Annotated in this window: 47 protein-coding genes, 1 tRNA gene and 1 pseudogene (2 of these 49 running past the window's edge); 26 read left to right on the plus strand and 23 right to left on the minus strand. The window is 50.2% G+C overall.

Annotated features, from left to right (window positions below):
- Positions 1-159 carry the 5' portion of an RNA polymerase sigma factor gene (locus tag BUB27_RS08235; RefSeq protein ID WP_234991716.1) on the minus strand. The gene continues 486 nt to the left of window position 1, outside the view, so only the first 159 of its 645 coding nucleotides appear in the window; its start codon is at positions 157-159; its stop codon lies off the left edge, out of view.
- A gap of 65 nt (positions 160-224) precedes the next feature.
- Entirely contained in the window at positions 225-2,045 is a 1,821-nt protein-coding gene (gene dnaG / locus BUB27_RS08240; protein WP_143183335.1) for a DNA primase, read from the minus strand.
- Between the two features lie 157 nt (positions 2,046-2,202).
- Between dnaG and trxB the strand changes: the two genes are divergently transcribed.
- Entirely contained in the window at positions 2,203-3,162 is a 960-nt protein-coding gene (gene trxB / locus BUB27_RS08245) for a thioredoxin-disulfide reductase (protein ID WP_143183336.1), read from the plus strand.
- Between the two features lie 139 nt (positions 3,163-3,301).
- On the opposite strand, the gene BUB27_RS08250 is transcribed toward trxB, so the two are convergent.
- Positions 3,302-3,883 (minus strand): recombinase family protein, encoded by a 582-nt coding sequence (locus tag BUB27_RS08250; RefSeq protein ID WP_143183337.1) that lies wholly within the window; start codon positions 3,881-3,883, stop codon positions 3,302-3,304.
- Between the two features lie 104 nt (positions 3,884-3,987).
- On the opposite strand from BUB27_RS08250, the gene BUB27_RS08255 reads away from it, so the two are divergent.
- The 3 genes and pseudogenes from BUB27_RS08255 to BUB27_RS19265 form a co-directional block, all read left to right on the plus strand.
- Complete coding sequence (locus BUB27_RS08255; RefSeq protein WP_143183338.1) at positions 3,988-7,041, plus strand: Tn3 family transposase; 3,054 nt, start codon at positions 3,988-3,990, stop codon at positions 7,039-7,041.
- Positions 7,042-7,219: 178 nt separating this feature from the next.
- Positions 7,220-7,387 (plus strand): type II toxin-antitoxin system ParD family antitoxin, encoded by a 168-nt coding sequence (locus tag BUB27_RS08260; protein ID WP_143183339.1) that lies wholly within the window; start codon positions 7,220-7,222, stop codon positions 7,385-7,387.
- A 12-nt stretch (positions 7,388-7,399) separates the two neighbouring features.
- Positions 7,400-7,492: pseudogene (locus BUB27_RS19265) on the plus strand (type IIL restriction-modification enzyme MmeI); the annotation flags it as partial.
- A 245-nt stretch (positions 7,493-7,737) separates the two neighbouring features.
- Here the strand turns inward: BUB27_RS19265 and BUB27_RS08270 are convergent.
- The 4 genes from BUB27_RS08270 to BUB27_RS08285 form a co-directional block, all read right to left on the minus strand.
- Positions 7,738-8,340, minus strand: coding sequence for a cation efflux transmembrane domain-containing protein (locus BUB27_RS08270; RefSeq protein ID WP_143183341.1), 603 nt, complete (start codon positions 8,338-8,340; stop codon positions 7,738-7,740).
- A 4-nt stretch (positions 8,341-8,344) separates the two neighbouring features.
- A complete protein-coding gene (locus BUB27_RS08275) occupies positions 8,345-11,464 on the minus strand; it encodes an efflux RND transporter permease subunit (RefSeq protein ID WP_143183342.1) in 3,120 nt (1,039 codons plus the stop codon).
- 122 nt (positions 11,465-11,586) lie between these two features.
- Positions 11,587-13,152, minus strand: a complete 1,566-nt coding sequence (locus BUB27_RS08280) for an efflux RND transporter periplasmic adaptor subunit (RefSeq protein WP_143183343.1) — start codon at positions 13,150-13,152, stop codon at positions 11,587-11,589.
- Between the two features lie 4 nt (positions 13,153-13,156).
- Entirely contained in the window at positions 13,157-14,458 is a 1,302-nt protein-coding gene (locus BUB27_RS08285) for a TolC family protein (RefSeq protein WP_143183344.1), read from the minus strand.
- A 738-nt stretch (positions 14,459-15,196) separates the two neighbouring features.
- Between BUB27_RS08285 and BUB27_RS08290 the strand changes: the two genes are divergently transcribed.
- The 8 genes from BUB27_RS08290 (at position 15,197) to BUB27_RS08325 (ending at position 26,464) form a co-directional block, all read left to right on the plus strand.
- Positions 15,197-15,547, plus strand: coding sequence for an ArsR/SmtB family transcription factor (locus BUB27_RS08290; protein ID WP_143183345.1), 351 nt, complete (start codon positions 15,197-15,199; stop codon positions 15,545-15,547).
- 411 nt (positions 15,548-15,958) lie between these two features.
- The gene (locus BUB27_RS08295; protein WP_143183346.1) at positions 15,959-17,497 is read left to right on the plus strand and encodes a YifB family Mg chelatase-like AAA ATPase; all 1,539 of its coding nucleotides are present in this window, start codon (positions 15,959-15,961) and stop codon (positions 17,495-17,497) included.
- 102 nt (positions 17,498-17,599) lie between these two features.
- Positions 17,600-18,382, plus strand: coding sequence for a helix-turn-helix transcriptional regulator (locus BUB27_RS08300; protein WP_143183347.1), 783 nt, complete (start codon positions 17,600-17,602; stop codon positions 18,380-18,382).
- Between the two features lie 329 nt (positions 18,383-18,711).
- On the plus strand, positions 18,712-19,143 hold the full coding sequence (locus tag BUB27_RS08305; RefSeq protein WP_143183348.1) for a DUF6941 family protein: 432 nt from the start codon (positions 18,712-18,714) through the stop codon (positions 19,141-19,143).
- A 30-nt stretch (positions 19,144-19,173) separates the two neighbouring features.
- Complete coding sequence (locus BUB27_RS08310) at positions 19,174-19,995, plus strand: SDR family NAD(P)-dependent oxidoreductase (protein ID WP_143183349.1); 822 nt, start codon at positions 19,174-19,176, stop codon at positions 19,993-19,995.
- 275 nt (positions 19,996-20,270) lie between these two features.
- Positions 20,271-22,016: a sulfite reductase subunit alpha gene (locus BUB27_RS08315; protein WP_143183350.1), complete on the plus strand. Its 1,746-nt coding sequence runs from the start codon at positions 20,271-20,273 to the stop codon at positions 22,014-22,016.
- A gap of 141 nt (positions 22,017-22,157) precedes the next feature.
- A complete protein-coding gene (locus BUB27_RS08320; RefSeq protein WP_234991732.1) occupies positions 22,158-25,295 on the plus strand; it encodes a UvrD-helicase domain-containing protein in 3,138 nt (1,045 codons plus the stop codon).
- A 56-nt stretch (positions 25,296-25,351) separates the two neighbouring features.
- Complete coding sequence (locus tag BUB27_RS08325) at positions 25,352-26,464, plus strand: LOG family protein (protein WP_143183352.1); 1,113 nt, start codon at positions 25,352-25,354, stop codon at positions 26,462-26,464.
- A 33-nt stretch (positions 26,465-26,497) separates the two neighbouring features.
- On the opposite strand, the gene BUB27_RS08330 is transcribed toward BUB27_RS08325, so the two are convergent.
- The 7 genes from BUB27_RS08330 to BUB27_RS08360 form a co-directional block, all read right to left on the minus strand.
- A tRNA-Leu gene (locus BUB27_RS08330) sits at positions 26,498-26,578 on the minus strand.
- A gap of 87 nt (positions 26,579-26,665) precedes the next feature.
- Complete coding sequence (locus BUB27_RS08335; RefSeq protein ID WP_143183353.1) at positions 26,666-27,184, minus strand: hypothetical protein; 519 nt, start codon at positions 27,182-27,184, stop codon at positions 26,666-26,668.
- Between the two features lie 18 nt (positions 27,185-27,202).
- The gene (gene floA / locus BUB27_RS08340) at positions 27,203-28,240 is read right to left on the minus strand and encodes a flotillin-like protein FloA (protein ID WP_143183354.1); all 1,038 of its coding nucleotides are present in this window, start codon (positions 28,238-28,240) and stop codon (positions 27,203-27,205) included.
- A gap of 33 nt (positions 28,241-28,273) precedes the next feature.
- Positions 28,274-29,998: a DNA polymerase/3'-5' exonuclease PolX gene (polX, locus tag BUB27_RS08345; protein ID WP_143183355.1), complete on the minus strand. Its 1,725-nt coding sequence runs from the start codon at positions 29,996-29,998 to the stop codon at positions 28,274-28,276.
- A gap of 51 nt (positions 29,999-30,049) precedes the next feature.
- Positions 30,050-30,358 (minus strand): YbaB/EbfC family nucleoid-associated protein, encoded by a 309-nt coding sequence (locus tag BUB27_RS08350; protein WP_143183356.1) that lies wholly within the window; start codon positions 30,356-30,358, stop codon positions 30,050-30,052.
- A 27-nt stretch (positions 30,359-30,385) separates the two neighbouring features.
- The gene (gene dnaX / locus BUB27_RS08355) at positions 30,386-32,014 is read right to left on the minus strand and encodes a DNA polymerase III subunit gamma/tau (protein ID WP_143183357.1); all 1,629 of its coding nucleotides are present in this window, start codon (positions 32,012-32,014) and stop codon (positions 30,386-30,388) included.
- 70 nt (positions 32,015-32,084) lie between these two features.
- Entirely contained in the window at positions 32,085-32,486 is a 402-nt protein-coding gene (locus BUB27_RS08360) for a Minf_1886 family protein (protein WP_143183358.1), read from the minus strand.
- A 583-nt stretch (positions 32,487-33,069) separates the two neighbouring features.
- Between BUB27_RS08360 and BUB27_RS08365 the strand changes: the two genes are divergently transcribed.
- Positions 33,070-34,140 (plus strand): 6-phosphofructokinase, encoded by a 1,071-nt coding sequence (locus BUB27_RS08365; RefSeq protein WP_143183359.1) that lies wholly within the window; start codon positions 33,070-33,072, stop codon positions 34,138-34,140.
- 7 nt (positions 34,141-34,147) lie between these two features.
- On the opposite strand, the gene BUB27_RS08370 is transcribed toward BUB27_RS08365, so the two are convergent.
- Together BUB27_RS08370 and BUB27_RS08375 are read right to left on the minus strand one after the other, a co-directional pair.
- Positions 34,148-35,371, minus strand: a complete 1,224-nt coding sequence (locus BUB27_RS08370) for an MgtC/SapB family protein (protein ID WP_143183360.1) — start codon at positions 35,369-35,371, stop codon at positions 34,148-34,150.
- Positions 35,372-35,494: 123 nt separating this feature from the next.
- Entirely contained in the window at positions 35,495-38,488 is a 2,994-nt protein-coding gene (locus BUB27_RS08375) for an NPCBM/NEW2 domain-containing protein (RefSeq protein ID WP_143183361.1), read from the minus strand.
- 235 nt (positions 38,489-38,723) lie between these two features.
- On the opposite strand from BUB27_RS08375, the gene BUB27_RS08380 reads away from it, so the two are divergent.
- The 6 genes from BUB27_RS08380 (at position 38,724) to BUB27_RS08405 (ending at position 46,595) form a co-directional block, all read left to right on the plus strand.
- Complete coding sequence (locus tag BUB27_RS08380) at positions 38,724-39,209, plus strand: Lrp/AsnC family transcriptional regulator (protein WP_200797089.1); 486 nt, start codon at positions 38,724-38,726, stop codon at positions 39,207-39,209.
- Between the two features lie 19 nt (positions 39,210-39,228).
- Positions 39,229-40,398: an aminotransferase class I/II-fold pyridoxal phosphate-dependent enzyme gene (locus BUB27_RS08385; protein ID WP_143183362.1), complete on the plus strand. Its 1,170-nt coding sequence runs from the start codon at positions 39,229-39,231 to the stop codon at positions 40,396-40,398.
- Between the two features lie 3 nt (positions 40,399-40,401).
- Positions 40,402-41,172: a CAAX prenyl protease-related protein gene (locus tag BUB27_RS08390; RefSeq protein WP_143183363.1), complete on the plus strand. Its 771-nt coding sequence runs from the start codon at positions 40,402-40,404 to the stop codon at positions 41,170-41,172.
- A 3-nt stretch (positions 41,173-41,175) separates the two neighbouring features.
- The gene (locus tag BUB27_RS08395; protein WP_143183364.1) at positions 41,176-42,579 is read left to right on the plus strand and encodes an NAD(+) synthetase; all 1,404 of its coding nucleotides are present in this window, start codon (positions 41,176-41,178) and stop codon (positions 42,577-42,579) included.
- Positions 42,580-42,661: 82 nt separating this feature from the next.
- On the plus strand, positions 42,662-44,521 hold the full coding sequence (locus BUB27_RS08400; protein WP_159434876.1) for a right-handed parallel beta-helix repeat-containing protein: 1,860 nt from the start codon (positions 42,662-42,664) through the stop codon (positions 44,519-44,521).
- 76 nt (positions 44,522-44,597) lie between these two features.
- Positions 44,598-46,595 carry an ATP-dependent helicase gene (locus BUB27_RS08405; protein WP_143183366.1) on the plus strand — a complete coding sequence of 666 codons (1,998 nt, stop codon included), beginning with the start codon at positions 44,598-44,600 and terminating at the stop codon, positions 46,593-46,595.
- Between the two features lie 16 nt (positions 46,596-46,611).
- Here the strand turns inward: BUB27_RS08405 and BUB27_RS08410 are convergent, their stop codons facing one another.
- From BUB27_RS08410 to BUB27_RS08420, 3 genes are read right to left on the minus strand one after another with little or no spacing between them, the layout of a single operon-like run.
- Positions 46,612-46,824, minus strand: a complete 213-nt coding sequence (locus tag BUB27_RS08410) for a hypothetical protein (protein WP_143183367.1) — start codon at positions 46,822-46,824, stop codon at positions 46,612-46,614.
- A 59-nt stretch (positions 46,825-46,883) separates the two neighbouring features.
- On the minus strand, positions 46,884-47,735 hold the full coding sequence (gene ftsY, locus BUB27_RS08415) for a signal recognition particle-docking protein FtsY (RefSeq protein WP_143183368.1): 852 nt from the start codon (positions 47,733-47,735) through the stop codon (positions 46,884-46,886).
- 30 nt (positions 47,736-47,765) lie between these two features.
- The gene (locus BUB27_RS08420; protein WP_143183369.1) at positions 47,766-48,131 is read right to left on the minus strand and encodes a hypothetical protein; all 366 of its coding nucleotides are present in this window, start codon (positions 48,129-48,131) and stop codon (positions 47,766-47,768) included.
- A 242-nt stretch (positions 48,132-48,373) separates the two neighbouring features.
- Here BUB27_RS08420 and BUB27_RS08425 point away from each other — a divergent pair, with 242 nt between their 5' ends.
- Positions 48,374-49,642: an MFS transporter gene (locus BUB27_RS08425; RefSeq protein ID WP_159434877.1), complete on the plus strand. Its 1,269-nt coding sequence runs from the start codon at positions 48,374-48,376 to the stop codon at positions 49,640-49,642.
- On the opposite strand, the gene BUB27_RS08430 is transcribed toward BUB27_RS08425, so the two are convergent.
- From BUB27_RS08430 to BUB27_RS08440, 3 genes are read right to left on the minus strand one after another with little or no spacing between them, the layout of a single operon-like run.
- On the minus strand, positions 49,639-50,916 hold the full coding sequence (locus BUB27_RS08430) for a M16 family metallopeptidase (RefSeq protein ID WP_143183371.1): 1,278 nt from the start codon (positions 50,914-50,916) through the stop codon (positions 49,639-49,641). The two genes, BUB27_RS08425 and BUB27_RS08430, sit on opposite strands and share 4 nt — an antisense overlap.
- Before the next feature lie 5 nt (positions 50,917-50,921).
- A complete protein-coding gene (ispD, locus tag BUB27_RS08435) occupies positions 50,922-51,581 on the minus strand; it encodes a 2-C-methyl-D-erythritol 4-phosphate cytidylyltransferase (RefSeq protein WP_143183372.1) in 660 nt (219 codons plus the stop codon).
- 9 nt (positions 51,582-51,590) lie between these two features.
- Positions 51,591-52,043, minus strand: coding sequence for a GatB/YqeY domain-containing protein (locus BUB27_RS08440; RefSeq protein WP_143183373.1), 453 nt, complete (start codon positions 52,041-52,043; stop codon positions 51,591-51,593).
- 106 nt (positions 52,044-52,149) lie between these two features.
- Between BUB27_RS08440 and BUB27_RS08445 the strand changes: the two genes are divergently transcribed.
- Genes BUB27_RS08445 through BUB27_RS08455 form a run of 3 tightly spaced genes read left to right on the plus strand, consistent with a single transcriptional unit; the run spans position 52,150 to position 54,533 of the window.
- Complete coding sequence (locus BUB27_RS08445; RefSeq protein WP_143183374.1) at positions 52,150-52,596, plus strand: ExbD/TolR family protein; 447 nt, start codon at positions 52,150-52,152, stop codon at positions 52,594-52,596.
- A 42-nt stretch (positions 52,597-52,638) separates the two neighbouring features.
- Positions 52,639-53,346, plus strand: a complete 708-nt coding sequence (locus tag BUB27_RS08450) for a 3-keto-disaccharide hydrolase (RefSeq protein ID WP_143183375.1) — start codon at positions 52,639-52,641, stop codon at positions 53,344-53,346.
- A gap of 23 nt (positions 53,347-53,369) precedes the next feature.
- Positions 53,370-54,533 (plus strand): transglutaminase-like domain-containing protein, encoded by a 1,164-nt coding sequence (locus BUB27_RS08455; RefSeq protein ID WP_143183376.1) that lies wholly within the window; start codon positions 53,370-53,372, stop codon positions 54,531-54,533.
- 1 nt (position 54,534) lies between these two features.
- Here BUB27_RS08455 and BUB27_RS08460 read toward each other — a convergent pair whose 3' ends face one another.
- The gene (locus BUB27_RS08460; RefSeq protein ID WP_143183377.1) at positions 54,535-55,698 is read right to left on the minus strand and encodes a class I SAM-dependent rRNA methyltransferase; all 1,164 of its coding nucleotides are present in this window, start codon (positions 55,696-55,698) and stop codon (positions 54,535-54,537) included.
- 180 nt (positions 55,699-55,878) lie between these two features.
- On the opposite strand from BUB27_RS08460, the gene BUB27_RS19030 reads away from it, so the two are divergent.
- The 3 genes from BUB27_RS19030 to BUB27_RS08475 all read left to right on the plus strand — a co-directional run.
- Positions 55,879-56,154 (plus strand): hypothetical protein, encoded by a 276-nt coding sequence (locus BUB27_RS19030; protein ID WP_200797090.1) that lies wholly within the window; start codon positions 55,879-55,881, stop codon positions 56,152-56,154.
- 22 nt (positions 56,155-56,176) lie between these two features.
- Positions 56,177-56,623 (plus strand): NYN domain-containing protein, encoded by a 447-nt coding sequence (locus BUB27_RS08470; RefSeq protein WP_143183378.1) that lies wholly within the window; start codon positions 56,177-56,179, stop codon positions 56,621-56,623.
- Between the two features lie 125 nt (positions 56,624-56,748).
- On the plus strand, positions 56,749-57,671 hold the 5' end (the start) of the coding sequence (locus BUB27_RS08475) for a YfgM family protein (RefSeq protein WP_143183379.1). The gene runs 1,807 nt beyond the window's last position; the window shows 923 of its 2,730 coding nt (coding positions 1-923); the start codon lies at positions 56,749-56,751; its stop codon lies off the right edge, out of view.

Raw genomic sequence — 57,671 nt, forward strand, 5'->3', positions numbered from 1 at the left:
TTGATGCCGTTCCACGATCGTTTCAAATGCCGCATGGTCGCCAAGCTTCACGCGCTCCATCAATGCAACATCAACCTTGTCCTCGTGGCAGTCGTCTGAGGAAGAGGTATCGATCTTGGTCATATTGACGGGTAGAAACTGTGTAGCGGTGTCTGACATTGAGCTATGTCAGATAGAACTTTCTACCATCAGAATAGTTGCGCGGGAATTTAAAAATTCTTTGTCTAACGAATGTAGCGTTCGTTGAGGTTGCTGAGAAGTTGGCGCACGTCTTCGGCCTGACGAAGTAGGTCGGTCATTTCCTCCATGCCCAAACCAGGTTTTTTGAGGGCAGCCCGGATGATGGCATCTTTGTGTTGCAGGTGGTTACTTATAAGCATCGAGGTGGCACCCTCGGCTACACTGACAGGATTCTCAGGCAGGTTCTCACTGAAGGCGCTTTGCAGAGCGAGCCTGTCGGATTCCTCAATACCGAGCAAATAGGTCTGGATCGAAGCTGGGTTGCTGGGGTTGGGCTTTCTGGCGAGAATTTTAGCGAGAACGTGACCGCCCGGAGTCTGCGACATGGGCTCATGCAGGGCTTCCAGTTGTTCGCACAGCCACTCCATGACTTCGGATGAATTGAGGGCCAGGAAACAGAGATAGGATATGGTGTTGTCCATCGGTGTGGCCTGGGCCTTCTCCGGGGTGCTTTCGTCAATGTTGTCGTAGTTGCGAACACGATACTGTTGTTTGTCCGCCTGAAAAACCATACTGCGGAAATCCTGATCACCAACGCCGAGTCGAGCAGCGACCTTGCTGATAACGCTGTCCAAAGTCACTTTGTCTGTGACTAAGCGAGCGAGGTTGGCCAGATCTTTAGCTAAATTGGACTTCTCACGGATATCTGCCAAGTCGACAGCTTTGGACGCGTGGGTGAGTTTGTAGTCGAAAAAGTCCTGAGCTTCATCAAGAAGGGTCTTGAATGCATCCGCACCATGTTTCTGGATGTAAGAGTCTGGATCTTCACCTTCGGGCATGGAGGCGCAGCGTACGTGGATGCCGGCAGGCACTAGTATGGAAAAGGCTCGTTGTGCCGCCTTGTGGCCAGCGGAGTCTGCGTCAAAGCAGAGAATGGCTGTGTCTGTGTAGCGTTTGAGCAAGCGTGCATGGTGCTCGGTGAACGCAGTGCCTAGCGGAGCAATGGCATTCTGAATACCTTGTTCGTGGCAGGAGATAGCATCGATCTGTCCCTCGCAGATGAGGGCAAATTTTTCCTTGGTCATGTGGCGTCTCGCCTTATCCAGTCCAAAGAATACGCGGGATTTATCGAAGATTTGCGTCTGGGGTGAGTTGATGTACTTGCCGCTATTAGGGTCATTCACCAACTGTCTGCCGCTGAAGGCGATAATATCCCCGTAGTCGTTGTGTATAGGGAACATCAGGCGATTCCTAAAGCGCACGTAGATGCCGGCTTTGGGATTACCTTCCGCTTTGAGGGCCGCCAGACCCGCATCCACCAGATCGCGGCCTCGGAAATTATTTTCTCTGGCCCAGTTCAGGAACTCCTTGGGATTTTCAGGCATCCAGCCGATGAGCCAGCGCTCGGCTGATTCTTTACTGAAGCCACGTTTTTTCAGGTAGTCCCGGGCGTGCTGGGCTTGGGGAGACTTCCTTACCAGACTGTGGAAATATTGAGCTGCCGCATTGTGTAGTTCGATCAGCCTGGACTTGGATCTCCGGCGCTGTTCAGCCTGTGGATCGTAAACCTCCTCGATGATGGGCACGCCAGCCTTGTCTGCGAGTTTCTTGACTGCGTCTACAAAGGGTAGGTTCTCATACTTCATCACGAAACCGATGGCGGAACCGCTCTCGCCGCAGCCAAAGCAGTGGAAGCTTTGACGTGATGGAGTGATGTTGAAGGACGGAGTCTTCTCGTTATGGAAAGGGCAAAGTGCCTTGAATGAGCCGCCTGCACGCTTGAGCGGGATGTAGCCAGAGATGACATCGACGATGTCAGTCGCGGCGAGCACTTGCTCGATTGTCTCCTCTGGGATGCGGGCCATGCACGAGACATAGCAGCGGGGGAAGATCACTTGGAAGTTTTTTGTGTCCCGTGATCAAAAAAATAGCAAATGAGGTCATCCAAAGACAAAAAATGTCATAAAAGTTGGCAAAGTGAAATTCGTGGGCATAATTCCGCAACTTTTTACTCAAAGATTTATGGAGAACGTCATTATCATTGGAACCGGGCCAGCCGGATACACTGCAGCCATCTATTCCGCACGTGCGGATCTCTCACCACTGATCCTTACTGGTAGCCAGCCTGGCGGCCAGCTCACCACCACTACTGATGTGGAGAACTTCCCAGGATTCCCTGAGGGCATCATGGGGCCTGAGCTGATGGTCAAGATGCAGCAGCAGGCTGAGCGCTTCGGTGCCAGAGTTGAAAATGGCGTGGAGGTGACTGATGTCATCAAGAACGATGATGGTTCTTTCACCGTCAAGGCGAAGCAGGTCTTTGGTGCTGAAACCATGGAGTGGCAGAGCAAAACAGTCATCATCGCCTCTGGCGCATCTGCGCGTTACCTCGGATTGCCGGGTGAAATGGATCTGGTGAAGAGTGGTGCAGGTCTTACAGCTTGCGCTACTTGCGATGGGGCGTTCTACCGTGACGTCCCTGTCTGCGTGATCGGCGGTGGCGACAGTGCTGCGGAGGAAGCAACTTTCCTCACTAAATTTGCAAGCAAGGTTTATCTCATTCACCGTCGTGAAGAGCTTCGTGCGTCAAAGATCATGGCTCAAAGGGCTTTGGATAATCCAAAAATTGAGCCAGTCTGGAACTCTCAAGTGGTCGAATACCTTCTTGATGACAACGGAAGAATCCGCGGCGTAAAGCTTGAAAGTACAGTCGACGGTTCTCATTCAGAATTGGAACTCGAAGGTGTATTCATGGCTATCGGTCACACACCAAACAGTGGATTCCTCAGTGACGAGCTGGTTGACAAGGATGAGAGCGGTTATGTGCTCCAGGTGCCAGGCAGAACAGCGACCAAGACACCGGGTCTATACTCCGCTGGCGATATCTCGGACACGGTCTACCGTCAGGGCATCACGGCTGCTGGCCAGGGTTGTGCTGCCGCTCTGGAGGCTGAGCATTATCTTGCAGGGCTCGAGGGATAATTTATCCTGTATTTTCTTTCCAGGCCACTGTTGCTAATCTTGGCGACAGTGGCTTTTTTATTAACTAATATTAGTTAGGGGTTTTTTGCACATCCCCCAAAAATGCACAATCTGGCGTAAAAACCGACCGATGCAATGCTCAAAGATCATCCCCACTGTTACCGAGATAACGGTAGACACTCGCCTTTGAAAGCCCGTAGTCCCTCATCAGGACCTTGATCAGTTCGCCGTCCCTTCTCCTGCGTTGCAACTCCTGTCTTTGTTTGTCGGTCAGTTTTTTCCTGCGGCCGAACCCCACACCCCGTTCCTTCGCCTTGCGTATCCCGTCCATCTGGCGTTCCGCCCGGATCTCGGTCTCGAACTGGGCTATCGCCCCGAGCATGTTGAAGAGCAGGCGGCCGGTCGCGTCGTTCGTGTCGATGTTCTGGTCAAGAACCTGGAGGGCGACCTTCTTGTCCTCGAGCTCGTCGGCGATCCTGCACAAGTGGAGCGTCGAGCGGGCAAGGCGGTCTAGCCTGGTAACGACCAGCGTGTCTCCCTCGCGGACATATTCCAGGCATGCCGCCAGCCCGGCCCTCTTGTCCGAGGAACCGCTCTTCTTGTCCTGGAACACCTTGTCGCAGTGGGCGAGCTTGTCGAGCTGCACCCGGAGGCTCTGTCCTACGGAGCTGACCCTTGCATAGCCTACGAGTGTCTTTCCGGTCTCGTGTGTTTTTTTCATGTGAATTGTCTCAAAACCCTTTAAAGGATTTGCGAACGCATTATTGAGACATTGAACGAGACATGTCAACGTGCGGGTACCGAAAAGTATACTTTCTGAAACCCATGGAAAATCTGAACATCCCGAAACCACAGCGCCTGAAGATACTCGGCGACGATGAGATTGACGCCCTCTTCGGGCTTCCCAGGTTCACGGAGAGGCAGCGGGTCAAGTTTTTCTCGGTCTCCATCCGGGAACGGACTGTTCTGGAAGAGCTGGGAACGATCCAATCCAAAATCTGTTTCCTGTTGCAACTGGGTTATTTCAAAGATCGCCAGATGTTTTTTACTTTCGAGCCCGAAGATGTTCATGAGGACATCGAGTACATCCTGGCAACGTATTTCCCAAAATATCATCCGTCTAGTTTCAACGTGTCGAGGAATACCCGTGCGAGACAACAACGCCTGATCCTTGAACTCTGCTCCTACAATCCGTGCGACTTGGGCATGTTGGAAGACAAAGCTCGCAAGGCAGCAAGGATTTGCGGGAAACCTATCTTCGTTTTCCGCGAGATTATTCAGGCAATGACCGACCAGCGGACCGTTTTTCCGGCATACAGTTCGCTGCAAAATATTGTAGGGAAGGCATTGAACCATGAACAAGACCGGATGAAGGACTTGATCCGGAAACATCTCGTTCCGTCGGATGTGCAGGCTCTCGACCAACTGATACACCCGGATTCAGGTTCATATGAAATAACCCAGCTAAAACGGGAACCTAAAGACTTCAGCGCCTCGGAGATCAAGCGCGAAGTCGAGCGGGGGAAGCAGATTTTACAACTGTACCGACGATCCAAGATAATTCTTCCGGTTCTGGGGCTTTCGAACGAAAGCATCAAGTATTTCTCCTCGCTAGTGACCTATTACTCCGTCTTCCGGCTCAGAAGGTTTGACCCCGGAGTAGTCCATGTCTACCTGCTGTGCTTTATTCATCACCGCTACCAGCGCCACCATGACAACCTGCTGGCAAGCCTGATCCATTCAGTCCGCAAATTCAGCGACCGGGCCAAAGAATCCGCCAGACAACGGGTCTATGAACACCGGGTTGAGAAAAACGGCCATCTCCGGAAGGCCGGGCAAATCCTGAGACTTTTCATAGATGACGAAATATCAGGAACAGACTCTTTTGATCAGGTCAGAGCCAAGGCGTTTTCGATTCTGGACAGGGATGACATCGAAGCGGTCGCCAGCCACATCACGACCCAGGCCAGCTTTGATGAAACGGCTTTCCAATGGGATTGCTTGGAATCCATGGCTGCCCAGTTCAAGCGTCACTTGCGTCCCATAGTCCGCGCGCTGGACTTCAACGGTGCGCCTGCGCAGTCACAACTTATCAGGTCTCTCCAGTTTCTTCAGGAGGCCGTTTCAAAAGGACGGTCTCTGGCGAGTTTTCCTGAATCCAAAATCCCCGCCGGAGTCATAGGCAGTTCCCTCAAGCGTTATCTCTACGATCCCAGTCCAGATCCTGAAAGCAGAAACCAGTTGAATCCGAACCGTTACGAATTCCTGGTTTACCGCCTTCTCCGGGACAGACTTGAAGCAGGAGACCTGTTCTGCCGCGACAGTGTTCGTTTCCGTAGCTTTGAAGACGACCTGGTTGACGCTGAACAATGGAAGACCAACAGGGACAGGTTGATCGAAAGCGCGGGACTTCCACTCCTCAAGCAACCGATTCATGAGCATCTCGCTTCCTTGGAAGAAGAACTGGAAAGCCTTCTCGAAAGGGTAAACAAGAGGGTTGAGTCGGGCGACAACAAACATTTCAAGATAAAGAAACGCGGATCTCAAACCCGCTGGAGCCTGCCTTATCCCGGAGGCTCCGAGGAGTCCCGGGCTTCTTTGTTTGATACTGTGAGCCAGGTGGATATCAGCAGGGTGCTGGACTTCGCCAACCGGCAATGCCAATGGATGGAACCTCTGGAACATGTTCTTCACCGCTACGTCAAAAGGGAGGCTGATACACGGGTCATCACTGCGTGCATCCTGGCATGGGGAACCAACATGGGACTGGGGACGATGGGCCAGATCTCGGATATAGGATACCATGCCTTGATGGCGGGCTCGGACAATTTCATACGTCTTGAAACCCTGCGGGAAGCCAATGACCGTATCACCAACGCCACCTCCAAGATGCCCTTGTTCAGGAGTTATGACATTAACGACTCCATCCACTCCAGTTCCGACGGCCAAAAGTTTGAAACCGGGATCAACACCATCAATGCCCGCCATTCGCCCAAATACTTCGGCCTGAAAAAAGGTGTTGTCTCCTATACCCTCGTCGCCAATCACATCCCTCTGAATGCCAGGATCATCGGAGCCAATGAACATGAAAGCCACTATGTTTTCGATATCCTGTTCAACAACTCGTCCCAGGTCCAGCCAGACTTGCACTCGACCGACACCCACGGAACCAACGAGGTGAACTTTGCTCTCCTCCACCTCTTCGGTTACCAGTTTGCGCCCCGGTACCGGGATGTCTTTGAAAAAGTCTCCACCTCTCTTTACGGGTTCAAACACCCCAACCGATATCAAGGGTTGATAAAACCCGTGCGCAAGATCAACAAAAAGACGATCATCGAGAGTTGGGACAGCGCCCAGCGTATCCTCGTGTCCCTGGCGCTCAAGACAACGACCCAGAACATCATCGTCGGGAAGCTGAACGCTTACCCCAGAAGAAACAAAACCCGCCAGGCCCTCTGGGAATATGACAACATCATCAAGAGCTTGTATCTGTTACGTTACATTGACTCGTCTCCGCTCCGGCGTAATGTCCAGAAGGCTCTCAACCGTGGCGAGAGCTACCACCAGCTCCGCCGGGCCGTTTCCTATGCCAATTTCGGAAAACTGCGTTTTAAAACCGAGTACGAGCAACAGGTCTGGGGAGAATGCAGCCGATTGATTACCAACTGCATAATATACTACAACACCACTATCCTTTCGCGCCTTCTGGACCATGCCCAAGACGACGGGAACAAAGAATGGGCCGGCCGGATCGTACGGGCTTCCCCGGTCGCCTGGCAGCACATTAATTTCTTCGGACGCTATGAATTCGGGAAACCAGACCAACCAATCGACATGGTAGAAACTGTCCAGCAACTTGCACGAACACTCAAAAAATGACCCTCAGATTGTGCATTTTTGGGGGATGTGCAAAAAACCCCAACCTGGATTGTTCAATTCGTTCACACGGATGAAACGGCGACCCGCCGCATCTTTTGTTTCCAAACACCGCGGAACAGCCAAATCACCCAATAACGAACTTTGACATTTTAGAGCGAGTCCCTAGTTTGCATTGAGAATGAATGTCTCACTGACCGATAAGCTGGTGCAATTCGTCAACCAACTGGTTGAGCAAGGACGCTATCGCTCCGCCAGTGAGGTTGTGCGCGAAGGGCTTCGGCTTCTGGAAATCCGGGAAGCGCAGCTTCAGCCGAAGCCGGAGACGAAGAAGAAACCCAAGAGCTAGTCACTTTCCACTATGATCGCCGTAGAAATCGAAGAAGCAGTGTCACTGCTGGCAGAGCAGCCTTTTGAGGCTGACGCGTTTCCCTATGCTTTTTTGGAGGCTTTTGTGGCTTGTTTTCTTCTTCCCATAAGCGTTTTTATATTTGGTGGGTTGATCTCAATTTTTTGCAGTCATGCGGTTACAGGAATGAAAACGAAAGATCTTCACGTTGCATCCGAGTAAATCTGACTTTTTTTATTTTTTCTTCAAGGCGTTCCTCTGCAAATCAACAGGTGGTCAGCCAATTTTATTCGAGGAATAACTCACAAAAAGATAACTTCACTCAAGCTTTTCAATTTTAATGATGAGTTTCAGTCTCTCTCGCTCTGTTGCCTAGCATCCACAAGTATGCGAATTCCACCCCATAGCACAACCCCAGTAATGATTGCCCCAATGATCAGATCTGGCCACCTGGAGCCAGTGAGGTAGATGATGACGCTTGCCAGAATGACACAGGAGTTAGCGATGACGTCGTTCTTGGAAAAGATGTAGCTGGCTCGCATGTGAACCTCCCCTTCCTTTTCCTTGGAAATGAGTTTCAGGCAGTAAGCGTTCACAGCGAGCGCGATGATGGAAACGATGAACATCAGGAGCGACGAAGGCTCGCTACCAGTGATCGCCCGCCTGACGATGTCCGTGCCAATTCCCAAGGCGATGAGCAATTGGAACCCGCCGCTGAGGAAGGCTGCCTTGATCTTGACGCTTGAACAGCGCCCGACAGCGTAAAGAGCCACGCTATAAACGAGCGCATCAGCCAGCATGTCGAGAGAGTCGGCCAAGACACCAGTCGATTCGCCGATGATGCCAACGACTAGTTCGACGACGAACATGGTAGCATTTAGAGCGAGCAGTTTGCGGAGAACTCCTTTCTGTGAGGCATCGTTGACTTCGATGTGGCAGTCGCAAGATGACATCGATTTATTGGGCTGGAGTGGTTTCTATAGTTGATGAATTCTGCCGCTTACGGTTCACCATCAGGTAAAGAATTGGTAGCACAACGAGAGTGAGGGCGGTCGAAGTGATGACTCCGCCGATGACAACGGTGGCCAGAGGTTTCTGGACTTCCGAGCCTACGCCAGTCGAGATGGCCATTGGAAGGAAACCGATGGCATCGGTGATGGCGGTGGCCAAGACGGGACGGAGACGTTGAGTCGCCGCTTGTTTTACGGCGGTGACGGCATCGGTCGCGTCCTGTAGATTGGAACGGATCGCCTCAATCAGGATCTGGCCGTTGAGCACAGCGATTCCGAATAGCGCGATGAACCCGATGGCGGCACTGACACTGAATGGGATGTCGCGCAGCCACAAGGAGAGAACACCACCGACAAGCGCGAAGGGAATCCCGAGATAAATCAGGGCGACATCCTTGAGGTTCCGCAGACTGAGATAGAGCAGCACAAAGACGAGGATCATGGTCAGTGGAACGACTAGGGAAAGCCGGGTGTGGGCGCGTTCCAGGTTTTCGAATTGGCCACCCCACTCGATGACATATCCTTCCGGAAGATCAATCTCTTCAGCGATCTTGCGTTTGGCTTCTTCGACAAAAGAAACCACGTCTCTGCCATCGACATTGCTCTGGACTCGGATCAGGCGGCGACCCCATTCGCGGTTAATTGTAGCTGCACCGGGTGCTTCGACGATGTCAGCGACCTCGGAGAGAGGAACCCGAATTCCATTGGCAGTCGGAATGACAAGGTTCCGAACGGCTTCGATGTTGGTGCGATATTTTTCAGGCAGGACAATGCCGAGTGGAAACTGGCGCTGCCCTTCATAGATTTCGCCGACACGGAGCACACCGATTGCCTCGATGTATGGTAAAATTTCGGATGCTGAAATTCCAAGGCGAGCCATTTTTTCAGGGCGCAGCTCGATCCGCAGGCCGGGCTGGCCGCTGATCTGGTCGGTGGAAACGTCGGCTTGTCCGTCGATGTCAACGAGCACTTTCTGGATTTCATCGCTGAGGCGGGTAAGCGTTTCGAAGCTATCGCCGTAAATTAGAATACCGACATCTGAGCGCACGCCGGATTCCATTTCATTTAGTCGCATCTCGATGGGTTGTGTAAAAAGGATGTTCACGCCGGGCAGGGTTGAGACGGTTTCCTGCATCTTGGCAACGAGTTCGTCCTGGGTTTTGGCGCGAGTCCATTGATCGCGGGGCTTCAGAGAAAGGAAGATGTCGGTGAGTTCGGTGCCCATCGGATCAGTGGCAATCTCGGCGGTGCCGATACGGCTCCAAACGTGGCGAACTTCATCAGGGAATTTCTCCTTGAGTAGCTTTTCGATCTGAGTGTTGTAGTCAGTGGATGTATCGATGGAGGTTCCGGCCAAGCGGATGGTGTTCGCTACGACCGCACCTTCACTGAGGCGCGGGATAAACTCACCGCCAAGTCGGGTGGAGACGAAGCCAGTGACGACGAGCAGCGCGAGGACAACGGAGAGGACGATCCAGCGAACTTTCAGAACTATACCAAGGATAGCCGAGTAGCCACTAGTGAGCTTGCGTGAGAACCAGCCTTCCTTGTTCTTGAATTTACGGGGTAAAAACAGGTGTCCAAGGACGGGGGAAATGACGATGGCAATAATCAGTGCGCCAAGTAGGGCGAGGATGAAGGTCGTGGCCATGGGGCGGAACATTTTTCCTTCGGTGCCTTCCAGGGTGAGAATGGGCAGGAAAACCACGGCAATAATTCCCATACCAAAGAGAATTGGGCGGGCGACTGAGCGGCTTGACTCGAAGATGCAATTGAAGCGTTCCAAGACTGTGAGTTTTCGCCCGGCTTGGCGGGTGCGATCAGCGAGGCCGCGCAAGTTGGCTTCCGTCATGACCACAGATCCATCGACGATCAGGCCAAAGTCGATAGCTCCTAGGCTGAGAAGGCTAGCGGTGATGGCGAAATAGTTCATTCCAAGCACAGCGAAGAGCATGGCGAGCGGGATACAGATGGCGACCAGGAGACCGGCGCGGACATTCCCAAGCAGGATTAAAAGTGTTAGAGTGACCAGTAACGCACCACCGACGAGGTTGTGGGTCACGGTATCGAGTACCGAATCAGTCAGCTCGGTGCGGTCGTAAACAATTTGGACTTCCACACCATCGGGGAGAGACGGGCGGATTTCTTCCAAGCGAACTTTGAGTGCTTGGGTCACTTCTTGGGCGTTCTCACCCATCAGCATGAAGGCAAGGCCGAGGACGACTTCGCCCTGACCGTCAGCAGTAACCGCGCCACGACGTAGCTCACTGCCGATCTGCACTTCCGCTATATCTGAAACACGAACCGGAGTCCCTTCGCTAGAAGCGACCTCGATTCTTTCGATTTGTTTAATGGAGCTGACTCGCCCTACACCATGAACCAGTAAATCTTGGCCGCTGACAGTAACCCGGCCTCCGCCCACGTTGCGGTTGTTTTTTTCCAAAGCCTCTACGATATCGGAGAGAGATAAATCAAATTTTACCAGTAGCTCTGGATCGACTACAACGTGATATTGTTTTTCGAGGCCTCCCCATGAGTTTACTTCAGCAACGCCAGGGACTTTGCGAAGTTCGGGCTTGATGATCCAATCATGGATGGTTCGGAGTTGTTCAAGACTGCGACTGCCGTCGCTACTACGGATCACGTAATGGAAGATTTCACCGAGTCCGGTCGAGATCGGTCCCATCTGCGGTGTGCCGACTCCATCGGGCAGCTCGACTGTGAGGAGTCTTTCGGAAATATACTGGCGAGCGGTGGTGATTTCCGTATCGTCATCAAAGGTGGCGACAACCTGAGAGAGACCGAATTTGGAGACTGAGCGCACACTGACGAGTCCGGGAAGGCCGGATATTTCCAGTTCAACGGGCAGAGTGATCTGTTGCTCAATCTCTTCGCCATTGAGTGACGGAGCAACGGTATTGATCTGAACTTGGATTGGAGTGGTATCCGGAAAGGCATCAACAGGAACACGCGATCCCGCCCAGATCCCGGCAACTGCGATCAAGGCGGTAAAAAGGAAGACTAACAGGCGGTTGGCCAGACAGAAGCGAATGAGATGTGTGAACATGGGTGCGGAATAGATTGAAAAATAGAAAGAGCGGGGTGCGGTTGGTGTGGCGGCTATAAATCATCGACGCAGCCAGCACCAAGAGTGGGTTGCGCTGACTCAAACGTTGCGTGTGGCGGCTATCAATCATCGACGCAGCCAGCACCGAGAAGTGACTTGAGAAACTCCGAGCGCAGGATGTAGCTACCTTGGCTGACGATTTTATCGCCGGGCGTAAGTCCGCTGCGGATCGCGGTTAGTTCTCCGGAAGCCGCGCCATGTGTGATTTCAACGCGGGTTGCTGCGTAGAGTGCGGGTTCCTTGCGGACGAAGACGAAAGGAACTCCATCAATGGTCTGGATCGCGCCTGTGGGAACTGCGAGTGTAGGGCTGGCCTTGCCAAGGTGGATGCGAGCGTCCCCATATAGGCCTTTCCGTAAAGCGGCTGGAGGTGCGATCACCAAAGCGCGTGCCTGTATGCGGCGGGATTTCTCATCTACCGCACTCGCGATCCATACAAGTTCGCCGGTGATGACTGTATCCGGTATGTCGGTGAAAGTCGCGCTTACTTCCATTCCAGGTGTTAGGCCTGCAGCATCGCGGGCGGGAATAGAGAGTTCAAGCCACATGGTCGAGAGATCGGCCAGAACGAAGATCGCTTCGCCGGGTTCGATCCGCTCTCCTACGGAGACATCGCGGTCAACGATGGTTCCCGCAAAGGGAGCTTTTAGAGTGAGTAAAGAAGTCGGACGACCGTCGGAGGCGAGCAGATTGATTTCGTTCTCGCTCAATCCGAGATTGAGCAATCGCTGGCGTGCTGTGGACAAATCCACATCGGCGACTTCTGCAGCTGCTTCGGCGGCTTCGAGATCGGCGGCGGCGGAGATCTGTTTATCCGCTAACTTGCGCTCGCGAATTACCTGAAGACCAGCGAGCTTCTTTGCGGCATTCGCAGAGAGAAAACGGCTTTTCATTTCCGCGAAGTCCGGTGAATTCACCGTGCCGAGAATTTCACCAGCGGCAACTTTTTGACCGGGAACCACTGCGATTTTCTGGACGATGCCCTCGACCAGAGGAGTGATTTTCGCGACCTTGTTTTGATTGTAATCGACCGTTGCGTAAGCTTCGACAGCAGGCTGGCCGGTGGTAGTTTCCGGATTGGAAACTTTGACTCCTACCTTTTCCATCGACTCGGCAGATGCGACGCGGATCTTGAGGCTTTCACCCGCCTTGAGGCTGGCTGCGAGCTGAGGTTGGCAGATGGCGCATTCCTTTTCCAGGACACCATGCTCGTTGCACATCAGGGCATTGGCGGGTGCTGACGGTGCGGCAACTCCGGCTTTGTCGCCCTTCAGTTCAGGATGGCAAAGATAGCATTCATCTTCATAGACACCGTGCTCGGTGCAATACAACCGCTTTGGGTCTTTGATTTCCGGGTGACAAAGGAAACAACGATCTTCGTATCGGTCATGTTCCTTGCACCAGAGGCGCTTGGCATCGCGTTTTGAAGCATCGCAAATGAAGCAGCCTTCGCCCGTGGGGCAGGCCGCTACGGCGTGGACTTCGATTTCTCCATCGGAGGATTTCTCACTGGCTTCAGTCGATTCGGATTTCGTGTTGGTTTCATTTTTCTCGGCATTACATGCGGCGAAAAAAAAGGTGAGGATGCCAAGGCCGATGGCCTGGCTTAGTTTTGGTATTAGTTTCATAGTTTCAGTTGTTAGTCATTGTTTTTAGGGAATTGTGGGCGCGGAGAAGATCAGCCTGGGCGCGGGTCTGACCGCGCTCGACCTTGAAAAGGGTTTTGCGGGCATCAAGCACTTCGAGCAAAGAAGCTTTGCCTGAGTTGTAGGCTTCGCGGGTGTCAGTCAGTCCTTGGCGGGCTGCATTGATGGTTCGCGTGTCGAATTCGCTGGCACGGCTGCGGGCGGCACGGAGATCTGAGGAGAGTTTGGTAATGCGGGAGCGAAGTTCGCTTTCGGTGGCGCGGCCATTGGCTTGGGCGCTGTCGAGGCGTTCTTTGGCGGCCTGAATATTCCCCTGATTACGGTCGAAAATAGGGAGTGGAATACGGATGCCGACCACCGCAGCCGTCTCATTGGCATCACGCATCTCGCGGACTCCGCCGCCTACCTCAATATCGGAATAACGCTTCGCTTTTTCGAGGTCGTAGGTGGCTTGCGCACGGGCGAAACGAAGCGCAGCGGCACGCATCGCTGGATGGCGCGAGATCGCGGATTCGGGATTTGATGGGACAGCACCTCGCGGAGCATCAAGCGATCCGGCGGCGGTGACATTGGGTGATCCACCTCCCCATATCTGGCTCAGTTCTGCTGAGGCATTGCTCTCCGCAGAGCGAGCCTCGGCAAGATTTTCCTTGGCTTCGGAGATGGCTAGCCTCGCCTTACCGACATCGATCCGATTGCTTTTTCCTACCTCAAGCAAAGTATTCAGCGTGCTCAAGTTTTCCTCTGCACGGCCAAGATTTTGTTCGCTTAGTTCGCGAAGCTTCCGCGCTTCCAGAAGGGTGGTGAAAGCCCTGTCAGCGGCGATTCGGATATTACGTTCTTCGCTGGCAATCTCGGCTTTAAGTGCTGCAGCTTTGAGTGCTGCGACCATCGTTCGCTTCGACCGTTTGCCCCCGAGTTCCAGTTTTTGAGATAGCGCTGCGGTGATTTCAGCTCCATTGAAACCGCTGCTCTCACCACTTCCGGCGAAGTTCTCCACGTCCAGTCCTATTTCGGGGTTTGGTGGAAGCCCGGCCTGGATTGTCTCCGCTTCAAGAGCCCTGAGTTCCGCGCGTAGAGACTGTAATCTGGGGCTATAGATCAACGCATGTTGAATAGCACGATTGCGGGAGACGACTCCCTTCAAAAGAGGCGCTGATTTTAATCCGGTGTTGTGGCTGGAAGTAAATCGATTGGCTGATTCCCTGCTTGATCGAGACTGAGGGTCAGAGGCGCAGGAAATGAATAGGAATGGGAAAATTAAAAAAATTGAGAGCCTTAAATGCATAAGAATGTGGGTTAGAAGTCACTTGGTTTGAGTGGGTGCCTGATCCAACAGAGGAATCGGCCACAGCTGGGAAACCGCGAGAAACAATTGCGGCTTTAGGGCATAAAAAAGCGTGCGCTAAAAATGAGCGCTCGCTGTCAAACCAGTGAATCAAACGAGAAACACTGAATACCTCACACGAAGAGATACAGAGGGAATGAGTCCCACAAACGGGGGGCTTCCACGTATTCCGTGGATGGATCTTGTAAGGGAAAACGCGGTGGCGATTTCTCCTAACGACCTTGGAGATGCCATGGGGTCAGCCCCGTTTCGGCTATGGCTTTGGATGGAATCTACAGCAACAAAATTGTCTAGCTCCATGTAGAGATCTAGCGAACAATCTTGGCCTCGATTAGGAGAAACATCAATCTCAGAGGTGTCTTGCGAAGAACAGTCACAAGATTCTTCACTGCTAAAACGTGAGCAGGCTCCCTCTGGAATGACATCAAGGCACTCGCATTTTCCCACGAAAAAGTTCTGTATACAAAGACAATAGCCAAGGCCAGGCTGAGAAGTGGAAATTCCCACTAACATCAACCAAAGCATAACTAGTGCTGTAAGTTTACGAGGCATTGTATAATTTGAGGTCAAATAGTTGAGCGGGCAAACGGCTTCTGTTTGTGACGCGGACGCTATGTGATTTCGCATAACGTAACTCAACACTTGAATTACGCAAGGAACATTTTACAATTTTGCATAATGAAAGCCGATATTGCAATGATCGACACCCCTAAGTGCCTGAACACGAGTAAAGTAGCTCGTCTTAAAAAGGGGCTGGAGGCGGATGCCTTTGTTGACATAGCAAAAATCTACAAGGCATTATCGCACCCATCCCGCTTGCAGGTGCTTTATTTGCTGGGTCTGGAACCGTGCTGTGTCTGCGATTTATCTCACGTCATGGGTATTCCAGTCCCTACAGCGTCACAATACCTCAGAATACTGAGGAAAGCAGGACTCGTAGAATTCGAAAAGGATGGAAAATTTATCATCTATTCCCTGACCTTGACGGCTCGAAGCCTGGGGGATCTAGGTAAAGTAAATGGCATTTAATGGCCATTTACCTTTGAGATTGTTCGATGGCTGCAGAATACATCCCAGGAGAAGGGAGAGCGGCACAAGCAGTAGCTGCGAGAAGGCTTTCCCTTCGGGCTTACTACTTGCAGTTCAACGCCTTCGACTGAAAGGCTTCGCCTCCTCAAACTCTAGAAAGTGGCGGCATTAGCCACAGAGAATTAGGGAACCGCTGATTTGAGCTTCCCCACGGATTTCGTACAGGGAGTGTCCTAAATTTTGTTAGTTCATTTATGCAGCCTTTGCAAGCTGGGGTTTTTTGCACATCCCCCAAAAATGACCCTCAGATTGTGCATTTTTGGGGGATGTGCAAAAAACCCCAGTTAGTGTGTTTTTGTGAACACTATTTGTGTTGATGCTGATTTCGTTTCATGCTAAGGCATAGTCATCATGCTAGTGAAGGTATTCTCTGCTGCACTACAAGGTGTGGATGCTGTCGAAGTCGAGGTCGAGGTGAACTCTGTCAAAAAGGACAAGTTTACCATGCAAATTGTTGGGTTGCCGGATGCCTCCGTGCGAGAGAGTTCACAGCGGGTGTTGAGCGCTATTTCGAATAGTGCGCTGGCCTTCAATACCGGCTTAAATACGGTCAATCTAGCACCAGCTGACTTGAGGAAGGAGGGACCCAGCTTTGACCTACCAATCGCTGTTGCCATGGCGGCTGCCGGTATGGAAAAGGATATTCCAAGGTTCGAGCAATATATGATGGTGGGTGAGCTGGCTTTGGACGGGAGCCTTCGGCCTGTAAAAGGGGTGATATCTATTGCTCTTGAGGCCAGAAAGCGGGGCAAGACGCGGTTGATTGTTCCAGAGGTAAATGCTGCTGAGGCAGCGGTAGTGGAAGGTGTAGAAGTCTACGGGATGGAAAACCTGCATGCTACCTGGAGATTTCTGACAGGAGAAGAGATGCGTGCGCCCTATGATCTGGACCGGCAGAGTTTCTTTAGTTCTCGTAGAGTCTATCAAGAGGATCTATGCGATGTGAAAGGTCAGCATATGGTGAAGCGCGCTCTCGAGGTGGCTGCAGCCGGTGGTCACAATTTACTCATGGTAGGGCCTCCTGGGACTGGTAAATCAATGATTGCCAAGAGGATGGGTACCATTCTTCCAGATATGACGGAAGATGAGGCCATTCAGGCCACGAAGATTCATTCCATCAGCGGAAGATTGAACGGTAAGGATTCGTTTATGGTCACGCGGCCGTTCCGTTCGCCACATCACACGATTAGTGATGCTGGATTGTTAGGTGGCGGTACAAACCCTGGACCCGGTGAGGTTAGTTTAGCACATAACGGAGTTTTGTTTCTAGATGAGTTGCCTGAATTCAGGAGGCAGACGCTTGAGGTGCTGCGAGCTCCTCTGGAGGACAGGGAGACAACGATCTCCAGAGCCATGGGGAGTGTGACTTTTCCAAGTGATTGCCTGTTGATTGCCGCAATGAATCCATGTCCATGCGGTTATTATGGGGATTTGAAGCGCGAGTGCCGCTGTTCTCCGGTTCAGATCGAGAGATACCGACGTAAGATTTCAGGCCCTTTGTTAGATAGAATTGATCTCCATGTGGAAGTGCCTCTCGTTCCCTACAAGGAACTCAAGGAGGGAAGTGGCGGAGAGAGTTCCGAAGTGATTCGTGGACGGGTAACGGAGGCCAGGGATCGCCAGCTTCACCGATTCAGAGCTCATCAGGGCGTATTTAGTAATGCCTCAATGCCGAGCAGCATGGTAGCCAAGCATTGCAAGTTAGATGAAGCTTCTTCCAAACAGCTTGAGCAAGCGATGGAGATGCTCAACTTCTCGGCGCGCGCCCATGACCGTATTCTTAAGGTTGCTAGAACCCTGGCTGATCTAGAAGCGCAGGAAAGTATACAGCTTGGTCATATTCTTGAGGCTATTCAGTACCGCTCACTGGATAGAAAGCTTATGATGTGATAGGATTCAGGTTTTGATGTAGGGTTGCTAAGGTCTTTCGGGATTGGTAATCTGCTGTAGCTAAGGTCGTTTGAGTGGAGTAGTAAAACAGCTGCTATTTCTATGCTTGAGGAAAGTGATGTCAGAAAAATGGTTAGGCTGCTCGCGGAGACTGTAGCGGTGGATGGAGGGCAAGCAGCCAAGAAGAGATATCTAATGAACGGCTTGTGCCGTTTGGTGGATGCCGATTCTTGTGTCTGGGCGCTTGGCTGCCACATTAATCCTGGAGAACCCCAGGTCTATGTGAGTTTTCTTCATGAGGGTTTTGAGGAAGAACGTTTCACCAAATTGATCTCGGCAGCTGAACATCCAGTGATGGGAAAGGTGGTGGAGCCATTCTTTCAAGAGTTGGCAGATACGGGGCAACACCTGACATGGACAAGGGAGCAGATCGACCCTAAGGGGCTAGCTATGCAGGATGGTATTCGTGAGTTGTGGGAGGATGCGGATATCGGTTCTTTGGTGATGAGCTATTATCCGCTGGATCAGGACTCAACAAGTAGCGTGGTTTTCTATCGCAGGCTGAGTCAGGCGGCTTTTTCCGAGAGAGACCGTAGGATCATCCACATCATTCTGGGGGAAGTTTCCTGGCTCCATCTTACAGGTTGGCCCAATGACCGAGGGGCTAGCGTACCTGAGTTGTCCCCTAGGCAGCGCGTGGTGCTTAATCTGTTGCTTGAAGGTATGGGGAGAAAGCAGATTGCTCACCAGCTAGAGATCACCGAGAATACAGTGTCCGGTTACATCAAAGAGATTTACAGGCATTTCTCGGTAAATTCTCACGCACAACTAGTCAGGAGAATGCTGGCTGCGGATTTGAAGTCTGAAGGGGCGCCCCCCAAATGAGGGGATAGGCAGATCAGGGGAGTAGGAGTATAGTGGTTGTCACTCTAGAGAGCAATTGCTGCCTCAGGCAGCCATCTAGTAGAGTTACGCAGGAGAAAGTGTGTGTGTCATTCCTGACAAACTTTGCCTAGTTGCCCTCGGTATATCTCGCGAATTATCGTGAGATATACCATGAGCGACTCTCCTCGCCGTGGGTGAGTTGGGTTGATTTTGCGGTGCAGCCGGATATGCGTCTTGTTTTTTAAGTCCATGCTGGACGTGAGAGACATTTATGTCATAGCTGTGTCTATCCCGAATGGGATATTCATAAATTACATAGAAAAAACTTCATGGACATTCAAATTGCGACACTTTGCGACTTTGCAGCTGACTACAATGGCAAGATGGTAATCAACGGCACCTTCGATACCTTGGCTGCCCCTAAGATGCCAGTCATCCATCCACAGTGCTGCCTCGCCATGCGCCTCTGCATCACTCCAGAAGATTCCGGTAACCACAAGTTTACAGTCAACATCATCGATGAAGATGGCAACGCACTCGACGACAAGATGCCAATCGAGGCTGACATGCCGATTGAGCTTCCTGAGAACGTACCATTTATGACACGTAACCTGATCCTTAATCTCCAGGGTCTTCGTTTCCCTGAAGATGGAATCTACTCCATCGACATTAGTGTTGATGACGAGCTTCTTTCCCGTATTCCACTTCGTATCGTTGAAGTGGATCAACAACAACAACAACAGCAGCAACCAACTGCCTAAGCGGAAGCTTGATTTAAAGACCCCTTTAAAATGACGGAATCATATCCCCTGTATCGTTCCGCACTTATCACCGGGGCCTCTGCTGGCCTCGGTGAAGAGTTCGCTCTACAGCTTGCCGAAAATTGTCATCAAATTATCCTAGTGGCGCGCCGCTCGGACAAACTGCATGAATTGGCGAGTGAGTTGCGGAAGAGAAACCCCAATCTTGATGTGCTGCATTTTGCGGTGGATCTCACGAACCAACAAGAGCGTGAGGATTTCATTACATTGCTAGTCGAGCACGGCGCTCAGCCTGACTTGCTAGTAAACAATGCAGGCATGGGCGACTATGGTGAATTTGTGCAGGCAGAGTGGCCCAAGCTGGAGCAGATGCTCAAGCTTAACATTAATGCTCTGACTCACCTGACTCACGCCTTGTTGCCCAAGATGATCGAGTCGGGTAGCGGGGCTATATTGAATGTAAGCTCCTTGGCGAGCATTCTCCCTATTCCGGATTTTGCTGTATATGCGGCCACTAAGGCTTACGTTACCAGCTTCACTGAGGCAATTCGCATGGAGCTGAAGGGGACTGGTGTGAATGCACTGGCATTGTGCCCAGGTCCCGTCCACACGGAGTTTGGTTCCGTGGCAATGAGGGATGATCAGCAGAACAAGATCCCTGGAAAGGAGTTTTTCTACACACCTAAAGAGCAGGTGGTAGCTGAAGCGCTGGACGGGTTGGTCAAGGATCGCGCGAGGGTTTACCCGGGATGGAAAATTGGCTTAGCTGCCGCAGCGATCTCCTTACTACCAGTCGTGGCTATTCGACTTATCATGGGAACGCGACCACGCAAATTACCCACAGATGTCTAGATCATAGATCTTGAGTGACTTGGGCGTGTTTTACACGCTGTTAACTCGAGCGAAAGATTGAAGCGCGCGTTTGATTGCGGGCTTGATCTTTGTGACTTTAGGGGTGGCTTGTATATAAAATCTAGCAATCCCGGATATTGGGCATTATCATCTGTTCTGGATTGCTAAGTACGAAATCAGCATACTGGCACAGTCAGGGCTTGCATGCTTCACACCTTTTAAGCAATTTGTCCGCCCCCTTCGAAATGGTTTCTGAAGGGAACAAGATTTCTATTATGTCACAGCCGAATTACATTCCTGATGATGCTCCCTTCACTGCCGAACAACGGCAGTGGCTCAATAATCTCGTAGGTAACTTTATCAGTGACCTGACGTCTGGCCGAGGACTTACTGGTCAGGGATCAGCGCCCGCGATTCCAGTTACTATTCTTATTGGCTCACAGACAGGCAATTCGGAATCACTTGGGAAGAAACTCTCCAAGGCAATGGCCAAACTCAACTTCAATCCAGAGGTGATTGATATGGCCTCCTATGAGAAGGAGAAGCTGCCATCTGAGCAGAACGTTCTGATCATTACCTCCACCTATGGTGACGGGGAACCACCAGACAACGCAGCAGACCTTCATGAGTGGATTCTCAGCGATGCCGCCCCGAGTCTTGAGGGGGTTAATTTCTCCGTGCTTGCTCTTGGTGATACTGAGTATCCTGATTTCTGTAAGTGCGGTATCGAGTTTGATACCCGCTTCGAGCAACTCGGTGCCACGCGCATCTATGATCGTGTTGATTGCGACGTTGATTTCGATGAGCCGTTTGCCCTGTGGCGTGATGGCGTGATGGATGCACTTGGGGGATCTCAGGCAGCAGTTGCGCCAGCGTTTGAAGAGCCTACAGAGGATGGATACAGCAAGAAGAATCCATTCCGTGCTGATGTGCTTCAGAACTACAACCTGAATACAGATGATTCTGAGCGCCAAACTCAGCATGTTGAAATCAGTCTTGATGGTTCTGGTATCGAGTACGAAGTGGGAGATGCACTTGGTGTTTTGCCGCAGAATGATGTAGCCTTGGTAGATGAGATTCTTGAGAATCTGCCGTTCAAGCCTACTGAAGAGGTTCCTCTTCCCGGTGGCGGTGAGGCTACTCTGCGCGAAGCACTTATTGAGCACTACGACATCCGTAATCTGAATAAGAAATTTATCGAAAGCTGGCAGGCACGCAGTGGTTCACCATTCTTGAGGTCACTTGTGGAGGCTGACAGCAAAGAAGCCTACGAGGATTTCTGTTGGGGACGTGAGTTGATCGATCTCATTACTGACCATCCAGCAGACTTTGAAGATGCTGAGGAGTTTGTAGCTGTCCTTAAGAAGTTGCAGCCTAGATTGTACTCCATTGCTTCATCACCAAATGCAAATCCTGGTGAAGTTCATCTCACTGTCGGCGTAGTTCGCTACAACAGTCATTACCGCAACCGCGGAGGAGTGTGTTCAACTTTCCTTTCTGATCGCGTTAACGGAGTGCAGCCGGGCGTATTTGTCCACAGCAATAAGGCGTTCCGTTTACCTGAGAATGGAGAGACTCCAGTGATCATGGTAGGTCCTGGTACTGGTATTGCGCCATTCCGAGCATTTCTCCAAGAGCGTAAAGTTTCCGGTGCTAAAGGTGGAAACTGGCTCTTCTTCGGTAACCCCTATGAGTCCAAGGATTTCCTTTATAAGGATGAGTTGGAGGAGCTTCAGAAGGAGGGTGTGCTCACTAAGCTTGATACAGCATTCTCAAGAGATCAGGCCGAGAAAGTTTATGTCCAGCACAGAATGCTTGAGCAAGGCGCTGAGCTATGGAAATGGCTTAGTGAAGACAAGGCCAGCTTCTACGTCTGCGGTGATGCATCCAGAATGGCGAAAGATGTTGATGCAGCCCTGCATAAGGTGGCTGAGCAACACGGCAAACTAAGCGAGGAAGAGGCGGCTGAATTTGTGAAGACGCTCAAGAAAGAGAAGCGTTACTGTCGCGACGTATATTAATTAGACTCGTCCTTCTAAATGCAATTTATAAAGCCCCGGCCTATGCTGGGGCTTTTTGTATTTAGGAATGATGTTGCCTAAGGGATTGTGTAATATGACGAATGGCTTAATCTAACGCTCGTGCCAAAGTTCGAAAGTTTGATGATCAGGGCGTCTGCCGGTAGTGGAAAAACCTGGCAGCTGGCAAACCGTTATTTGGCTCTAGTCGTGCTAGGAGTGCGACCGGAAAAAATAATCGCTCTAACCTTCACCAGAAAGGCTGCCGGGGAGTTTGCCGACCGTATTCTCACCATGCTGGCTGATGGGGCCGCGTCATCTGCCGGGGCCGCCGATCTGTCTGCGCAAATTCAAAGTGCCGTGAAGGGACATGGGGAGATGAAAGGGCTGGTTTCTGGCGAGGTCGATCTACCAGTCATGAGCCAGGAGTTTTTCCAGCTCAAGCTTGGTGAAATGACCAAAGCGCTTGATAAGTTGACCTTAAGCACTCTGGACAGCTATTTTGTCAAAATTGTTCGCTATTTCACCTTTGAGCTCGGATTGGCGGGATTTGATCTAGTACAGGGAAGTGAACTGGATCAGGAAAAGCTCTCGGTGTTGACGGAGATGTTCTCCTCGCAAGGGAAGATGGCCAAGTCCTACCATAGTTTCCTAGAGGCATTTAAACTCGCTACAATGGGGAATGAGGAGGCCCGGCTCATTGACACCTTAAAGGATTTCATCAATGCCTATCATTATCGCTGGCTATCCTCGCCTGATGCATCGAAATGGGGGAATCCAGAGGCGCTCTGGGATCATGAGCACCCATGGAAGAAGTGCGCTGACCCGTTAGTCAAAATGGAGCAGGCTGTTACTCTCCTTGAGGGGCTTGGGTGGCATAGAAGTTTGGTGAAATCATTGATTGCAGCTGTTGAGTGGCTGGGAAGCTATGAGAAAGGGATGCCAGTCAGTGACTTGCCCTCTGGGGCGGGCCGCATTCTAGAAAATCTATCCGATATCCGATCAGGAGAATGGGTGATCCCATACTCTAGGAAAGAATACGTGGCAAAGGGGGAATTGCTTGGCTTGCTTGATCAGCTGGCTTCGAATTTTGTCTGCTGTGAACTTGAGCTCAAAATGGAGCGCACTCGTGGTGTGTTTGAGGTGATCAATACCTATGAGAAACTTTATCAAAAGAAAGTGAGAGGCCAGGGCAAGCTTAGCTTTAGTGATATTGGGCTGCTGTTAGCTGGACAGGACACGACAGGGTTGTGGGATGAGGTGGCCAGAGAACTGGTGGATTATCGTTTAGATGGACGTTACGATCACTGGATGCTTGATGAGTTTCAGGATACGAGCAGGGTTCAATGGGCTGTAATTCAAAACCTGATTGATGAGATTATGTACTCTGAGGAGGGTACTCGCTCATTGTTTGTCGTTGGTGATACGAAACAGGGTATATATGGATGGCGAGGAGGCGATTCTGAGTTGTTTAATGAAGTCGCTGAACGCTACAGCGGCCGCCTTACTCAGAGTCCAATGGACAAATCCTGGCGCTCAACGCCAGAGGTCCTCGATCTATTGAACCTAGTATGTGACCCATCCAGTGAAGCCATGAGGGAGCTCTTTAGTGAAGACTCTCTCGCCCGCTGGGACTACGAAGAGCATACCGCAGCAAAGTCAGGCAAGGGGCATGCCTGGGTGTGTGAGGTTCAAGAGTCAGACGAGCTCGAAGGCAAAGAACTGCAATACGCCTGGGTTGGGGAGATTCTTGCTAAGGTCGCTCCTGTGAAGCGGAAGTTATCCTGCGCTGTCATTGTTCGAAACAATTCCCATGCAAAAGCGCTTGGTGATTACCTCAGGGCTAACTGCCCGGATTTGCCTGTCGCGATGGACAGTGAAATCACAGTTGCCGAGGATAACCCTGTCTCTTATGCAATATGTGATGCGTTTCGTTTTCTTGCTCACCCCGGTGATAGCTTGGCGTCAAATCATTTGAAGATGAGCCCATTGTCGTCAGTGATGGGTTTCGGTGAAAACTCTGACCAATCCGTATGGTTCCAGTGGAACAGGAAGCTTAATGTCTCAGATATAAGTGAAGTGCTTCACTCCTTGATCCTTGGTCTTAGAGAGCGCGTGTCGCTTTCAAACTACAGTGTGGGACGCTTGCATGAGCTTGAACGTTCAGCGGCTCAATTTGTTAAGCGTGGCGGGAGCCTTGAAGACTGGGTGAGCGAAATGGAGCAGTGGCGTCAAAAAGAGGTGACGCGTGAAGGGGTGGTCCAGATTATGACCGTTCACAAGTCCAAAGGCCTTGGTTTTGATGTTGTCATATTACCCTCGCTGGAAACCAGCTCATTCGACTCACTGGGTAAATTGGATTTGTTGGAAAAGAAAGATCCTGATGGAAATGTAGAGCATCATCTTCTGTTTCCTCAAAAGCAGTTGGCGCTAGCTGACGAAGAATTGCAAGCTGAAGTCGATCGCTGGCAGTCTGATCAAGCTTACGAGGCTTTCTGTGTCCATTATGTGGCTTTGTCTCGTGCCAAGTCAGGCATATATTGCTTATTGCCGAAGAGGGGCAAGAGCTCTTCGTTATCGAGAAGGAATTCTGATTGGTTGCGTCTTGCTCTGGGGGATGACGCGGTGCGAGATGAGCACTTCAGTGATCTTTCAGGTACCGTGCTTTATGAATCAGGCTCGTGGAATTGGTTGGATGACAAGGAGTCTATCCTAGTGAGTCCGCAACAGGTGGAGGAGGTGCGATTATTGGAAGCTTCTCAGAAAGCGGTGCCTATTTTGGCCTCCTCTCATGCAGGCGCGAACATTCAACAACAATTGATGAGCCGAGGAGGATTACGAGTTGGTCTTGAGGTTCATCAGGCTCTTGAAAGCATCGAATGGCATAGAGGGGGGGCATTCAAGTGGGCTGGTAATAGACGTGTTCAGCAGATCGTCCAGGCATGTTTAGATGTCGAGAAGGTATCTAAGCTGTTCACGGCAAATTCTAACATGAAATTATATCGTGAGGTTGCTGTAGAAGTTCTCATAGACGGTGACTGGGTGAGTGGGGTAATTGATCGTTTGCACGTATCTATAGATAATGGAGGTCATCCAATTTCTGCTCAGATTATCGATTTCAAGACAGACGCTTCTGATGATGTTGGTCTACTAGCTGAGAAATATAAAATACAACTGGATCTCTACCAACAAGCGGTCGCTCAAATATTTGATCTACCTCTAGCGAGCATCTCTAAAATCATCTTATCGACTCACGCTAAGAAGGTCATCCAGTTAAGTTGAAATTCGTGTGCTTATTACTAGCGCAGACGGAAACTCTAGCCTAGCATTAGGCTAGTATGAGTGAACGTATAGGTAAAAAGCAGATTCCTCAGGAGAGGGATTTCACTGGTGGTTTGATCCTCTCAGAATCATGTTCCTACATAGGATCTACAGGGGAAAAGAAACTCGACGATAAAATCATGGCTCTGGCCCAAGAACTGGATACTGGGTCTAATGCTTGCCTGCTGGCGGAAATGATGGTTACCGCAGTTAGGTTGTCCCGTGGTGCAGTCTCCACAGGGGACTTCAAGATGATGAACCGAGCATTGAAAGAGATGCGAATCGCAACGGAGGTTTTCTACCCATACAGGGATATCAAAAAAGTCGCTGTATTTGGATCTGCTAGAACGCTTCCTGAAGAGGAGGAATATCAGACTGCCGTTAGATTTTCTAAGAGAATGGCAGAAGAAGGGTTTATGACGATCACTGGTGCTGGACCAGGTATCATGGCAGCAGGTAATGAAGGTGCAGGTAGAGAGTCCAGTTTTGGTCTTAACATCGCCTTGCCATTTGAGGCTGCAGCCAACCTGTTTATTGCAAAAGACGAAAAGTTAATCGACTTCAACTACTTCTTTACGCGTAAGTTGTCATTTGTGAAAGAAGCGAATGCCGCAGTCGCCTTGCCCGGAGGCTTCGGAACGATGGATGAAATCTTTGAGGCCCTTACTCTCATTCAAACAGGCAAGGCAATCGTATATCCTATCGTGCTCTTGGACTCTAAAGGGGGGAAATACTGGAAGTTTTGGAATCAATTTGTTGAGGAGCACCTGCACCGTCTGGGGTTGATTTCTGATTCTGATTTCTCCTTGTTCTTGGTGACTGACGATGTGGAAGAAGCAGTGAATGAGATCACGCACTTCTACAAAAACTTCCACTCTTACCGTTACGTCGGAGATAAGCTAGTGGTCAGAATTAAGAAGAAGATCAAAGAGAAGGCCTTTAGTCACATGGCGAAAGAGTTTAAAGGTATCGTGAAGTCTGGTGAAATGGTCCAGAGTGAGGCTTTGCCGGAGGAAGGTGATGAGCACGAGCTTGACGCCCTACATCGCATTGTTTTCAGACACAAACGTAGAGACTTTGGCCGATTGAGAGAGTTTATCAACGCACTGAATGACGCTGATACGGAGTAAGTCAGATGACTAGAACAAGAATCTTCAGGGAAGTACCGGCGGCCGGAGTCGAACCGGCACTCCAATGGAACTCGATTTTGAGTCGAGCGCGTCTACCAATTCCGCCACGCCGGCCCTGAAGTGCTTGTGGTATGTACGAAATGTTTCCCCATGTCAAAGTGGAAAGCACTTCAGTACCAAAAAAATCTCAAATAGGAGGAGCTAGCGCATCGCCTTTGGTGGGCCTAGCACCTCACTGAGTACGATAGCTTGTCTCGCGCTATCTGGTGTAGAGAGGAGTTTCGTGTAGGATGTCTTCCCATGTCGCGCTTTCTTGCGGCGCTTGCTTCTGAGTAGATTTCCCGATGATTGGATTTTCTCCAGGGCTTCCTGTTCCGCCTTGGATAGCTTGGGTTCCTGCTTGCGGTAGCTACGAGTTAGTGACTCAACCGTGGTCGGCTTAGAAACTTGGGCTGACTTATGCTGGATGGGGAGAGGGGGAGGAGTCTGAGCTGGCTGTTGAATTACCTGTGGTGGAGCCGTTGGATTGCTGGTCTGCTTTCTCCTGATTTCTTCTCTGTATTGCTCGTAGATATCCTCTAGGTCAGACTCGTGTTTGGCCTGACCTTGGGATCCTACTTTGCCGAATAGCCATTTCAGTCCACTGAACACGAGGAAGCCAATCGCAAGAATGATTCTTGGATCCAGATCGATATCGGCAAGTGTGGTGAATATGGCCATTCAGAAAGCTAATAGGGATTATTCAGAATCTTCGCCGGCGATGGAATCACGCATTTTTGTGTCAGATTTGATGTTCTGGTACTTTACGTAATCCATCACTCCCAGGTTGCCATTACGGAAAGCTTCAGCAATAGCCATTGGGATCTGAGCTTCAGCTTCTACCACCTTGGCTCTCATTTCTTGAGTACGAGCAGACATCTCTTGTTCTGCAGCTACAGCAGCTGCGCGCCTTACCTCGGCTTTAGCTTGCGCGATCTGCTTGTCGGCCTCAGCTTGTTCAGCTTGAAGTCGGGCGCCGATGTTGTCTGCAACATCCACATCAGCGATATCGATGGAGAGAATTTCAAAAGCAGTTGCGGAGTCAACTCCCTTGCCTAGCACAAGACGTGAGATAGAGTCCGGGTTCTCTAGAACTGCTTTGTAGGATTCAGCAGAACCCACAGAAGTAACGATGCCTTCGCCTACGCGAGCGATAATGGTCTCCTCAGTCGCACCGCCTACGAAGCGATCCAAGTTCGTACGAACGGTCACTCGAGCGCGGGCATTTACTGCGATACCGTCTTTGGCAACAGCAGTAATCTTGGAGATGCCTGTATTTGGGTTAGGGCAGTCGATGACTTTTGGGTTAATGGAGGTACGTACAGCCTCAAGGACGGTTTTGCCAGTGTCCTTTGTTGCAAGATCGATGGCGCACGCTCTATCAAAATTCAGGGTGATACCAGCTTTGTCCGCTGCAATCAGAGCCAGTACGACATCGCCAACGTCGCCACCAGAGAGGTAGTGGGCCTCAAGAAGCTCCGTGGAGTAATCCAAGCCGGCTTTTTTTGCTGTAATTCTGCAGTCTACGATAAGTCCGAATGGAACCTTTCTCAGCCACATTCCGATCAGGCTGCCAAAGGATACGGGTGCCTGAGAGAGTCTAGCACGAAGCCAAGTCTTGAAGAACTTGAGGAGTAAGTAGATCAAGACGAGACCAAAGAGGATGACAACACATGCTACAATTAGTGTTGTAGTAGGTACTGGCGGGGATGCGGCTAAGAATTTAGAGAACGACATACTTTGCATAATGGATATGTTAGTTTTTAGATTCTACTGAATTTTGAGAAATTCAAGAACTTCTGCCAGGGGCTTTGTATTAATGACATCTTGTCTGCGTAGCCAGCCTTTGCGAGCGAGGCGGACGCCGAATGAAAGAAACTGGAGATGCTCGACTCGATGGGCGTCTGGGTTGATGGAGCAGAGTACACCCTTGTCGCAGGCTTTTCTCCAGTGTCGCCAGTCCATGTCCAATCGATAGGGACTGCAATTGAGTTCAATAATGGTGCCGGTCTCGGCAGCACAATCGATAATTTTATCGATATTAACTGCATAGGCTTCTCTTTTGAGGAGGAGGCGCCCAGTGACATGGCCAAGCATGGTGATATAAGGATTCTCCATGGCGCGGATAATTCGGGCCGTCATCTCATCCTCGCTCAGGGTAAATGCATTGTGTACAGAGGCTACTGCATAATCTAACTGCTTTAGGATGTCGTCCGGGAAGTCCAATGAGCCATCCTTGAGAATATCAACCTCCGAGCCAGCTAGTAGTCTAAAGGATCCCTCCCATTGTTTATTGAGAGCCTTTATTTCATCAATTTGTTTAAGAAGTCTCTCCGGGTAGAGGCCGTTAGCTTGGAAAGATGACTTGGAATGGTCAGCAATCCCAAGGTATTCGAGGCCTAGATCGATGGCAGCTTCGGCCATTTCCTCAAGAGAGTTTCTGCCGTCTGAAGCTGTTGTGTGGTTGTGAAAAGTGCCGCGCAGGTTCTCTAATTCTATCAGTTTAGGAATTACTCCATGTTCAGCGGCTTCAAACTCACCACGGTTTTCACGGAGTTCCGGAGGAATGTATTGAAGCCCCAAAGCCTGATAGATGTCTTCCTCCTGCTGAATCTCAGGTGGAGCTTCAGCGTCTTCTTTTACGGAAAAGTTATACTCATTCAGAGACCAGCCCTTTTTTAAGGAGCGCTGGCGCAGTGCAGCATTGTGCTCCTTGCTGCCAGAAAAATACTGGAGGGCAAAGGGGAACTCTTTATTGGATACAGCCCTCAGATCAGCCTGTAGACCATTCGCCAGGCGCACCGAGGCTTTCGTGCTCCCACAAGCAATGACGTCTTCGACAATTTCGAGTTCAGAGAAATATTTTGTGAGTTCGCTAGGGTGGTCGGTTGCCACCAAAATATCGATGTCATGTAGGATCTCTTTGGATCTGCGGTAGGACCCGGCGTGGCAGCATTGTAAGGTAGCGGGGTGCGCACGAATCGCATCAAGTAAGGACTCGGCTAAGACAGCCACATCACCAAGCCTGAATAGTGAGGAAAACTTCTCTCTTAGTTCGATAGCTGCTAACAGTTTCTCAACTGTCTTGGCGCCAAATCCGCTAAGCTGAGAGATTGAGCCATCTTCACACGCTCGCTTAAGAGACTCTATGGAGTCGATCTCTAGCTTGTCGTAGAGCGCTTTGATTTTTTTGGGGCCTAGACCTTGGATTTCAAATAAATCAAAAAGAGTAGGGGGGAATCCTGAGCGAAGGTCTTCGTAGTAATCCATTTTGCCGGTGGTAACCAGCTCGTGAATTTTGTCCTGTAGAGCTTTACCGATGCCGTCGATTTCAGCTAAACGGTTTTCTTTGGCTAGACCAATGATGTCACAGTCGCCAGTTCGGGCTATCTCCGCTCCATTACGATAGGCCCGAGTTTTAAAAACATTCTCCCCCTTAAGCTCCAGTAGTAGTGCTATGTTCTCTAGCACATCTGCGATGTCTTCACGAGTCATGCTAGGAGAGGGGGAGCGTGTTTGAATTGAGCATTGGTGTGTTCTTAATGCTTATCCGAGGCCTGGAATATTCATGCCACCGGTAAGTTTGGACATTTCAGAAGCAGCCATCTCCTTTCCTTTGGTTACGGCTTCCTGTACTCCTTTGAGTACAAGGTCCTCAAGAAATTCCACATCCTCGGGATCGACAACTGACGGGTCAATCTTAATGGATTGAACGTCGCCAGCACCTGTGGCCACTACGGTGACTTTACCGCCACCAACAGAGGCTTCCACTGTCTTTTGTGCGAGCTCTTCTTGGGCTTTGGCCATGCCAGCTTGCATTTGCTGGGCCTGCTTCATGAGTTTGTTCAGATTCATGGTGATATTAATTGGTTGAGTTGAAATTTAGGAGACAAGCGTAGCTTGAAATAGCTTGAGGGCTTTTTGAATGAGAGGGTCCTGATAGAATTCTTCGTCACCATTATCCTCTTCTTCCTCTGGAGGTGCATTTTCTGCAGCTTCAGCTTTTGCTGCAGTCTCAGCCTGTTGCTGCTTCTCCCTGGCAATCACAGCAGGTTCTGGAGCGGGTTCCGGCGCTTTGTCAGGTGCATCGGCAATAAGTGCATCGAGCCCCATTATGGGATCACCACTCTTTTTGGGTCTAGTTGCTGCTTCTGGCTCTGTCGTGGTAATGACAGGTTCGGGTGCTGGCTGGCTAACAGGCTCCGGAGCAGGAGCCGCGGCAGCGATTGGTTCAGGTTGAGGCTGGGTGTCTATTACGGGCTCAGGCTGTGAAATAGGATCAGGTGATTCATCTTTCTGCTCTAGCACGACAGCGACCTCTTTGTCTTTTGAGGCTGGTTTGCTGGCAGGCGGTGTAGCCTGTTGTGGAATATCCACGGGACCAGCTCCGGCGAGAGCCTTGATGACATCACTTATCCGTGCGTCATTGAGAGATTGTATTGCTTTGATCAGGCCGATCTCGAAATGAAGTTTTTTGTTCGTAGCCCACTTCATGCGAGATTCTGTATCTGCAAAGATATCCACGAGATTGAGGAGGCGATCAGTAGGCACAGATGTGGATAGCTCTACTAAGGGCTGCCAGAGTTCAACGGGTATGCCGTCGCTCTCGGCGTTTGGATCGACTTTGGCAACTAGCAGAGAACGCAAACAGCCGATCGAGTCATCAAGCAGTTGACTCAGTTCCTTACCTGTCGAGGCTTGCTCATGGAGGATTTTCAGGGCAGCAGAGGTGTCCTTCTCCAGAATGCTGCTAGTGAGTTTAGCGACTGTCTCTCTAGAGGTGAATCCAAACACATCCAAGACATTGGCTTCAGTAATATGATTGCCACAAAAGGCCACCAGCTGGTCCAGCATGGACTGAGCATCACGCATGCCACCTTCGGCACCCTTGGCAACCGTCCAAGCAGCTGTTTTCTCGAGTTCTACACCTTCGTTGTTGGCAATATAGATGAGGTGGTCAGCTATCGTCTGCGTAGCGATAGGGCGTAGATCAAAACGCTGACAGCGAGAAATGATCGTAGGCAGAATCTTATTTGGCTCAGTGGTGGCGAAAATAAATTTTACGTGCTCGGGAGGCTCTTCCAGTGTTTTAAGGAGAGCGTTGAACGCCTGTGTGGTGAGCATGTGCACCTCATCAATGTAGATGATCTTGTATCGACAGCGGCTCGGAGCAAAACGCACGTTGTCTCGCAGGTCCCTGACTTGGTCCACGCCGTTGTTTGAAGCACCATCGATCTCCAGAACGTCCAAAGAGCGTCCTTCTGCGATCTCCTGACAGATGTCTTCATCAGGGTCAAAATCGATGCTCGGACCATTGCTGCAGTTCAAGGCTTTTGCCAAGATACGCGCAGTAGAGGTCTTACCTGTACCTCGCGGCCCCACGAAGAGGTAGGCATGGGCTAACCTCTCTTGTTCAATAGCGTTCCTGAGGGTTTGGATCACATGATCTTGACCCAGAACATCTTTAAATGTCTTCGGGCGATACTTCCTGGCGAATACCTGATAACTCACAGGAGGAAGATTATGCAGAGGCTGGAAAATGCCAATGGCAAAAGTGCTTTTTTATAGGTAGACAGTCCAGCTAGCGCGCGATCTTGGCGCTCTTTGGCAGGAATGGCTCCACAAAGACTTCTTGGAAGTCATAGATGTTCTGGAAGTCATCTCGGCTATCGCTGTCCTGTTTGCCGAACATCCCCTCATCGATTAACATGAAGACCATATCTCCGATGTCTTCACAAGAGGTGATACCCCATTCCTCGAAGAGAGTGGCGGCCATTGGTCCGAATTCCTTGAGTGCGAGATCTCTAAAACCCGACAGTAACTGGCTGGCGGTGACGTGCTGGCCAGAGATTGCATTATTTTTCTCATGGTCTGTGACCGTATAATCAAGAGCCTGTTTCAGAAACTCAAAGGCTTCTGGTCGGAATCTCTGGTCTCGATTGTAGATATTTCTCAGAGCTTGATCGAAATGCACCGGCTGCATGACTGGAGATTGGTCACTTAAAGACTAACATTCAAGAGAAAGCTTTCACCTATATTGAGCTATCTCTGATAGGTTCATAAGGAGAAGTATTATGTGAATAAGTTGTGAAATTCGCTCGTAAGGCGCTGCTGCTGATCGATCGGGGAGGCGCGTGAGGGCAGCCAAGCCTTCACTATGAGTATGATTGATGGAAAGGCGCTGCTTTCGTTAGCGCTATAATCATTTTTCACGACAGCTATCTTAAGAGGAGTGTAACAAACTAATAATAAAAGCATAAAGGGGTTTCCTGCTGATTCCCGTTTATGAATGAAGGCCTGAATCCGTCTATTCGCCTCTCAGGGGGTGAGATGTTTGAGGCTGCTTCGGACTCGTCTGGATATTAACGAGTTGGAGTTGAAGGCGGTCACTATGCTGTTTGTGAATAACTTGTTAATGGGGGCGGTGAGATGCTTATGATTATTATGAATGTGATTCAAGTTGCAGTCCTTCGCATAATCTTTTCATAGAGAAAGCATGACTGCTTTTCAGGGTGATGATGTAAAAAAACCGTTCGCAAGTCCGTATGATTTGCTAGATTATGTCCATGCGAATCGGAATTCTGAATAGTGGTGGCGATTGCCCTGGATTAAATGCTGTGATTCACGGTGTTGTGGGAGCTGCTGCTAAATTAGGGTGGGAGGTTATTGGGTTCCGTGATGGTTTTGAAGGATTGTTGCCACCCGGTGATTACCAGAAGCTCGACCCTGAAGATACAGTAGGTATTTTGAAGCTTGGTGGTACGATATTGGGGACGACAAACAAGAGTCACTTTGCAGCTAAAATTGGTGTTTCCGACCCGGTTGAGGCTATCGAGGCTGTCACAGTTAAGGCCAAGCGGACTATGGAGCAGCTTGAAATCAGGGCTTTGATTGTTGTCGGTGGAGAGGGTTCGCTGAGCACGGCGCTTCATCTATACCAGGCAGGTTTCCCAATCATTGGCGTGCCTAAAACAATTGATAATGACCTTCAGGCTACTGCGATGACCTTCGGTTTTGATAGTGCGGTGTCTTGCGTGGTTGACGCTCTAGATAGGCTTCACACCACAGCCGTGAGTCACAAACGTGTGATGGTCGTCGAGGTCATGGGGCGCCATGCGGGTTGGATTGCACTCTGGGGAGGAATTGCTGGTGGAGCGAATGTTATCTTGATGCCCGAAATACCATTTTCACTCGAGAAAGTAGCTGAGCATATTAAGGCCCGTGAGGCGAAAGGCCATCACAGCACGATGATTGTGGTTGCTGAGGGAGCCACCATTCCAGGGGGGCAACTAGTCACCAAAGAGGCTCATGAGGGGGAAGTTCGTCTGGGTGGTATTGGTGAATTGATCGCCACAGAAATTGCTGACAGAACTGGCAAGGAGACAAGGACTTGTACTCTAGGTCATCTTCAGCGAGGCGGTGAGCCTACCAGCCTAGATCGAATTCTCGGGGCAAGATTTGGAGTGAAGGCTGTGAAGCTTGCTGAGGAGGGCAATTTCGGCCGTATGGTTAGCTACCAAGCATATCACGTAAGTTCGGTGCCTATCGAAGAGGCGGTAAACCATCTTCGTAGTGTGGACCCTGAGGGTGAAGTAGTGGAGACTGCCAGAGCCATCGGCATTTGCATGGGGGACTGAGTTGCCCCTAATGCGGCCAAGTTAAGAGAATAACTAGTCCTCCTGCCAGAGAGGCTCCAAACCCTTTTATGAGGGGCCAGACGAGCTCTATCGGGCCAAGAATGGACGCAATGACACCTTTGAATACCAAGTTGGCCATGCCGCCAATAAGGATGGATCTCCAAGCGATCGCGGGCGCCAAGGTGTCAGTGGCAACCATCTGAGCAGATGACAGGGTGATGGCGTCCATGTCTGTCAGTCCGGAGATAGCAGCTACTACGTAGACCCCTTGGCTGCCAAAGTTGTCATTTGCTACCGCTACTCCGTAAAGCACTGCCGCGTACATGATTCCAAAAATTACAGCGACCGTGAACTCTGAGGGTGGGGTGGTTCTTCGCTCATTTGGGCTATTTTTATCCACGCCTCTGGAGATAAAGGCAGATATAAGTGCCATCCATAGCATCATGAAAATGAGTGGAGTCGCCATGCTTGACCACTCCGTGATAGCAACCAAAGCTATTTCGAAAAGAACTCGCGCAAAGACAATGGTCGAGGATATCATCAAGATCAGTACCGTGACGGTGCCAGCGGATGAGGGTGTAGCTTTTGCCTGGCGAGAGAAGCTTACAGTCGTAGCTGTGCTAGATATGAGGCCGCCCAGTATACCCGCTGCTACCGCGCCTTTCTTTTCCCCAAAATACTTGGAGGCAAAATAGGCGACTAGAGACATACCTACAATCAGGACCACCATCAGCCATATCTTGAAGGGGTTGATCGCTTCATGCGGTCCAAATGAACGATTGGGTAGCAAGGGTAAAATGATCAGTACTAGTAGAGATAGGCGCGCAATTGCGTGAAGATCCTCACGATTAAGCTGGCTTGAGAAAGCATGTAGAGGTCGCTTAGTTTGTAGTAAAACCAGGCAGCAGCCTGCGAGCAAGAGGGCCACAATGCGCTCATCATTAACGAGCAAGGCCCCGATGAAAAATGAGAGCAGGCAAGCCACTTCGGTGGTGAGGCCCGTACTTGTATTTCGGTTGGGGTGAATAGCTCCAACGGCGAGAATGACGGCTACAGCCAGAAGGGCGACACAGGTCTGCCAAACTCCAAGAGTAGCTGCTGCAGAGCCTAGCAGAGTGATCAAGGTGAAAGTTCTGATGCCAGCACTATGTGACTTAGTGACCTCTCGCTGTAAGCCAATGAGTAGGCCTAAAGCTAACGAAAGAAAGTAAGCTTGGGTTTCTTGCCACATCGAGGTTTCTAGCAATCAATCTGAATTTTAACACAGAAGGTCACTGGAGCCAAGAACTCTGGAAGGAACAAAAAAGGGCGCCCTTGTTAGGGCGCCCTTTGTGATTATTTAGAAAAGTGTTACTTACTTCAGAGAGTGAAGGTACTCAATGACGTCCGCAAACTCCTTCATGGTAAGAGCATCGAGGAGATGTGGCCCCATGATGGTAGAGGCGGATTTGCCGACTGACTTCACTTCAGACATTGGCACAGTGGTGCTGATGCCTGCAATATTACGCACGACAAGCTCTTTATCGTCTTTTGAAACGAGGGTACCTTGCATGCTGGATCCGTCAGTCTTGACCACATCAACCCACGCATCTGCGATAGTTGCATCTGGCTTGAGGATCGCTTCGGCAATAGCCTCGCGGTCCAAGTGACCACCAATCGCATTAAGGTCAGGGCCGAGTTTGCGGTCGTTGGCTGAGATGCTGTGGCATGCAATGCATGCTTGACTAGACATGAGTTTCTTACCTTTAGCTACATTGCCCTTGGCCTTATCAAGCCCGAGCATGACGTCTTCGATAGACATGTCGCCAATCTTCTTCTCTTTGCTAGCTACTTTATCCTCAACTTTGCCGATACCTTGAAGGTTCATGCGGTATTTGTTGGCGAGGAAGGTCAGGTACCCCTTGTGATCAGGAGTTGCTGATTCCCACTCTGTGCGGAATAGCTCTTCGATTTGTAGAGAGGCTTCCCATGTCACAGGCACATAGTATGGTCCACGAGTGTCTGGCTGCGTCTTCCACCACCATGAACCATCATATGGAGCTTCTTTTGTGTAAAGACGGGCAAGAGTTCGAAGGATCTTATTCTTGAGCTTAGCATCGCTGGAGCCCTTGAATTTGGAGATCAGAGCGTTTACTACGGTCTCATCATGCATGAGGTGGAGGGCCCAGAGAGCGCCGTCTTGACTTTCACTATCGATGGCATCCAAGCAGTCTTCTTTAGCACCCAAGTTAACCAGGGCGTGGACGGCTACGTGAGGCAGAATAACTGGTGAGTTGGGTGTTGCGTGAGGGCCTTCAGGGCTGCCACTCCCGCTTGGAGGCGTGGCCGACAGGGCAAATTTAACACTGGCGGACTCGTTTGCTCCGCTGGAGAGGCCGGCTTTTGCTTGGAAGCGTACGTATTGAGGCGGAATTTTGTAGGTAATTACAGACTTGGAGTGGGTACCAATGCCGTCTTTGACCTTGGTTCCATCAACAAGCTGAAGCGGCTTGCCAGTCGTGTCTTTCCCTTTCAGGGTTTTACCCCAGCCTTGTGTGGCTGACTTCCACTTAAGCTTATTCAGAGGAACTTTCTTACCACTCTCGGTAATGAGTGTAGGGTCAATCCATGCGGCGTGATCTCCTCCATTTCCGTCACCGCCATCTTCTACGATCAGGCAGAGTTGTTTGGTGCGGGTGATATCGATATCAATATCGATCACTTTTTTGCCGGTTACCTTTTCACTAGTGAAAAATGCGGTGGCAGTTTTTGTGCCTTCGTCATCCTTCTCTGATGCAGGAGGTTTAGCAACAGCAAGAAGGGCAGGGGCGGCTTCTTTTTTGCCAATGCGGCCTAGTGCTACTGCGGCGGCGACCTGGACACGTGGATTGGATGACTTGAGAGCTTCGTAGAACGGCTCAAGCGGGAGATCTGCTACCTGGTCGAGTCTATCTGCGAGCGCTCTGATGGTCCACTCCTGTACGTCGGTGTCGTCAGCCAGGTCCAAGAGTGCCTTGTTGGCGTCCTTACCAAGTAGTTGCTTGTAGGTGAAGATTGCAGCCACACGAGACTCCTTGGAGGCTTTGGTGTCCTGGGCAATCGCGATGATTTCACCAGCTGCTTTCTTGGAATCACGTTTGATTAGCTCCTGCTGCACGTTAAGGCGAGTCGTCGCGCTGTCTGAGCGCAAGCCCTTCACCAAGGCCTCATCCGAGAGCTTGGTGAGCTCAGGGAAAGCTTTGTACTGCCAGTTCTGAGGAGTGACGAGTTGGATGTATCCACGCTTTGGGTTTCCTTTGTAGCCAGCACCTGCCCATGCTGCGATGAACATGCGGCCAGAGCCGTCGACATCGACATCAGCCGGCTGAGAGGTGTTGATGAAATCTTCCTGCTTTTGAGTGAAGGATGGCCCATCTTGGGTAAGACGATGGATGTAGATTTCATTGCGTCCCCAGTCCGCCATCATGGGCACCTTGTTGTACTTGTCTGGCCAGGTTGGTTCATCCATGAAAAGAGCGCCTGTACCAGATCCTCCACCAAGGTCAGCTAGAGCGGGGATAATTTCAGAGGTGAAATGTTTGAAAAGAACTGGGTACCCATACTCACCGGATTGAATCTGGTGGATGAAGCGTACATTCCAGCCGCCACCGTCGTTGGTGTTGCCGCGGGTGTACATGTTCATGAACGGATCAATCGCTACATCGTAGATATTACGAAGTCCATGAGTGTAAACTTCCATGTTTGATCCGTCGGGACGCACTCTCAGAATGCCTCCACCTAGCATGGTGAGTTTCTTGCCATCTGTGCCGACAGCATCGACAAAGCCAAAGTCACCTACGGCAATGTAAATCCAGCCGTCGATACCCATACGGATACCATTGGTTGTGTGGTCGGCGCCACGATCTTGGTTGTGCTTAGGCACGGAAATATTTTCAATGAGTCGCTTTGGTTCGCCGTCTGCAACACCATCATGGTCAGCATCCGTGAGAACGGAAAGATGCATGCCTGTAAGCTTTTGGCCGTCTGGGATCACGGTGTGGAGGACATAAAGCTTGTCACCCATGGAAATTAGTCCACGAGGGTTGTCTACTTTGGCGAATACCGTGTGTTTATCCGCTTTTCCATCGTTGTCTGTATCAACGAGTTTAACGATGCGGCCCTTGCCGGAACCTTTCCCAAGTGAACCGAGGAGATCAACGCCTACATAGACATCTCCATTTGCGGCCACGGAGAGACAGGCAGGTGATGGAGCCACGTCGCTGCCAGCGAATTCAGTGACCTTCAGGTCAGACGGGTTTGCGATGGAAGTCGCACTGGTGGCTGTGAGGGCCAGTGCGGTACTGATAATGCGTGTTTTAAGCTTACTCATAGGATCGTAACAAGAGAACAGTGACTTGTGTGGTTTCTCAATGATACTGCGGATACGTCGTATGCCTACTAAATATATCACAGTATCAGCTGAGCGTGATTAACCGCTCTTCAGCCTCTATATGAAAGAAAAAACTCAGACATTAACGGGCTTGGCCGAAAAATGACATAGAATGCAGCCAAACGCAGAAATCTAATTTGGCAAATGGGGTTCAATCCGTTAACACATGGCCGTCATGTCAATAGATCCATTACTTCAACTTCTGTGCCAAAATGCGCGCTACACTCATCAAGAACTTGCCGAGCTCCTCAAGTTGGACGCGGCGGCGGTGACTGAGCGTATCCAGGCGTGGGAGAAAGATGGAACCATTCTTGGCTACAATGCAGTGGTGAATCCTGAGTTGGCAGGCAGCACAGACGTGGCAGCATTCATTGAGGTGAAGCTAACTCCAGAGAGAGGTGGTGGCTTTGACCGCCTAGCAATGCGAATCGCACGTTTCGATCAGGTCGACGCCTGTTACCTGGCCAGTGGCGGCTACGATCTGATGGTGGTCGTCGAGGGCTCTGATTTGAGAGAGGTGGCTAGATTTGTCAGTGAGAAGTTGAGCACCATCGACGGTGTGCTTTCAACGGCCACGCATTTCAGACTCAAAACCTACAAGGAGAACGGCTTTGTCTTTGAGATGGAAGAACCGGAAGGCAGGCTAGCTGTCGCACCATAAGCTCTATTGGGATTTTATTATGGACTACACTAGTAAAATTGCACGGCAGGTTGCCAGTGTGCCACGCTCAGGTATTCGCGATTTCTTTGAGTTGGTACAGGGAAGGGAAGACGTGATCTCTCTTGGAGTCGGGGAGCCAGACTTCAGTGCTCCATGGCATATCCGTGAAGCGGCCATCTACTCATTGGAAAAAGGGCAGACCAGCTACACTTCCAACCTTGGTCTCCTGCAGTTACGCAAACACATCTCAACTTATGTGGGGGAGTTCTTCAATGTGGACTATTCCCCGGCCGATGAGGTTCTCGTTACCGTGGGTGTCTCTGAGGCGATTGATCTTGCGTTGAGAGCACTACTCAATCCAGGTGATGAGGTTGTTTACCATGAGCCTTGCTACGTTTCTTACAGCCCGAGTATCGCCATGGCACATGGCAAAGCAGTTCCAGTAGCTACTCACAAGTCTGACGGTTTCTCGCTCAAAGCTAGTGCACTGGAGAATGTTCTCACAGACAAGACCAGGGTGGTAATGCTGAATTTCCCAACCAATCCTACGGGCGCCATCGCCCCTAAAGAGGATCTAGAGGAAATTGCTGCGCTTTGTATCAAGCATGACCTCATCGTCCTAACGGATGAAATTTATAGTGAATTGCAGTATGACTCGGATGAACATGTTTCTATAGCTTCATTGCCAGGCATGAAAGAACGCTGCATTCTGCTGCATGGTTTCTCCAAGGCATTTGCTATGACAGGCTTCCGTCTAGGCTACGCATGTGCGCCTGCGCCAATCATCGAGGCCATGATGAAAATTCATCAGTACTCTATGCTGTGTGCTCCTATCACAAGTCAGGCTGCAGCGATTGAAGCGCTTGAAAATGGTGCGCCAGCGGTGCAGCGCATGAAAGAGAGTTATCATCAGCGTAGAGATTACCTGGTGAAGAGACTCAATGACATGGGGCTTGAGTGCCATACTCCTGGTGGAGCATTTTATGTGTTTCCTGATATCAGGAAGTTTGGTTTGAGCAGCAAGGATTTCGCTATGCGCTTGCTTGAAGAGCAAAATGTCGCTGCAGTGCCGGGAGATGCATTCGGCCAGAGTGGTGAAGGCTTCTTACGTTGTTGTTATGCCACCGGAATGGATGACCTCAAGGAAGCTATGGACAGAATGGAGATCTTTGTTAGTACTCTTCACTAATTCATGACGAGTAACCCCCTAACTGAACTGAGAGAGAACAAGACCTACGCTCACGTAGTTCCTTTCGCTGCTTTTTTCCTCCTGAACATGGCGATGTCTCTCGGGGATCAAATCAAGTGGGAGCACCCTGACGCTCCCTGGTGGAGGCATTGGCCGGAGCAATGGATGTACCCTATACAAACCATTTTGGTGCTGGGTACTCTGGTGTTCTACTGGAAGCACTATGATCTAAAGTGGGACTCGCGAGTTGTTTTCGGTGGGCTTATGGGTGTTGTCGGGATTGGCTTTTGGCTTCTACCGACAACGCTTTATGACTGGATGGGCTACACTGAGGAGAGTGTTGGGTGGCTTGAGTATCTCGGGGTCATGCCAAGACGAGAGGGGTTTGATCCTATGGTGCTGAAGGATGAGTTCGGCATAGGGGGTGTATTCGTGTCTGGCTTTCTTCGCTTTTTCCGCGCAGTCATCATTGTGTCTCTTGTAGAGGAGATTTTATGGAGGGGTTTCCTGATGCGTTTCATCCTCAATCCTGATGGTGATTACTGGAAGGTTCCCTTTGGCAAGCCTGATTGGCGTAGCTATCTGATCGTCACAGCAGCCTTTATTTCCATTCACCAACCTGTTGATTTTCTGGGAGCGTTCATCTATGGATCGCTCACCTATTGGGTGGCAGTGAAAACGAAAAGTTTGGCTGCCTGTATCACTATGCATGCTGTAGCGAACCTCTTAATGGGGACGTATGCTCTGTATTACGGAAAATTTGGACTCTGGTAAGACATGCGTATTGGGCTGGCTCAGATCAACTCGATGGTTGGTGATTTTCCCGCCAATGCTAAGAGAATCATGCAGGCCTATAGGTCCTGTCTAGATCAGGATGCCGAGTTAGTAGTTACACCAGCATATGCGTTGTGCGGATACCCGCTTTTAGGGTTGGTTCATCGTGAACGCTTTGTCGAGCAGTGTCTCCAGGCACTCGACTATCTGGGGGATGAGGTTAAGGATGTGCCTTTATTGGTCGGGCACATATTAATAGAGAATGATGAGCCGCAGAAAGCTGCCACTCTATTACAGCTTGGAAAAGACCCTGTCTGCATTTCGTTCCCGTATGCTGCAGCTGACCAGACGAACAAGCAGATTGAGCTAAAAGGGTGTAAACTGGATCTCAGGTTGTCAGACTCAGGGTGTTTGGATGTAGCGTCTGATCTCTTCATCCATATGGATGCTGAAACTTTCACACATCCTGAAAGGGCGACCGATCGCTCTCCCGGACTGCCAGGTGTTTACTGCAATGCAGTTGGCAGCAACGATGGCTGGGTCTTTCACGGGCAATCTACAGCGTATGGCCTATCAGGAGTGGTGTTACGCAGTTTGGTTGCATTCGGTGAGGAATGCTTAGTGGTCGACGTTGGTGGTGATGTAGTTTCTCAAGTTACTTCGGAAGAGATGCATTCGACGGAACTGCTTTATCGGGCACTCTGTTGTGGAGTAGAAGATTTTGTGCGTAAAGGTGGCTATAATGGTGTTTGCATCGCCTGGGATGGAACTCTGGCGGCACATCTCCTTACTAGAATTGCCATCGACTCCATGGGGGAAGAACAGATTGCAGTGATTGATTTCACTGAAGATCCTAGTTCAAACCATGATTGGGGGGATGTCGAAATTCTGGACACTAGTTTAAGTGCATTATCAAAACCGCTAACAGACGAGTTTCCTGTGGCGGCAGGTGTGGAGCACAGGCTGCGTAAAGTGGCTTTAGATCACGCTGCTGAGTCCAGAGGGTATCTCTATCTTAGCGCTGGGACCTCCACCTCATTCCTGATGGGTGACTCCGAATATATAGACTATGATTTTGGAGGGCTTGCGGTCTTTGCAGATTTGCCAACGAGTAGTCTCCTAAAATTAGGGAGGTATTTGAAGCTATCAGAAGATGTCATTGCTTCGGCAGGAGAGGGGGATGCTGTTGCTATCCAAGAGAAAGTGCTTAAGGCGATCGCCAATGGGAGAGGAGCTCTCCAGATCATTGAATCTACTAATTTGCCTGAGCATTTTGTCAGAAGCCTTATCAGAAAATACAATTTAAATCATACCAGATCACGATACAGGCCTGTAAAAATACACCTAACCAAAACAGATAGAGACCTTAATGGTGATTTCCCTGTTATTCAGACCTTTGTAGACTAACCGGGTAGAATTGTGCATTATCTCATGGAAGGTAGTTATGAGAGCTGAGGAAGCATCTAGCACGAGAACCCAAAAGAAGGGTATGCCATGGATCAAGATAGCCATCTTGGTCACAGTCTTGATGATTGCCGGGGCGGTGGCTGTTCAATACCTCAAGTGGCAGGAAACGGCTGCTTCAGAAAAAAGGCTGGCGGAACAAAGTGCGGTCCAGAGGAAGCAAAACTCCCGCAAGGCCGTTGAAGATGCACAGAACTTCTTAAATCAGGGGGACCTTGCAAAAGCTGAGAGATCTATTCTCTTAGCTGAGGGCTTGGATACTGATGGTGAGCTGAGCGGGGATATTTTTCAGCTCAAAGCCAAGTACAAAATATTGAAGGCTAAGGCGGATGAGGAGCTTGAGGCATTGAAGAAGAGGGAGGCTAAAGCTGATGAAATTATTAGTGAGATCAATAATCTGTTAGCGGGGGCTGAGATTGAAGCGATTTTATCTCAGCTTAAAAACAAGCTTTCTAGTCTCGACCAAATCGAGAAGGAAGGAGTCAGCGATGCCTGTAGGAAAAGGATTGGGCAAATCAACTCTCAAATCGACACCTCAAGACGAGAGGCAAATATCAAGAGGCTTCAAAATTTGCTAGCGGAAGTAGTTTCATTGCAGACAGAGGAAGAGGTCGCGGGAGCACTTAAAGCTATCCAAGCCCGAGCAGCCCGTGACCCCATTCCGGAAGAATTGCAGGAGAAAATTGCAAATGCCTCCAAGGAGCTTCAGCAAAGACTTCAGACGATTCAGGTGGTGAAAACTTTTCAGGTAAACTTGTCGAAGGAGAACTGGATTGACGCTGAGCAGTCCATCACCGCCATGGAGTCGCTTGGTTTGGGTGACGCGCAAATACAGCAATATCGATTAAGGTTTCAAGAGCTTCGCGCTCACGCGGAAAAAAGAGACCGACGCGTGCAAATGTTGATGAACGAGTTCAAGAGTATGGACACTTCTCGTTTTAATGCTGCCGCATTTTCAAAACTTGACCAGATTCTTGAGATAGCGCCTGAGCACGCGGAAGCATTGGCACTAAAGAAACGCCTGTCTACCACCTTGGACCAGATCCGCGTTCCTGGAGATGTAGCTGACATTGATGAGGCCGTGAAATGGGTTAATAGCGGGGGGAGAATACTTCTTGGAGAAGGTTTGTTCTATGCGGAGATTGAATTGGAGAAGAGCCTGAAGATAGAAGGCCAGGGGGTGAATAAAACATTTATCGAGTCCAAGTGCGCGCACGGCCCTGCTATTTATATTAAGCAGAAGGAAGGCAAGGTGAACATAAAAGGGCTTACGGTAAAGGGAATAGGCTATATCGACGACCAGCATCGTCATGCGCTAATCCTCGTCGCATCCAATGCGTATTTTGAGAATTGCGAGTTCGTCAAAGCACCAGGGCATGGAGTAGCTGTTATTGCTGGCAAGCTAGAGATGAAGGGGTGCAAAGTATCACAGAGCGGCTGGGATGGAGTCACCATTAAAGGGGAGGACAGTCAAGCCGCGCTGACTGACTGCCTATTTGATGAAAATGCGGAGCATGGAGTGGACTTTTGGGATGGAGCTTCAGGTACGGTGTTTCGGAGTAAAATTGCGTCTTCCTCAGGAAGTGGCCTGGTAGTCACTGGGGGGAGTCGAGTCACTCTAGCCCAATGCACAGTAGAGAAGAATAGAGAGACGGGCGTGTATATTGCCGACGGCTCTCTGGTGAAAATGGATAAGGTCCTTTCACAGGGGAACCTGCTCTCAGGTGTTGCCATCCAAGGCGATCTTACTTCTGTTGAAATGAGTATCGTGGCTTCTGCGGGGAATGACCAGGCAGGCTACTTTATCCAGGGCAACCCCACGATTCATGGGCTAAACCGTGCTACAGCAGAGAATAATAAACAGGGTAAAATTGTAAGGAAATAGCCCTAAGTCAGGAATCTTTCGAGACGTATCTAATCCAGATTGACAGCGGGGAAAGGCTTGGGTTCCATCAACCGCGATGTCCACCGGGTTCTCATTTTCCAGTCTCAATGAAGCGCAGCGCGATGCAGTTAATTCTCTTGATGGTCCAGTATTGATTCTGGCTGGGGCTGGTACAGGCAAGACTCGCACGGTGACCTGCCGGATTGCTAATATGCTTCAGCAAGGTGTGCAGCCGCACCAGATCCTCGCGGTGACATTCACCAACAAGGCTGCCGCAGAGATGCGTGAGCGTGTTTGTGGCATGGTGTCTCAGGATGCTGGTGAAGAAATCACCGTGTGTACATTTCACTCCCTCTGTGTGAGGATCTTGCGTGAGGGCATCGAGAAACTTGGCTACAAGAAGAACTTCACCATCTATTCTGGCCCTGACCAGATCGGCATGATCAAGCAGCTGATCGTCCGCAAAGGCGGAAAGGATCTGAATGTTGACCCTCAGATGGTCCTCAGTCTCATTTCAAACAATAAGAATGCGGGCATTGATGCGGACGATCAAGCCGATGATCTGATCGCTGACATTGCCCGTGCTTACAATAATGAATTGAGAACTCAGAATGCCGTGGATTTCGATGACTTGCTTCTACTAGCTGAGAAACTCCTTCGCGAGCATGCGGATGTGCGTGAGATTCTGCAGAAGAAGTACACACATGTAACCGTTGATGAGTTCCAGGACACCAATGGTCTTCAGATGAAGCTGCTCCAGCAGTTGGTAGGTAAGCCATACAATGTCTGTGTGGTTGGTGATGATGATCAGAGTATCTATGGCTGGCGAGGAGCCGACGTAACAAATATCCTTCAGTTTGAGAGGTTCTTCCCCAATCCTAAGGTGATCCGCCTAGAGATGAACTATCGCAGCTCAGCTGCAGTTCTCCATACTGCCAACTCTCTGATTAAGCACAATTACGGACGCAGGGAGAAAGAGTTGAAGCCGTCAAAAGACGGTGGCGAGAAATTGCGACTCATTGCGATGCCGGGGGATGAGGAAGAGGCTGACTTTATCGCGGAGGAGATCCACGAACGTAATGCGGTGGAGAAAAAGCCATGGGAGGATTTCGCGATCCTGTTCCGGACCAACGGCCAGAGCCGCAATCTTGAGCGTGCTATGCGCGAGCTGAAAATCCCATACCGTATGGTGGGGGCACAGAGTTTCTTCGACAAAAAGGAAGTGCGAGACACTATCGCCTATCTGCAGGCCTTACATAACCCGCTTTCGGATGTGCCTCTGCTGCGTGTTCTGAATTCTCCGCCACGCGGTATAGGGCAGGGTTCCACGGTACTCATTACCGACTGCAGTCGTGAGAGGCAGTGTAGTGTCTGGGAGGCAATGGGGTGCGAGGAGGTGCTTGAGCAACTGAGCACCAAAGTCCGCAATTCGGTCAATGCATTCGTCGAGCTCATGCAGGGATATCACCAGCGACTCATCAAGAAAGAGGAGAACATGGGTGCAGTCTTCAAGGAGTTCCTGGAGGAAATCGATTTCTTTGAATGGGTCAAACGCGGCTGCAAGACTGAGAATGAAAAGCTCCAGCGCGTGGAGAATGTTCAAGAAGTCTACGCTAATTTGTCTCACGCACATCGCCAAGGAAAGTCGCTACAGAAGTTCCTCGACCAGATGGCGCTACAGCAAGATAAAGACGATGATATTGAAAAGCAGAAGGGTGTCTGCATGATTACCCTCCATGCCTCCAAGGGTTTGGAATTCCCGATCGTATATCTGGTTGGTTTAGAAAACGGGATCTTGCCTCATAAGCGAAGCTTGGAAGAGGGCACCACAGATGAGGAGCGCAGATTGCTGTATGTGGGTATCACCCGGGCTCAGGATGAACTCACCATGACCTACTGTGCTTACCGCACTAAGTACGGGGAACAGGCTCATTGTGAATCCAGTCAGTTCCTCAAGGAAATCGACTTCACTCACATTGAGGAACTTGATTATGACGACATCATGGGAGCTGAGGCTACTGAAGAGGAGACGGAGAGTTTCTTCTCAGGGCTTAAGAGCTTCCTTGATGACTGATGACTGGATCTGCCGGCTACCTGAGCAGGAAGTAGAAAGCCAATACTTCGCCGCCAATCCACACGGCAACGATGTGAGCAACTCCGAAAGAACGTGCACCTGGGCTTTCTGAAGGGTTGTCGTGGTGAGGCCCAAACAGGTGATTGTATTTTGCCACTAGCCAGCCACCAAGCAGCGTCCACACAATGAGAAAGATGACTATTCCGGTCTTGATGACAATCTGCAGCATAGTGATTTATTATTTTCCGTTAGAGTAATCTGGCAGGGGATTATTCCAGAAAATTATTTTTACATGATGTCCTCCACAAATTCTTCTTTGCGGAATGGTTTGAACTGGTGAGCTTCCTCACCCAAACCTATGAATTTTGGGGCGATTCCCAGCTCTTGGTAGATAGAGACGATTATGCCTCCCTTGCCGGAACCATCCAGCTTGGTGACGACTAAGCCGTCTAGAGCGATCGCTTTATTGAATTCTCTGGCCTGTTGAAGCGCATTACCGCCAGTAGTAGCATCGACAACGATCATCTTCAGATGTGGCGCAGAAGGGTCTTGCTTGCCTACAGTTCGCTCGATCTTCTCAAGTTCTGACATCAAGTTGTGGCGAGTATGCAGGCGCCCAGCTGTATCCAGGATAAGGAACTGAGTGCCCTCTGCGATGGCTTTCTGGTGAGCAGTGTAGCAGACCGACGATGGATCTGCATTCGGAGCCCCTTTTACCAGTGGAATTTCAAGGCGGTTGGCCCATACTTCAAGTTGCTCGACGGCTGCTGCACGGAAGGTATCTGCTGCTGCCACCATGACTGAGTGTCCTTGGGATTTAAGATATTGGGAAAGCTTGGCTGTAGAGGTAGTCTTCCCCGTCCCATTGACGCCGACCATAAGGATAACGTAGGGTAGGCCGTCTTCTCTAGGCCTAAGGTCCAGCTTATCTTCAGGTAAGATTTCAGCGATGTGGCGCTTGGCTGTATCAGAGACATCATCAGCAGTGATCTGCCTGCCCAAGTCTTGTAGCTCATCGACAATGGTCATGGTCAGCTTGGCCCCCAAGTCTGCTGCGATCAGGTCGGCTTCTAGCTCGTCCCAGTCGATCTCAGCCTTGTTGCGTACCTTGTTGATGAGTTTTTTGAAAAAGCCTGACATGTCGCGGATGGGTTTATGATGGGTGTCGCTTTAGGGCAAGAGTTTCTTGATCTCTCTCACTTCGTGCCTGTGGGGGCTGAGCTCGTCTATTTTAGCCAGGACTACGGAAATATCAGGAATCTGAATTTTCTCGCTCTCGATTTGCCTCTCATCACGAGGAAAGTCATCGGCAGGGAGTATGGCTTGAGCTAGATGGTGGCATGCCCAGGCTCTCCACACGCGCAATTCGGCTAATGGCTGATTAAAATTCATGCGGGTCGCCAAGTGTTGGTAATGACGCACCGGATTACCCAAGAATTCATGACTTCTGTGTGAGGACTGAATGATCCAGTACACTGCTTTGTAGGCGATGGGGTGTCTCTGTGTGATTGGCGCGTCCGCTTGCAGTTGAGCCATGAATGACTTGTTTATCTGTAACAGAGCCTGGGCGGGATAACCCTGCTTCCATTGATTCTGTGCGAGTTCAAGGCAGGCTAGATAGAATTTCTGGCCACACTCCGCCCGGTAAGGCCTGGAGTGGGTGATGGGCAAGACTCCAGAAGTGGGTGGTAAATGGGGGCAGTGATTATTTGCGTTGGTTCGCATATTCGGCTTGATGCATGGTGATAAGGCAGTGAAAAGCAGCTGTCAAAATTTTCGTGGATTCCAAATTACCAACTGGAGCACGTACGATCTGGATCGGAGTCGTGTTTTTCTTGCTGTCAGTCCCACCGGGTCTGTGGTCACCAGCATTGCCCAATATTCTGGAGAGTTATGACGCTCTATGGGTCATTCCCTACGCGACTGCGGTAGGCCCGGTAGTCAGCATTTTCTCGAGCCTGATGTTTGCTTCTTTGGCTGATCGTCGTGTTGAGGCTCAGAAACTACTCGGAGTTTTATCTCTTGCTGGTGCTGGATTCCTCTACATGGCTTTTGCTGTTCTGAGTTGGGGTTGGAATCCTTGGTGGTATGTGGTTATGCAGGGCATGAATGCGCTCATCTCCGCTCCTATGTGGGCTCTGATTACCAAAATTGCTTTGGAGCATGCCGAAAACCCGACCAAGCAATTCCCTCTGTATCGTCTGTGGGGCACAGTAGGTTGGGCCTTTGCTGGTATTTTAGTGAGCTGGTTGGCTTTGGACGCCTCAGCTGAGGCCGGTAAGGCTGCCGCACTTGTGCGGATCTTGCTCGCCGCGGCTGCATTCATGCTACCGGTGACCAAGCCTATTCCCTCAGAAGAGAGGGGGCTTCGTGCAGCGCTTGGTCTGAATGCATTCACCCTGTTCCGAGATCGCACGCTGAGAGTCTATTTCATAACCGCTACGCTCATTGCGGTGCCCTTGATGGCTCACTACATGTATGCACCGAAACAGCTTCTTGAAATGGGGCAGCTACCTGGAAACGATGATTGGTTTTCAAATGTGGTTAAGTCTATGCTACCAGGACCCACGGCGCAGATGACCTTTGGACAAATTACTGAAATTGGAGCCATGTTGTTCCTGAGTTGGGTAGGTGCTCGGGCCCGAGTCAAAGCTTTGGTCATCGTCGCCCTCATCGTAGGCGTTACACGGTTTGCTGTCTACGCTCTCGCTGGCCAAACAGGTATCATGATGTGGATGTGGTTGGGGGTTTCTCTACACGGCCCCTGTTATACCTTGTTCTCGATTACAGGACAGATGTTCATGGATAGAAGGGTGCCTCGTAACATGAGAGGTCAGGCGCAAGCCCTTTTTGGCTTGCTGAGCGGTAGTGTCGGCGGCTCAGTCGGCGCACTCACATGCGGCTTCGTATTCTCAATGACTGGAGCAGGGCAGACCTGGATGGCTTGGACCATCTTCTGGACCATTCTATCCCTTATGGTGCTGCTGTGCTTGGTGTATTTCAGCATCGGCTACAAAACGATCCAGCACACACACGACGAGAACTAGAATAGTTTCTCCAGAGCTTGTCTCATATTCGCCTCAGTATGAGGACCAATACTTGCGATGGAGATGTTCTCGCGCATAAATGTCTTGCTGGTGAGTGCGCGGATTTCATCCAAGGTGACTGAGGCTAGGGTAGCTCGTGCCTCTTCCGGATCAATGATTTTACCAAAACTCATCAGGGAGTCTCCCATCCAGCTCATGCGGGAATGTGTGCTCTCCAGGCCAATCTTGGCCTGTCCGTCCGCATATCGTTTCGACTGTCGCAGTTCAGCTGCGGTAAAGCCATTGTTTTTGAGGTCAGCTAAAACCATGTGCAGAGCATCGATGCATTCGTCCAATCTTTGAGCATCAAGACCGACGTGAATTTCAAAGGTGCCCGTATCCTCGTAGAGGCTGTAGTCGGAGGAAATACTGTAGCACAGGCCCCGCTTCTCTCTAAGTTCCTGGAAAAGGCGTGAGCTCATGGTTTCACCTAACAGGAAGCTTAGCATGCGAAGGATGTGGCGGTCGCTCGAGTGGCGTCCATTGGTGTGATAGGCAATCGCAAGATGCACTTGTTCAATCTCACGCTGATCATGGAGCAGGGGGAGATCCTGAACTTCAGCGGATCTTCTATCAGGGTCGAAATGTTCGAATGTCTTCTGCGGAGTCGAGGCGGCTGGGAGAAACTTGTCCGCCAGTTTCAAGACGTCCTCATGCTTTACATTGCCGGCAACGGCCAGCGTCAAACCCTCCACAGAGTAATGCTCTTCGGCAAACTCCTCAAGGGTTTCACGATGGATGCTCTGAATAGAGGCTTCTGTGCCTGTGATGGGGCGACCAAGTGGGTGATCTGGCCACAGGGCTGCAGACAAGAGGTCATGAAGGTGATCACCCGGGTTTTCCTGATACATAACAATCTCTTCGGCGATCACCTCGCGCTCCCGTTCAATCTCTTCTATGGAGAAAGTAGAATGCCACAGCATATCGGCCATGACCTCAAGGAATTCAGGCAGTAGTTCGACCGGTCCACGTGTCTCCAGGCAGGTTTGATCTTCCGTGGTGTAAGCATTGATAGTCCCGCCGGCACCTTCAATCGCTATAGCGAGATCTAGGGCTGAGCGGTCGCTTGTCCCCTTGAAGATCATGTGCTCAAGAAAGTGAGCTACGCCATTAACTGCGAGCTCCTCATAGCGGCTTCCTACTGGGATGTAGATCCCTACAGAAACGCTGTCCATGTAGGGCATTTCCGATGTGGCTACATGGAAACCGCGCAGTTGGTCGTGATGCATTTGCATGAAATTTAGGAACGTAGTTTCTCCGCCAACTGAATGTCTTGGGGAAAAGTGATTTTGATATTTGGGGTGTTATTCTCAACCAGGTGAGTAGCCACGCCGATCAACTCAAGAGCGGAAACCTCATCGGTAACAAGTGAGCCAGAAGATTCGACCGCTTCATAAGCCTTCTGCAGTAGCTCACGCTTGAAGATTTGAGGGGTTTCCATAGCCCATAGGTTATCCCTATCTACAGCTGCAACAACGACTCCTTGGTCGTCGGAGCGCTTCACAGTATCGACAATCCGCTTAGCCGATGTTGCCGCACCAAATTGAGACGCTGCAATAATCGTTTTCTCAATTTGTTGAGGCGAGATGAGAGGCCTTGCACCATCGTGCACCGATATCAGTTGGGCATCACTAGTTAGGGCCTTGATGCCATTATAGACGGAATTGTGTCGATCTGATCCGCCATCAACTCTACTAACAGGAATACTTAAATCTGATAGACCTAACTGGTTAAATCTATCTTCTGGGCACACCACGATTATCTCACAGATTTCTGGAGTGCTGGCGAAGGCTTTGATGGAGTGCTTGAGTACCGGTTCACCATCGAGGGGAGCCAGAAGCTTATCAAAGCCCATTCTTCTGCTAGTACCAGCAGCGACAATGATGGCAGCGGTCGACATCAGCTTAGATTAGGATAGGGCCTTCATGACGGCTTGAGATAGGGTCTTTCCATCAGCACGACCTTCCGTGCTCTTCTGGAGGACTCCCATGACTTTGCCCATGTCAGCGCGTGTAGAAGCACCTGTTTCGGTGATAGCCGCAGTGACTGCAGCTTCGATCTCCGCATCGCTCAATGCTGCCGGAAGATATTTTTCAAGGACGGTAACTTCAGCCTGCTCTGCGTCTGCAAGCTCAGGGCGGCCAGCATCCTGATATTGTTTAATGGAATCCTGGCGCTGCTTGATTTGTTTACGAACCACAGCCATGGCCTCGGTCTCGTCCAGTTCTGCACTGGCGCCGCCTTTTTCGATCGCAGCATTCTTGATAGCAGAAATTAGAGAGCGGATGGTGGTGAGAGCAACCTTGTCTTTGGACTTCATTGCATCTTTCATGTCTGACTTGAGAGTTTCTTGAATGCTCATAGCTCAACTGTGTGCAGCTTCATGGAACATGCAAGTGTGAAGTGATGGGGGAGATGAATGCTGCGGGGAAATCTAATAAAAGATGCGCATGGTTCGTTAACTTCATATGGCTAGTTCTAAATCCGAACAACTATTGAAGGACGACGAGCCAATGATGGATATTTCATCACTGATCGACGTGTGTTTTTTGCTGCTTATCTTCTTTCTCGTCACTTCGACGATTTTGCCGACCGAGAGAGACCTGATGTTGAAGTTGCCTGATGGCAGGGGTGTCCCCTCTGAGGATGTAGTGATTAACTTGAGTGTCGATGCTCAGGGGCAAATCAAAATGAAGAGTGGGGGAGTAGAGGAAGTTATCGATAGTGATAGCAATAATCGAAATCTACCCAAGCTGGTAGATCGGCTACAACTGTTCAAGATGGCCGCCGGACCCAATGACGTTGTGGCGATGATCGATGTCGACGACGCAGCAAGTCAGCAGCGTTTTATAGATGTCATGAACTGCCTCGCAGGAGAAGAGGTTACCAAGGTGGCTTTCACGGCTAGAGATTAATTTCAACTTGGCAAAAACGCAGTGTAGGGACACCTTGTTGACATGTTCACCACTCTAGGAAAAACAATCACAATGGCACTTGGTGTCTGCGCGCTGGGATCCACCCTGCTCGCAGCCGAGGTGGAGCAGCCAGATGAAAGCAAAGGCTGGAAGAAACTCTTCGACGGCAAAACAACCAAAGGGTGGCGCACCTATAACCAGAGGGAAGCTAAGCCTCAATGGCAAGCTGTTGATGGTGCGCTCACACTAACGAAGCCCGGCGGCGGCAATCTTATTACTGAAGGGCAGTATGAGAACTTTGATCTCCGCTTGGAATGGAAAATTCCGAAAGGTCGTAATAGTGGGCTCTTTATTGGTGCAAAGGAGAGTGAACGAGTGATTTACCAGGATGCTATCGAAATGCAGATCCTCGGAAATACAGGCTTTCCAAAGCTTGATGACTACCACATTGCGGGTTCAATCTACGGTTTCTTTCCAAGTAAGAGGGAATGGGCAAAGCCTGACGGAGAGTGGAACAAAGTCAGAATCCTTAAGAAAGACGGAAACATCAAAGTTTTCTTTAATGATCAAGTTGTTGCAGACTTCAAGCCTTCTAGCGAAGAGTTTGCTCAGATGATTGCTAAGACGAAGTTTAAGGCTTGGCCTCAGTTCGGGAAGCATGAAAAGGGGCATATTGGCTTCCAGGACCATGGAGATAGTCACGGCCTCGCAATCCGGAATATTTGGATCAAAGAGCTTGATGCGAAGTAATTAGCGGTAATAGTACCGACATCATGCATCATAGACACAAAGCACTTTGCTTCATTTTGCTCTCGATCTCCTGTAGCGGAAGCCTTCGAGCTGAGCAACCGGCTTACATAGGCGGGGCTGGAGATAATCAGCAGGAGATCGTAAGTGCTTTGCAAAAAATTACTCCAGAGCAGAGAGACGGACTGGTCTTTCTGCTCAAACACATGCCCGAATCCGACCTTAAGACTCTCAAGGCGGATTTTCTACTGCAAAACGTTGATTTTGCCTACCGCGCCAGGAATTCATTCGTCTGGGCTAAAGAGGTTCCAGAGGAGATCTTCCTCAATGATGTTCTTCCTTATGCCTCACTTGACGAGAGGCGTGACAATTGGCGAGGAGACTTTTACAAAAGGTTTAGTAATGTCGTTAAGGAGGCCAAATCTCTGGATGAGGCCTGTCTCTTGGTTAACAAGCAGATCAAGGAGGTTGTTAAGGTTGAATACAACACCAAGCGGAAGAAGCCAAACCAAAGCCCCTATGAGTCCATGGAACAAGGGATGGCTAGCTGCAGTGGTCTTTCCATTCTCTTGGTTAATGCCCTGCGTTCTGTGGGCATTCCAGCTCGGGTAGCAGGCATTCCGGCGTGGACAACAAAGCATGGAAACCACAACTGGGTAGAATACTGGTCACCTAAAGACAAACAGTGGCATTTTATTGAGTATTATCCAGACGCTAATGGTCCTGACCACTCATGGTTTGTCGCGGATGCGCAACAGGCAAACCCTAAGAGTTTTATCCACAGCATTTATGCTACGTCCTGGAAATCGACAGGCATCCATTTTCCCATGGTTTGGGATATGGAGAGTAAAATGGTTCCTGGGGTAAATGTGACCGAGCGTTACTTGAGTAAAGACCCCACTGCAGATAAGGACCTGTGTGAGTTACGTATAGATTTCACGAACGAATCCGGGACTCGTGAGGCCATAGACATTCGAGTAGTTCAAGGTGATGTAGTGCTACATCAAGGGAAAACACCGGGGCCGCAGGACGACATGAACCGCTTTTTCCAGGCAAAAGTCAAAAAGGAGCAACTTTATCAGATTGTCTGGGCAGTAGACGGCCAAACCAAACCTCAAATAAAAGAAATTAAGCCAACCAAAGATGATGGCTGGCTTAATGTAAAACTTGGTGCTGGAAAGGCTAACTGAGCTAGCGAGAGGGTGTCAGCTGTAATGTGAAACCTTTCAGGTATTCTGTCTCAGGTATCGCTGGGATGACAGGGTGATCAAGCCTTTGACCGTGTGTCGCTATGAGTCGCAATGTGCGCTTCGCATCAACTGAGGCACTCACAATGTTTTCAAGAAATAGCTCTCTAGTGGCGTGATGTGAACAACAATAGGTGGATACGATCCCGCCTTTTTCGAGCAACTTGATGCCTCTGAGGTGAATTTCTTTATAACCGCGCATGGCATCATTCAGAGTCTTTTTGTTTCTCGTGAATGAAGGCGGATCCAGGATCACAAGATCAAATTTCTCCTCGCAATGCTTCAAGTAATCAAAGGCATTGTGTTTGATGGCCTCAATTTCAACACCGTTGAGCTCAGCATTACGCTTCACCGAGTCAATCGCGCTCTCAGAAATATCTACCGCCGTTACACTGGCAGCACCTGCTTTTGCGCAGGCCAGTGCGAATCCGCCTTGATTACAGAAACAATCTAGGACCCTCTTGCCCTTGGCTAATTTGGCAATGGCCGCATGGGCGTCAAGCTGGTCCAGATAGAGGCCGGTCTTCTGGCCATCCAGCAAATCAACTTCAAAAATGACTCCATTAGCCTCAACGACAAATGCGCCTGGGTTATCCCCGTACACCAGCTCAACACGCTCCTCAATTCCCTCAGCCTTCAGCATCGGGGAGTCATTGCGATGGATGATCGATTTGGGGGCCAACAGCTCAACCAGCGTATACACGATCAGATCACGGCAGCGATCCATGGCCAGCGTTAGTGTCTGGAGAACCAGATGGTCGCCGTAGCGGTCCACGATAATGCCTGGAAGGGCATCAGATTCACTCCAGACTACGCGGCAAAGATTAGGATCAACACCTGGACTGTCTTCCCTGAGCTGAATGGATTGTGAGATCCTACGCTTGAAGAACTCTGGCTCAAGCTTCTGCTTGCGGCGGGATATTCTACGGGCGACGATCTGCGAATTAGGATTGTAAATGGCAGTGCCTAGTGGTCGATCCCGGAAGTCTTTGAGGCTAATTACCTCACCAGGTTCAGGGTTTCCAAATACCTTCTGCACTTCACTGGAGTAAACCCAGTCGTGACCGTGGAAAATTCTGGAGCGTGGTTTTACGACGATGCCTGGCATATTAAAAAATGTTGAGGTGTGCGATAGTGGGCAATCTCCCAGATCGATGGGCTGGATGCGCGTTTCTTGAGCTGATCTAGGCGAAGCGGAGGCCTCTGTCAGGCATTTTCTAGCTAGGTTTGAGTGTTTTTCCTCTTGAACCACGGGTGGCTAGGCATTAAACCCTCGAATTACAACGCTATGGGTAAGCAATATAACAAAGTAATCAAACGCAGACGCCGCAGAGAATACCTGCGCCGTAAGAAGCAGCAGGCTGGTAACAGCGTTGCTACCAAAACGACTACAGCTAAAGAAGCAGCACCTGCTGATGAGGCTGAGGAGAAAAAGCCAGTAGCCAAGAAGGCTGCAGCCAAGAAGACAGCTAAAAAAGCTGCCAAGAAGACTGCCGCTAAGAAGACAGCTAAAAAAGCTGCCAAGAAGGCTGCTAAGAAAGCTCCTAAGAAGACAGAGGAATAAGCTATCCTCAAAACAAGATTTATTGTCTAGAACCGGCACCGCGCTTTGCGATGCCGGTTTTTTCTTAGTTTTTATGCAGTCGATCCTAATTGTAGATGGTCACAGCGCTATCTTTGCCACAGAATATTTACTCCAGCTACATAGGGATAATCCAGGCATGGCTCGCACTGAGCTGCACAGGGAGTTAACCCGTTTTCAGGACACTTCTTCCTATGCTGTGGTACTTGTTTTCGACGGCAAAGGCCATGACAGGGATCAACCACTTCGCGGCGAGGAGGACATCATGGTCATCTACAGCAAAACAGGGGAAACTGCTGACACCGTCATCGAGAGGCTTGCGGCACGGTTTGCCGACAAATACCAATTAGTGGTGGCATCTAATGACCGCATGGTTTTAGATTGCGTATCAGCTTTTGGTGCAACACCGAGCAGCATCCGGAGCATGTGGGCAATGATTGATCACTACTAAACCCTGCTTTAATACTAGAACAATTCCCCTAATATTGTAAGTTTAGCTCGCGTATGTAGATAAGTGCGCAGCTAAGGTTTGTGGACTTTCACTGTAGCTTTTCGAATATGACCCGATACCCTCATATGACCAAACATCTCTCCATCGTTCTCGCTTCCAGTCTTGTGATTTCTTCGCAAATCGGGGCTGAGCCTCCAGCTGAGCCCAGAAATAGCGAGATTGCGCCGTTGATACGCAAGCTCTCACATCCTGACTTTCAGACCAGAGAGGACGCTAGCAAGGAAATTTGGCAGTTTGGGGTGGATGCGGTTCCTTATCTGGAGGATGCCTCAAAATCAAAAGATCCTGAGGTTGCCGCGAGAGCTGAAGTGCTGATCCGCAATATCGCTGCCGGCATCTTGCCTAACACACCTCCAGAGATCGCTGAATTAATCGACAAATACAGCCAGAACAATGTCAACGGCAAGCTGGCCATCCTCAGAGAACTCAGTGATAAGCGCGCCTACAAACAGATGCTACATATGCTCTCGTGGGAAAAAAATAACGCCCATCGAGATCTTTTGCTCAGAGATTTCCGAAATATCGGCCTGCTAGCTGCGCGACAAGCGATTCTGAAGAATGATCTTGATGAAGCTATAGAGCTGCTAAAGTTATCACCACGTGAAGAGAATACCCTCAGGGCTCTGGCTTTTTTACTCAAGCGAACCGGGAAAATTGATGATGAAATTGCCCGCATCCAAAAATTCAAAGCCAATGAAAACATCGATGAATGGCTGAAAATTCTGCTTCAGATCAAGGGGGACAAGAAGCTACTCAAGCAATTCGCTGAAAATCGTGGAGACGCGGATGTTCTCTCGACAGTGGCTGTATTGGATGGGGACCCAGTTCCTGCCTTCGATTTGATTGAGGGGCAGTTAAAGGATTCGGCCAGTTTGGCTGGCCTAAAAATGATTCGATCCACGGTTCTGAACCAGGGCGACCCCAAAAAAGCTGAGAAAAAAGCAGATAAACTAGCCCAAGCAATACTTGATGCCGCTCAATCAACTCA

Origin of the sequence: Rubritalea squalenifaciens DSM 18772, from assembly GCF_900141815.1 — a bacterium.
Classification (GTDB): domain Bacteria; phylum Verrucomicrobiota; class Verrucomicrobiia; order Verrucomicrobiales; family Akkermansiaceae; genus Rubritalea; species Rubritalea squalenifaciens.

What these genes read in the sequence shown, in the direction of transcription:
- dnaG (WP_143183335.1), bottom strand. Translation starts at nt 2,045, where the DNA reads ATGGCCCGCATCCCAGAGGAGACAATCGAGCAAGTGCTCGCCGCGACT.
- trxB (WP_143183336.1), top strand. Translation starts at nt 2,203, where the DNA reads ATGGAGAACGTCATTATCATTGGAACCGGGCCAGCCGGATACACTGCA.
- BUB27_RS08250 (WP_143183337.1), bottom strand. Translation starts at nt 3,883, where the DNA reads ATGAAAAAAACACACGAGACCGGAAAGACACTCGTAGGCTATGCAAGG.
- BUB27_RS08255 (WP_143183338.1), top strand. Translation starts at nt 3,988, where the DNA reads ATGGAAAATCTGAACATCCCGAAACCACAGCGCCTGAAGATACTCGGC.
- BUB27_RS08260 (WP_143183339.1), top strand. Translation starts at nt 7,220, where the DNA reads ATGAATGTCTCACTGACCGATAAGCTGGTGCAATTCGTCAACCAACTG.
- BUB27_RS08270 (WP_143183341.1), bottom strand. Translation starts at nt 8,340, where the DNA reads ATGTCATCTTGCGACTGCCACATCGAAGTCAACGATGCCTCACAGAAA.
- BUB27_RS08275 (WP_143183342.1), bottom strand. Translation starts at nt 11,464, where the DNA reads ATGTTCACACATCTCATTCGCTTCTGTCTGGCCAACCGCCTGTTAGTC.
- BUB27_RS08280 (WP_143183343.1), bottom strand. Translation starts at nt 13,152, where the DNA reads ATGAAACTAATACCAAAACTAAGCCAGGCCATCGGCCTTGGCATCCTC.
- BUB27_RS08285 (WP_143183344.1), bottom strand. Translation starts at nt 14,458, where the DNA reads ATGCATTTAAGGCTCTCAATTTTTTTAATTTTCCCATTCCTATTCATT.
- BUB27_RS08290 (WP_143183345.1), top strand. Translation starts at nt 15,197, where the DNA reads ATGAAAGCCGATATTGCAATGATCGACACCCCTAAGTGCCTGAACACG.
- BUB27_RS08295 (WP_143183346.1), top strand. Translation starts at nt 15,959, where the DNA reads ATGCTAGTGAAGGTATTCTCTGCTGCACTACAAGGTGTGGATGCTGTC.
- BUB27_RS08300 (WP_143183347.1), top strand. Translation starts at nt 17,600, where the DNA reads ATGCTTGAGGAAAGTGATGTCAGAAAAATGGTTAGGCTGCTCGCGGAG.
- BUB27_RS08305 (WP_143183348.1), top strand. Translation starts at nt 18,712, where the DNA reads ATGGACATTCAAATTGCGACACTTTGCGACTTTGCAGCTGACTACAAT.
- BUB27_RS08310 (WP_143183349.1), top strand. Translation starts at nt 19,174, where the DNA reads ATGACGGAATCATATCCCCTGTATCGTTCCGCACTTATCACCGGGGCC.
- BUB27_RS08315 (WP_143183350.1), top strand. Translation starts at nt 20,271, where the DNA reads ATGTCACAGCCGAATTACATTCCTGATGATGCTCCCTTCACTGCCGAA.
- BUB27_RS08320 (WP_234991732.1), top strand. Translation starts at nt 22,158, where the DNA reads ATGATCAGGGCGTCTGCCGGTAGTGGAAAAACCTGGCAGCTGGCAAAC.
- BUB27_RS08325 (WP_143183352.1), top strand. Translation starts at nt 25,352, where the DNA reads ATGAGTGAACGTATAGGTAAAAAGCAGATTCCTCAGGAGAGGGATTTC.
- BUB27_RS08335 (WP_143183353.1), bottom strand. Translation starts at nt 27,184, where the DNA reads ATGGCCATATTCACCACACTTGCCGATATCGATCTGGATCCAAGAATC.
- floA (WP_143183354.1), bottom strand. Translation starts at nt 28,240, where the DNA reads ATGTCGTTCTCTAAATTCTTAGCCGCATCCCCGCCAGTACCTACTACA.
- polX (WP_143183355.1), bottom strand. Translation starts at nt 29,998, where the DNA reads ATGACTCGTGAAGACATCGCAGATGTGCTAGAGAACATAGCACTACTA.
- BUB27_RS08350 (WP_143183356.1), bottom strand. Translation starts at nt 30,358, where the DNA reads ATGAATCTGAACAAACTCATGAAGCAGGCCCAGCAAATGCAAGCTGGC.
- BUB27_RS08360 (WP_143183358.1), bottom strand. Translation starts at nt 32,486, where the DNA reads ATGCAGCCGGTGCATTTCGATCAAGCTCTGAGAAATATCTACAATCGA.
- BUB27_RS08365 (WP_143183359.1), top strand. Translation starts at nt 33,070, where the DNA reads ATGCGAATCGGAATTCTGAATAGTGGTGGCGATTGCCCTGGATTAAAT.
- BUB27_RS08370 (WP_143183360.1), bottom strand. Translation starts at nt 35,371, where the DNA reads ATGTGGCAAGAAACCCAAGCTTACTTTCTTTCGTTAGCTTTAGGCCTA.
- BUB27_RS08375 (WP_143183361.1), bottom strand. Translation starts at nt 38,488, where the DNA reads ATGAGTAAGCTTAAAACACGCATTATCAGTACCGCACTGGCCCTCACA.
- BUB27_RS08380 (WP_200797089.1), top strand. Translation starts at nt 38,724, where the DNA reads ATGTCAATAGATCCATTACTTCAACTTCTGTGCCAAAATGCGCGCTAC.
- BUB27_RS08385 (WP_143183362.1), top strand. Translation starts at nt 39,229, where the DNA reads ATGGACTACACTAGTAAAATTGCACGGCAGGTTGCCAGTGTGCCACGC.
- BUB27_RS08390 (WP_143183363.1), top strand. Translation starts at nt 40,402, where the DNA reads ATGACGAGTAACCCCCTAACTGAACTGAGAGAGAACAAGACCTACGCT.
- BUB27_RS08395 (WP_143183364.1), top strand. Translation starts at nt 41,176, where the DNA reads ATGCGTATTGGGCTGGCTCAGATCAACTCGATGGTTGGTGATTTTCCC.
- BUB27_RS08400 (WP_159434876.1), top strand. Translation starts at nt 42,662, where the DNA reads ATGCCATGGATCAAGATAGCCATCTTGGTCACAGTCTTGATGATTGCC.
- BUB27_RS08405 (WP_143183366.1), top strand. Translation starts at nt 44,598, where the DNA reads ATGTCCACCGGGTTCTCATTTTCCAGTCTCAATGAAGCGCAGCGCGAT.
- BUB27_RS08410 (WP_143183367.1), bottom strand. Translation starts at nt 46,824, where the DNA reads ATGCTGCAGATTGTCATCAAGACCGGAATAGTCATCTTTCTCATTGTG.
- ftsY (WP_143183368.1), bottom strand. Translation starts at nt 47,735, where the DNA reads ATGTCAGGCTTTTTCAAAAAACTCATCAACAAGGTACGCAACAAGGCT.
- BUB27_RS08420 (WP_143183369.1), bottom strand. Translation starts at nt 48,131, where the DNA reads ATGGCTCAACTGCAAGCGGACGCGCCAATCACACAGAGACACCCCATC.
- BUB27_RS08430 (WP_143183371.1), bottom strand. Translation starts at nt 50,916, where the DNA reads ATGCAAATGCATCACGACCAACTGCGCGGTTTCCATGTAGCCACATCG.
- ispD (WP_143183372.1), bottom strand. Translation starts at nt 51,581, where the DNA reads ATGTCGACCGCTGCCATCATTGTCGCTGCTGGTACTAGCAGAAGAATG.
- BUB27_RS08440 (WP_143183373.1), bottom strand. Translation starts at nt 52,043, where the DNA reads ATGAGCATTCAAGAAACTCTCAAGTCAGACATGAAAGATGCAATGAAG.
- BUB27_RS08445 (WP_143183374.1), top strand. Translation starts at nt 52,150, where the DNA reads ATGGCTAGTTCTAAATCCGAACAACTATTGAAGGACGACGAGCCAATG.
- BUB27_RS08450 (WP_143183375.1), top strand. Translation starts at nt 52,639, where the DNA reads ATGTTCACCACTCTAGGAAAAACAATCACAATGGCACTTGGTGTCTGC.
- BUB27_RS08455 (WP_143183376.1), top strand. Translation starts at nt 53,370, where the DNA reads ATGCATCATAGACACAAAGCACTTTGCTTCATTTTGCTCTCGATCTCC.
- BUB27_RS08460 (WP_143183377.1), bottom strand. Translation starts at nt 55,698, where the DNA reads ATGCCAGGCATCGTCGTAAAACCACGCTCCAGAATTTTCCACGGTCAC.
- BUB27_RS19030 (WP_200797090.1), top strand. Translation starts at nt 55,879, where the DNA reads ATGGGTAAGCAATATAACAAAGTAATCAAACGCAGACGCCGCAGAGAA.